The organism is Providencia sp. M-27 (assembly GCF_011077905.1).
In the GTDB taxonomy this organism is placed as follows: domain Bacteria; phylum Pseudomonadota; class Gammaproteobacteria; order Enterobacterales; family Enterobacteriaceae; genus Providencia; species Providencia huaxiensis.
Map to the genome: position 1 here is coordinate 1 of NZ_JAALBT010000007.1, position 57,671 is coordinate 57,671.

Below are 57,671 nucleotides of genomic sequence, written 5' to 3' on the forward strand. Positions count from 1 at the left end.
TCCCACCTGACCCCATGCCGAACTCAGCAGTGAAACGCCGTAGCGCCGATGGTAGTGTGGGGTCTCCCCATGTGAGAGTAGGGAACTGCCAGACATTAAATTAGTGAAGAAGCCACCCATTGGGTGGCTTTTTTGCGTTTGGGGATAGGGGATATCCCCGGTATTGTGCTAACATGCTAACTATCTTATGTTTTTTCTCTTTTCTCTTTTCTCTTTTCTTTTTTTTATTTCTTTATTCCTGTATTTCTTACGCTATCCCTCCCCTTTTCATCTCTTTGGCTTATGGAAAGCCATTAATATATCTTTACCGCTGATCGTGGTGAATAGAATTGTTGGAACTAAAGTAGTAAGTAACAGCCCACTTATTTCTTAATTAAGTACAGGTAAGTCAATAAAATCAAACGGATATAGTGTATTGATGATTATCTATTACTCCAGGGAATGTAACTGCTTGAGCTAAAGTAGTAAGTAACAGCTCACGTATTTTTTAATTAAGTGCAGGTAAGTCAATAAAATCAAATGGATATAGTGTATTGATGATTATCTATTACTCCAGAGAATGTAATCACTTGAGCCAAAGTAGTAAGTAACAACTCACTTGTTGAGGTGGGACGATGGCTGCTGGTGATGGTAGTGGGGTGGGGAGCTAGGAGGAGCAATGGAAGAAAAGCGGTTGTATTGGCGTGATGAATGGATATTTTGGACGCAAAGTAGTGAATAACAACTCACAGGTTATTTTGTGGAAAAGAGAATTTTAAGAATATCACGTGAGTACTGTGGACTGGGTGTTTTTCCATCACGGTGATGAATGACATCGCTTGAGCCAAAGTAGTAAGTAACAACTCACTTGTTTCTTAACTAAGTATAGTTAATTTCAATAAAATCAAATAAGTATATTGAGTCGACAATTATCCATTGCTGGGGTGAATGTAATTGCTTGTGGTAAAGCAGTAAGTAACAACTCACTTGTTATGGAAATATAAAAATATAGCTGGAAGGAAAGTAATAGAATGTAGAAAATAAGGTGGTAGTAATTTTCTAACTGATTAATTTTTATATAAAAATATGAGTTAGATTTATTGATAAAGAGAGTGGGTTAAATAAAAATTATCAATTATATTTATTGTTGAAGATAGGGCGGGAGAAAATATTAATTAATCTAACTTAAACTTAAACTTAAACTTAAACTTAAACTTAAATCAATACTATTACTAAGTGGAGTTTAATAATATTACGTTTATTACTTGAATATTTATAATGCTACAAATAGATATAAATATTCTTCATAATTAAAAATGAAGATTAGAAAGTTAAATTATTCATAAAAATGTTATAAAACATATTTATTTAAAATCTAATAAAGGAAATTCTTCTAGTATCTTTTTGAACCACGGTGTGAAAATTTCAGGAGTAAGAACGATCTCTTGTTTTAATTGAGGAAGGCTTACCCACCTTGTAGATGAGACTTCTTCTCTATTTGGTTGAATATATTGGTTATAATAACCAATAAAAATATGGTCATACTCATGTTCAATTAAGCCTCCCTGAACATCTGCTTTATAAATTAAGGAACCTATGTGCGTCAATGGAGTGACAAAACCTAATTCCTCTTGAAGCCTACGTTCAGCAGCTTTCTGAGTATCTTCATTTGGTCTAGGATGACTGCAGCAAGAATTTGCCCATTGTCCCGCTGAATGATACTTATGAAAAGCACGTTGTTGAATTAGTAGCTCATTTTTCTCATTAAAGATAAATACTGAGAATGCTCGATGTAAGTGACCGAGCTGATGTGCCAATAGCTTTGGCATAACCCCAATAGGTTGGTCATGCTCATCGACTAAAATTAATTCATCTTCCATTTATATTATTTTCCGTCATTAAATGATTGCTTTAGTTTAGTATAATTAAAAATATAAGTTTGCATATTAGAGCTGTTTAATTATAAATATAATTATTTTTAACTCACAGCTATCATAAGGTGATATAGCTGTGAGAGTAAAAATTATTTTTGTTGTAAAACCCAAACTGCAGCTTCAACTCTTGATTTTAAATTGAGTTTTTTTAGTAAATGTTTAACATGTACTTTTACTGTGCTTTCTGCAATATCGAGTTTACGAGCTATCATTTTATTTGATAAACCTTGAGAGATCAGTTCTAAAATATCGGCTTCTCTTGGTGTCAATGAAGCAATATTATTATCATCCTGTGTGGTGTTATCTCTTAGTGATTCAGCAAGCACAGATGCTAATGTTGGGCTGACAACTAACTTACCGCTTGCAGCTTCTTTAAGGGCTACGATAAGCTCTTCAGGCTCCATATCTTTTAGTAAATAACCATCGGCACCTCTTTTTAGTGCATTGACTAAATCATCACTATAATTAGAAACGGTAAAAAGAATAATTCTACCTGATAGTTCTCGCTTCCTAAGTTCATCGAGAGTTTCAAAACCATTCATGCCTGGCATGTTGAGGTCAAGTAAGATAAGGTCAGGATCTTGCTCTTCAGCGATCTGTATGCCAGTTTTACCATCTCCAGCTTCACCGATAACTTGCAATGAAGACTCCAAACTAATCAATTGTTTGACTCCATTTCTTAGCATCGGATGATCATCAATAAGTAGAATGGTTGATTTTTCGTTCACTATATTTGTATTTTCCATAGATGATTTTCCGGTATGTTAAGCGTCAGATAAAGGGAAGGTAACTTTTACCTCTGTTCCACCTTGAGGCCTAGGTGTAATACAACAATTTCCATTAAGGCTTAATGCTCTTTCTCTCATAATAATAAGCCCATAATGGTTAAGTTTATCAGTATTTGACGTGATCCCTGTACCATCGTCAGTAACTGTAATGGTAACAATACCATCATACTGGTTTAATGAAACCTCAGCCCACTTTGCATTAGCGTGTTTTAAAATATTAGTTAATGCTTCTCGGACTATTTGTATTATATGAATAGATTGATGCGGTGAAATACTTTTCGCGGGTAGGTCGTAATTTAAGCCTATTGTATACCCTGTGCGTTCACTAAATTCACTAATAGTACTTTCTAATGAGGGAAGTAAACCCGGTTCCATTAATTTAAGCCTAAATGTAGTTAATAATTCTCTTAACTGGCTATATGCGGTATTAATCTCGCTACGCATTTCTGTTAACAGTTGTTGAGGTTTTTCTGGTAATGGCTCTGGCTGTAATTGCAGATAGCTAATTTGCATTTTTAAACAAGATAAAGATTGAGCAATCGAGTCATGAAGTTCACGCGCAATTGCAGAGCGCTCATCCATGATAAGTAACTGTTGCTGTTGTTCTATCTGGTGCTCCATGGCTAACATACCAGAGATTTGTTTAGCTAAAACAGAAACGAGGCTATTTTGTTCATCTGAAAGTATTTGGTTATCTTCAATCTCTCCAATAATAATGCCATAACGATGCATATTGTCTGATAAATCCCACTGTAAGCTGAGCGGTTTTTCGATTGAAGCTTGTTGTTCTAGCTGCGTTGTATTCACTTCTGATAACCCGGTTGAATGGCAGCATATTTCGTGAAAATATGTTTCGTTGCTTTCTTCATACAACCGTAAACTGAGATTTTTGAGTATGGTAATATTTTCTAGTTCAATAAGGACTTTTTGTAATCGCAAGTAGAGAGGATCTGATGAATGAAGGATTTGGCTTGATTGATATAAGTATGATAACACTTTATTTTTTGTGATTAAGTCTGCAGTTTTCTCTGCAACCCTTTCTTCAAGCTGATGATAACTTAGCGCTAATTCATCCGACATTTGGTTCAGAGTTTCTCCTAGCGCATTTAATTCATCTTGCCTATTATTTTTAGGGTAGCGTTGGCTAAAATCTTTTCGTCCAATCGCATTGACCATTGATAATAATTTAACCCATGGGTAATAAATTTTTTTTCTCAGGTGCCAGATAGTTCCCATCAGTAATAAGAATACTAAACTGATAAAAATCAGTTGTGTCATGGCAACATAAGCAATCTTTCTTTCCGTTTTCTCATCAATGTTATGAACTAATTCATCTAGTTTACTTACAAATGATATAACTTCGTATCTTGCATCATTAGGGGCATTTGCTTCCATTAATGAGGGTTTCAAGATATGTAGCCAGTAATTGTAGAGTTCATCAAATTGAGGCGTTAAATTTTCGATCTTTACAACTTGAGTCAGTTCTGGACTGATGAGGTCAGATTCTAATGCATCGAGATAACGCTGATTCTGGGTATTTAAAGGGACTAGAGAAAGTAATCTGTAGCTCTGCATTCGTAGTGAACCTGATTTATTTATTGCATGAGCATTACCTTGCACACTTATAATCATTCGATTGGAAATCGTCATCCCAATAATTCCTAAGATCGCAATAAGTAGCATTAGGCCGATCACTTGGTTAATGATTGAAAATCGACGATACAGCGTGGGCATGTGTCACTTCCTTAAAAAGTCGTGCTAGTGAACTTAAAATGCATACTTCTAGTATTGTTCATAAAGGTTTGAATATTAAATATACTACTTTGGTAGTAATTTTTGGGATTTATAACAGAATAGTAAATAGAAAATAAAATTTTCCGTTGAGTTTTATCGTGTTATTTATTGATATATAAGATTAAATTTTATTTTTCTGTGAGTGAATTTACGTATTATAGCGTAAATTAAAGATGAGTTTCTTTTGATTTAGATCAGTTTAAATATCGAAGTAAATCAATATGTAAACTAATATATATCGAAGGTGTTTTTGATAATCATATCAATGGTAGAAAGAAGGGGGTGCCCTAATGGATAGGGCTACCTTTTTGTTTTAAGCTTTTTTTAATTTTTTGAATAGTGAGATTATCGCAACAAGGATTAGACCTGTTACTAGCCCAAAAAATAAATTAATTATAGTTGGTAGGATAAACTGCATAGTACTACCAATGATCGGTGTTAAGGTTGCAGTAAACGATATTTCGGTAATCCATTCTGAAATATAGCTGATACCGTGGGTTAGAATACCACCACCGACCATAAACATCGCGGCAGTCCCTACAACAGATAATGTTTTCATCAGATAAGGGGTTGCATAAATCAATGAATTACCAAATTTTTTTAATAAAGATGAAGTTTTCTTCTGTAAATAAAAGCCTAAGTCATCTAATTTGACAATCCCTGCAACTAAGCCATATACACCGATAGTCATTACGATAGCAATGATAGAGAGTACGGCCACTTGGTTGATAAAAGTGGTAGTGGAAACAATGCCTAGTGTGATAGCAATGATTTCGGCTGATAAAACAAAATCAGTACGAATAGCCCCTTTGATTTTTTTACTTTCAAATTCCTTAAGTTGTTCTTCTGATAACTGTAACTGGTTTTGGGAAACAGTATTTTTTACTTTAGAATGCAAGAGCTTATGAGTTATTTTTTCTGCGCCTTCAAAACAAAGGTAGGCCCCACCAATCATAAGTAGTGGTGTGATGGCCCAAGGAATAAAGGCACTGATTAATAACGCTAAAGGAACAAGTATTAATTTATTAATAAATGACCCTTTAGCGACGGACCAAACAACAGGGATCTCCCTATCTGCACGAACACCTGTGACTTGCTGGGCATTTAGCGCGAGGTCATCACCTAAAACTCCAGAGGTTTTTTTGGCTGCCATTTTAGTCATGACGGAAACATCGTCTAGTACAGCGGCAATATCATCAAGTAAGGTGAGTAAGCTACTTCCAGCCACAAGGTTATCCTCAATATTTTTTTAAGGTGTCATTAATGTTTATTAGGTCAGTTAATGGATAATTAGTTCACTATAACATAAGCCATATTTACAAATAAGATAATCTCACTGCAGTTGAAAAGTCTGAATTTTGAATTATTAAATTTTTATGACAATGGAACCAATATGATTTTTTCGTTTCTAAACTATTAATTTTAGTAAAATAACATACAGTTATCTACTATCTTACTTTATGTTTGGTTTAATTATTTAGTTTATAAATAATTTTTAATAGATTGGTATAGGGTTATAATACATGTCTTCTCAGCCAGTTTTGAGTATTGTCGTTGCTGTATATAACGGTGAAAAATTTTTACCTCAGTTCTTTGATAGCTTAATCGCACAAAAATTAGAAAATTGGGAACTGATTGTTGTAAATGATGGCTCTAAAGATAAAAGTGAAGACATCATTAAGTCTTATGCAGATAAATTTGTACATTTGAAAGTGCTTTATCAAGAAAACCAAGGTGTCTCAGTTGCTCGCAATACAGGGATGGTTGAGGCCACCGGGAAATACATTACATTCCCTGATATTGATGATGAAATTAGCTCACAAATGTATGGGCGCTTATTAGAAATCGCATTATCAAATAATCTCGATGTTGCAACCTGTAATGGGACTTATGTTTACACTAATGGTGATGCCCCAAAGGCAATTTTTCCACCGAATAAAGTCCCGTCAACTGGTGTCATTTCAGGCCCTGAATGGCTTGAAATTGGCTTAAGCTCTCGCAAGTTTTTGCATGTAACTTGGCTGAATTTATATCGTTTAGACATGTTGCGCGAACACAAGTTTTTCTTTGAACCCAAATTACATCACCAAGACATTCCTTGGACAACAGAAGTGTTGCTCGTGGCAAAGCGCGTGCAATTCATCAATGAACAATACTATCGATATTTAATCCATAACCAATCTGTTTCTCACTCATTGAGTGGTGATGAACGTTCAGTCCGTAAGATAAAAACCTATTTGAAAATTATTGATATGCTGTTAAATATTTACCAGCGTTATCCTGAACAAGTTAAACAAGCACCGGCTTGTCTATGGCAGGTAGGAAAAGAAGGCTTAGGGGTGATTCAAGCGCTATTAGCTATCAAATCACCAGATGTACAGAAAGAAATGGTACAACTATTTTTTGATAAGGGTTATTGGCAAATTGTGTGGGCACATGCAACTACAGTAAAATTAAAATGGCGATTAATTAGGCGCTACACAAAGCTAAAAGAAATTATCAAATCATAATTTGCGGAAAAGGTAGCTATTCTTATAGGCTACCTTTTTTGTTTCTATTTTGCTAATTGCTTTAGAGAGGCAATAAACATATCCCATAACTGTGGGTTATCTAACTTTGTCGCAACTTGTGTGTGGCAATCTGCTTTAGCGGGGTGGCGAAAGTCAGTCACCGTCATACCCGTTGTTAAAGCGCCCTGTAGTTCGATATCAATCGGGGCTTTAATCGTTTCCATTATGGATGGGTCGATAACATAAGCAACAGCACATAGGTCATGAACAGGGGCATGGTCGGTATAGCCATTACGTCTGCGGTAACCAGCAGTGTAGTAATTTAGGGACTCAACAACAAAATCACTTACAGGTGTGTTTAACGCAGCAATTGTTTCCATTATTTGGTCGTCTGGCCTTGCTTGGTGTGTAAGGTCTAGCCCAATCATAGTGATAGGCCAAGTTTCATTAAATACGATATGAGCCGCCTCAGGGTCTATAAGGATATTGAACTCAGCGACTGCAGTACGGTTACCTGTATGGTAGCCTCCTCCCATTAATACCACTTCTTTGACTAACTCTACAATTTCAGGTGCTTTTCTTACTGCCAAAGCAATATTTGTGAGGCCTCCAATCGGGACGAGAGTCACCGTTTTAGGGGGATGTGACTTTAGCGTATCAATAATCAAGTCAACAGCATGGCGCGGATCAATAGGTAATTTAGGTTCGGGGAGGTGAGTGCCGTCAAGGCCTGTTGTACCGTGAACTTCTGGGGCTGTCTGAATGGTTCTCACGAGTGGTCGAGAGCAACCCGCAGCGATAGGGATATTATTTGCACTAACGAATTCCATAATTGCGCGTGCATTATGAGTGACTTTATCTAAAGTTTGGTTTCCAACGACAGTCGTTACCGCAAGTAACTCTATATTTGAATTGCCTAATGCTAAGAAAATTGCCATTGCATCATCATGGCCAGGGTCACAATCGATAATAATTTTATTTTTAGACATTATTTCTCCTTTTCTTAGGTTATTTACTTTTGATTAACATAATATAGGGATGAATTTATTTTTATGTGACGTAAGTTCTATTTTCATGAATGCTAATGTAATGAAACTATTCATTAGGGTAACTAATGAGGAGTGATGTGATTAACATATTAATAACAATCGTGTTGAGTTTATAAAGATAATGTGTTCTTTATGTAGTTTTAAGCAATATAAATGAAACCGCCTAGAGGGTTTTTATTAACGAGTTAATGATTGAGGAGGCAGAGTGGAGAACTATCTAGAAAGATTACCTGATGTTATTGATTCTGTTGCAACTAATCAGTTTTACCCTAATTTATTATCATGGTTGTCTTCACTTATTGCATTCGATAATGCGATTGTTTACTCCTTTGAAAAAGGAGCGCCACCCCGATTTCTTTCCAAAGTAGAGCGCCGTAATAGCGATAGTATTAACAGAATCTATCAACGAGGTGCTTATTTAATGGACCCATTCTACCAAGAAATCCAAAGAGGAGGCGCTTCCAAAGTGTTAACACTAAAAGAACTCGCACCTAAAGGATTTTATCATACGGACTATTATCTCAATTTTTATCGCAAAACGGGGTGGTGTGATGAGGCTGGGCTGTTATTAGATATTTCAGATGATAGGCAATTAGGTATTTTTTTTGGTAATGAAGATAGGCCTTTTTTCTTGGAAAAATATACACAAGCGCCACTTAAAGATGCCTTCGATATCATTCGTAGTATGGTCAAACTTCATAAAGATATTTCTCCTTCTTCGGTGTCGAATCACTACCAAAATATCGATATGCAAACACGATTTGGCCTGACCCCCAGAGAGTGTGAAGTTGTTGAGTTAATTTTAGCGGGTAAAGGCTCACCACAAATTGCACAGGCGCTTTTCATTAGTTTAGGGACAGTGAAAAATCACCGTAAGAATATCTATCAAAAGTTAAGTATTAACTCACAAGTCGAATTATTTAACTTATTAATGAATAGGCTGAGTTAAGTACAAATTATCGTAATATATTGATTTAATATGGTTTTATGGGGTGCTGTCTTTTTTGTTATTACGTTATTTTTTTTGATTTTGTCTAGATGGTCTTAATGAACTAAAATTAATAAACAATATTGTTAATATGAGAATGGTTTGTTAATTGGTTGATTTTTTTGGTTGTTTAATATTTTTTGTGAATTTCGTTACTATTTAAATATTCTACTTGGCTCACATTTGTTAACTTTATGTTTCGAATGTCCCTAAAGGGCTATGTAATTGTTAATGTAAGGTTAAGATAATCGGGTTATCGAAAGATACTAAATAGGGTATCCATAATGAATAACCAAGTAGAATCATTGACTTACTATGCTGCAACTAAGAAGTATGACTTACGTTTTCCGACATTAAAGGAAGATCTTGATGTTGATGTCGTGATCATCGGTGGCGGCTTCTCCGGGATCCATACCGCACTAGAGCTATGTGAGAAAGGGATCACCAATATTGCTATTTTGGAAGGGCGTCATCTTGGCTATGGTGGTTCAGGGCGAAATGGCGGCCAAGTGATGGCAGGCATTGGTCATGATATCGATGCAATTAAAAAATATGTTGGGCCAGAGGGTTTAGAAACGATTTTTAAACTCAGTAATATGGGCGCGGGGATCATGCGTGATCGCATCGCTAAATATGATATTGATGCAGACTTTTGCCGTGGTTACGCATACTTAGGAAGCAACAAGCGCCAAGAAAAGACCTTACGTAACTGGTTAAAAGACTTCAAGTCAGTTGATCCTGATGAAGAAATTGAATTTTACAGTGGTTCAGAACTAAAACAGATTATTGGTTCCGATGCTTATACCTGTGGTATCAAGCACATGGGTGGTGGCCATGTCCACTCATTGAATTTATTATTGGGTGAAGCGAAAGCGATTAGTGAAATATATGGCGCTAAAATATTTGAAAATAGCCAAGTATTAAATGTGGAGTATGGTAATACCATCAAAGTTAGAACTGCGATGGGAACAGTTAAAGCACAGAAAATGCTATGGGCTTGTGACTCATTTCTAAATGGTCTTGAGCCGACGCTTTATCCTAAAACCATTAATACTTACGCATATCAATTAATGACTGAAGAATTGCCTGATGAATTAATTGAGCAAATTAGCCCAATCCGTGGTGCTTATAGTGATATTCGCCCCGTTATAGATTACTACCGAGTAACGAATGAAAATCGCTTATTATTCGGTAGTTCAACGCATTTTCTTGAATACATTCCATCTGATCTTAAAGCATGGAATCGTAATTTAATGCTAAAAGTCTTTCCTTACCTCAAAGATGTCAAAATTGAACTAGCTTGGGGTGGACCGATGGCATGTAGTGCAAATTTATTTCCACAAATTGGCTCATTACCACAACATAAAAATGTGTTTTATGCACAGGGCTATTCAGGTTTTGGTGTTACGCCTAGCCAGATTGTGTGCAAAGTCTTGGCTGAAGGGATGGTAGAAGGTTCTCATCGTTATGACTTAATGAGTTCTATCCCGCACGCCAATATTATTGGTAAAGATAGCATGCGTAATGTGATTGTTTCACTGGCAAAAATAATGCATCAGACATCCGGTTATTGGCAAGGTCGCCGCTAATTCGTTATCCACTTAACTAGTTTATTTAAATCGATTAAAGGTAAAAATTATGATCAGTCCATTACTGTTAAACAAACCACTGCCAGAACTATTAAATATTGGTAGTGTGACAAACTTAGGTTCTGTGGTTGTTGAAGGCGACCCTCAAGCGAGTGTTGCGATGATCCACGGTGAACCAACGGATAACCTGACCTGCGGTATTTTTGCTTGTACTAAAGGTAAGTTTAAAATGGTATATCCATTTGATGAAATGGCGACAGTTCACGAAGGTTCGGTGAAGTTAACGGATGTGAAAACCGGTGTGACGGTTGAATACCATAAAGGCGATACATGGTTTGCTGCGAAAGGTACTGAAGTTTTATGGGAAATTGAAACACCACGCTTCGTAAAACACTACTTAGCTTGTGTAAATGCCTAATTAATTTCTATTTAGTGGAGTGATAACAATGAGCGAGTTAAGCCTATTACCAGAAGTCAGTGAGTTTTTGAAGCGCCAGCACGGTCATTTTATCAACGGGTTACCGGTTTCTGGCAAGGGCGATACTTTTTTTGATGTTGTTAACCCAGCCACAGAACAGGTTATCGCGAAAGTAAAAGAAGGGACCTTAGCGGAAGTGGATGCCGCAATGAATGCAGCTCATACTGCGTTTAAAGGGGTTTGGGCAAATACCACACCAATGGAAAGAGGGAATTGCTTAAACCGCCTTGCTGACTTGCTTGAAAAGCACCTTGAAGAGTTAGCCCAGTTAGAGACGTTATGTTCAGGCAAAACCATTCAATTATCTCGTTTTCTTGAAGTGGGGTCATCTGCGCAGTTCTTGCGTTATTTTGCTGGTTGGGCGACAAAAATCAGCGGGGAAACGTTGAATGTTTCATTGCCTTCTTTTAATGGTGAGAAATATTCTGCATTTACCCAGCGTGAACCCGTTGGTGTTGTAGCTGGTATCATTCCTTGGAACTTTTCTATTATGATTTCCATTTGGAAATTAGCCGCGGCTTTAACATGCGGTTGTACGATTGTGTTGAAACCAAGTGAATTTACGCCACTAACTATGCTCAGAGTGGTGGAATTAGCAAAAGAGGCAGGGATCCCTGACGGTGTCATTAATATCGTGAATGGCGGTGGTCGTGAGGTTGGGCCCGCACTGATCCATCATCCGCTTTGTTCTAAAGTGACATTTACGGGGTCTGTACCGACTGGGCTGGCGGTAGGGCGTTCAGCGATGGAAGGTAAATTAACCCGAGTCACACTTGAACTTGGTGGGAAAAACGGCGCAGCATTCTTAGCTGACCTCTCGGTTGAAAAAATTGTTAATGGGATTATTGAAGCGGGATATCTAAATCAAGGACAAATTTGCGCAGCTGCTGAGCGGTTCTATATTCCCTCTAAATTGATGGATGAAGTATTAGCGGAACTAAAAACACGTTTGTCTGCGATGAAAGTGGGTTCTCCATTAGATGAAACAACCGAGATGGGGCCGCTGGCAAATAAAGCGCATTATGAAAAAATCTTAGCTTTGTTTGAAAAGGCTCGCGAAGAGGGTAGTGAAATTATTTATGGTGGCCAGCCAGTTGCAGGTGCTGGGTATTTTGTGCCTCCAACCATTATTCGTGCTAATAGCCCGGATGATGTATTGATGAAAGAGGAAACATTTGGGCCAATAGGGACTTTCTTGAGTTACGATGATGAAGAAGAACTTATTGAGATGATGAATAGCACTCCGTTTGGTTTAGCTGCGAGTTTATGGACAAATGATCTCAGTAAAGCAATGCGCATGATTTCACGCATTGAAGCGGGAACCGTATGGGTGAATATGCATACTTTCCTTGACCCCGCAGTGCCATTTGGTGGCATTAAGTCATCAGGTATTGGTCGTGAATTTGGTAGTGCCTTTATTGAGTATTACACAGAGTTAAAATCTGTCATGGTGCGTTATTAGTGTTCGATTTATATTTAATTAATCAACATTTCCCGGCCACCGTGCCGGGTTTTTTGTATTTTATAGCTATCGTTGCTTATTCGTGGTTATGATGAAAGCTCGTTATTATTCATTATGGGTAACAGTATGAAGAAAGTGTTGATTACAGGTGCTAGCCGAGGGATTGGTCGAGCTACAGCGATTAAATTGGGCAGCCTTGGTATGCATGTACTGATTAACTATAAAAATCACCAGCAAGCGGCTGATGAAGTTGTGCAAGAGATTCAATCTGCGGGGGGGATTGCAAATGCACTGCAATGTGATATCAGTGATGAAAATGATGTTGTTAAATTATTTGCAACCATCAAAGAACAATATGGTGACTTAGATTACTTAGTGAATAATGCCGGAATTTTATTTCAGCAGTGTCGTACAGAGATGCTGACTGCAGAGCGCATTAATCAGGTATTAGCCACGAATGTCACCGGATTACTGATTTGTTGTCGGGAGTTTATTAAACACGCCTACCATTTTAATCAATTCAAAGATAAAGCCATTGTGAATGTTTCATCTGCAGCTGCGCGTTTAGGTGCTGCAGGGGAATATATTGATTATGCCGCTTCTAAAGGCGCTGTAGATTCAATTACAAAAGGGTTATCACTTGAGCTTGCAGAAGTAGGAATACGTGTTAATGGCGTTCGACCCGGCTATATTTATACTCAAATGCACAAAGATGGCGGTGAGGAAGGTCGAGTTGACCGTGTTGCTTCGCAATTACCGATGAAAAGAGGGGGAGAACCACATGAGATTGCTGAAATCATCGTATGGCTGTTAAGTGGTGCATCTTCTTATGTTACAGGTTCAATTATTGATGCGGCGGGTGGCCGTTAGATTCATTATCATTTTTCTTGGCGAATGATAAACCCTGATGATACAAGCTCGGTGCGGTTTGTCACATTCGCTTTAGTGAAGATATTGCGTAAGTGAGTCTTCACTGTTGATAGTGAAACTCCCAATAATAAGGCAATTCGCTTATTACTTGCGCCTTCCCGTACTAAATGGATGATTTCTTGTTCTTTAGGGGTATAAGACACTAGCGAGTCGGGTAACACATCGAATGTCATTAGTTCAGCGACAGGCAAGATAGCATTTAATCGCATGATTTCTTGTTGGCTAAATGGGCTGTCTCGCAGTACCGAAATCCCCGCAATAATTTTATTTTTACGGCGAATAAATATTTCAGCCATATCAGTCATATTATTTGGCCGCATGAAATCATGGAAAAAAGCTTGATTTTGCTGGCATATTTCAGGGGCCATTCTCACTAAGCGTAAGTCATCACCGCGAAAATGGTCAGGGTGCAATGGGTCAAATTGGTGAAAGTAAGCGAGATACTCTTCGTGCATTTTTGCCGGGATCCCATGAAGAACATAGTTACCTGGCTGGCAATGATCATTCACGAGGTAATACACCAAAGCAGAAACTGGAATAATATGTGCAATGGTATTTAGGCAGCAATCAATTAATGTTTGTTGATGAGGCTCGAATAATGGTGAATTCATCATATTCCCTTGTGTATTAATCGAATTATTATCATGCCCCTTAATGTCATTAACATAAAGCAAATATATTAATAACGTGAGGTTGATAGCAGTATTTAAAACGCATAAAAACTCCACAAATATTGATTGGTAGCTTTTTGGTATCTTTAGAGGATTGTTTATTAATATATTAATGAGTTAATTGATTGCTACATATTGATATTACTTTAATTATTTTTATTTCCTCTCAAAGTGTGGGTACTTTTCGTGAGTTAAATTTTATTTCCCCTCTCTCTAGGTATCGTTCTTTAGAACGATAGCAGCCTATTTGGGCTTATTTCTATAGTGGATGTGTAGTTACTTTGTTTTTACAAAAAATTCACATTCATGGCTGGGTAGAGAGTGAGAGGGATGTAAAATGAATTTATCCTCAAAATTGTCGACACATTTAGAAAAAGGGAAAGTTGGCTTTCCGACCACATTGGCGAGTTCTGCCGGCTTGATTATGGCTAGCCCCGTTATTTTAACCGTTACGAGTGGATTCGGTATAGGTGGTGATACGTTTGCCCTAGCCGTGCTACTTAGCTTCATTATGATGCAAGCTCAGCTAACCACATTTTCGGAGGCTGCAGCCATTCTACCAACGTCAGGCTCAGTATATGACTATATCTCTTGTGGGATGGGGCGGTTTTGGGCGATAACTGGCGCGCTTTCGGCTTATTTGATTGTGCATGTGTTTGCAGGAACTGCCGAAACGATCCTTTCTGGAATTATGGCGCTTGTTAATTTTGAGCATCTCAATACTGTCTTAGAAACCAGTAATTCGTCTTGGATGGTCGGCGTGGGATTAGTTGTCGCGTTTGGGATTTTAAATGCATTCGGCATTGAAGCCTTTGGTAAGGTTGAGGTTGTACTGACATTCGCCATGTGGTCTACGTTAGTGATTTTTAGTGTGAGTGGTTTGATATTGCCCTTTCATGTCGATATGGACGGCTGGTTTGGTCAGCCACTCAATACTGACCCAACATTGATTCTCAGCTTTGTTGGTATGGCGATGTTCATGTTTGTTGGGTGTGAGTTAGTGACACCAATGGCGCCTGAAATTAAAAATTCCGCTAAGGTGATCCCTCGCGCGATGACAACGGGCCTATTTTGTGTCGCGCTCTGTATGGTGTTATTCGGTGCAGCTTTAGCGAACCAAGTGGAAAATGTGGTCGTTGACCCGCAAACAGGCACACGTTTACTGGAAACACCAATGGCAATCCCAGCATTCGCTGAAATTGTCATGGGTGAGTTTGGGAAGTATTGGATAGGTGTCGCATTATTATTGGCTGGTGGAGCAACCATTAATACGTTAATGGCAGCGGTTCCTCGTATTCTTTATGGAATGGCGCTTGATGGGGCATTACCACGCATCTTTGCTTATTTACATCCACGTTTCAAAACCCCAGTATTCGGCATTTTAGTGGCCGTGATGATCCCGTGTTTGCATGCTTTTGCTATTCAAGGCGACCTTGACCGTATCATTCCATTGGTACTGGCGGCGGTGTGTTCTTGGGGAACGGCTTACTTGCTGGTAACGATTTCAGTGGTGTTATTGCGTATTCGTCGTCCTGACTTACATCGTGCTTATCGTTCTCCTTTTTTCCCTATACCGCAAATTATTTCGAGTGTCGGAATTATTTTAGCTATTGTGTACATTACCCCACCGGGTATGAATAAATCGGATATCTATATTCCTTTTGCCATTATGTTAGGTTTAACCGCAGGGTATGCATTAATTTGGACCGTTTTCGTGCAGAAAGTTAACCCATTTAAACCCGTAGATGTTGAATCCGTTTTATCAAATTCCTTTGCCGATGAAGAAATGGAAGGAGGCCAACTTGAGCCATTACGTCACCTCGCCTAAACCGTCTTTGTGGGAAAAAATCGGTAAGCTCATTCAGCAACGTTTGCCTGCCGGATATCAAATAGGATTGACACTTAACCGTGTTGAAAAGGACATGGCGCCTTATCCATGTGAGTGGGGAGCACCCGGAGAGCTCCTTGTACAGCCTCAACCGGAGTTAACCATTGAGGTGACAGAGCGACCAAAAAAGTTGTTTCTCGCTTTCATTGTGTATAGCCGTTTTGCGGTGTCAGGCCAATGCACAGATAATATCAATGCAAAAATTGAAGTAAAAACCCGAGGGAGTATAAAGAAAAAACATATCCATTTCGTCTCAAAACAAATGGATGGACAGAGAGTTATTGAATGGCTGAATGAATACCCCATTATTAGGCAAACATTAGAAGAGCTGGAATTTAATCATTGCGAAATAGAGTTTAGCCATGGTCGTTGGCGTTGTGAAATCGAGCCTTACACCGCATCAGAAATGGTGAGCCGTATTCCTGCGACTCGCCGTTATTTGAGATTAGTACAAAAACAACGCTATTATTTATTGAGTGCGCTGCAGTTAATTAACCAATTGGTGGAAAAACGTGCTGTGAGCCATTGAGTTTAAAAGAGTTTTTTGATAGTAATAATTATTATCAATTGACTCGCTGGAATTTGATGTGAAATCTTTGCCTCTTTTAGGTTGTATGTTGCTGTCATCTACTGCAATGGCAACGCATTCTGACTGCATGCGTTTATCTGAGCTTTCCTTTGTTGAAGGGCTGCATGATAGCGAGGGCCATAGTTGCTTATCTATTGAAGTATCACAGCAAGATTTTATAAAACAACGTGGTGAAGGCCTTTCCAAGGTCCTGTTATTGGACTCCAATAAACAGCCAGTGCGTGCATTGCAAGAGTATGGCTCGGTGCAAGAACCCCATAGCGCAGACTATGTCGTATCAGAAAATGGGGTTTATTATTTAGCATTGAATGGTGAGCCGGGTAAACCTTGGCAGTTAAAGTTTGATATCAGCGAGTACCAACCTTTAGCCATTAAGAAAGATAATGAACCTATTAGCCCGATGCTACAAAGTTTACTTGATGAACATTATCAAAATGGCGATACAAGCGCATTTTGGCAAGCTGTCGCCGCGCAAGGAACACCACTGGTTGAGGTGTTTTCAAATCGACAAAAACGCGTGACATTTCTTTGGCGAGGCGCGAAAGCAAATGCTTATATTCTAGGGGCACCGTCGGGTAATCACGAAAGAATGGCCCACTTGGCGGGAACGGATATTTGGTATCGTTCTTTTATCATTCCTAATGATACGTTATCACAATATAAAATTGCACCGGATATCCCTTCTGTGCCTGAGGGCGGCTTTGCTCAACGTAAGGCGATTTTAGTCACTGCGCAGTCAGACCCTTATAATTCTCACGTTATTCCTTCGCAAAGCATAGATAAATATAACCGTTTTTCTTTGTTATCATTAGTACCGAATATACGCCAATGTCATTTCTCCGATGTAGAAAACAGGCAGATTAAAGGCCATTTAGAGACATTTACGTTGGCGAGTCAGGTATTAAAAAACGAAAGAAAAATAACGGTTTACCAGCCTAATATCCCAATGGAAACCCCTGCACTATTGGTGCTATTGGATGGCCAAATTTACCTGCAAAACTATCAAATGGATAAATTCTTTGATAAGTGGATGGATCAAGGGAGTTTCCCAGCGATGAATATTGTGTTTGTGGACAGCATCAATTCAGCGCGCCGTGGTGATGAGCTTCCTCCTAATGATGCGTTTCCTAAGTTGCTGGCGGATGAACTTATGCCTCAGCTCGCGGAAATGGGAGTTCAAGCACCTGCAAGCCATACGATTATTGCAGGTTCCAGCTATGGAGGGCTTGGGGCGACATGGAATGCGTTACAGTACCCGGAAATTTTCGGTAATGTCATTAGCATGTCAGGATCTTACTGGTGGGCTCCGAAGGATAAAGACCCTGAATGGTTAATTCGTGAAATTGAAATGATGCCAACACAACCGATCCGTTTTTTCCTTGAGGCTGGCCTATTTGAACAACGTGGTAGTTGGGGGGGAATTATTCAAAACCACTACCGGTTATTCGATGTTCTAAAACATAAAGGTTATCAAGTTGATGCCATTGAACTCCCTAGTGGGCACGACTACGTTTCTTGGTGTGAAACGCTTTATGAGGGAACAAACCAACTTGCGTCACAATGGTAAATAGTCCTACGCTCATGCATAAAAAGCAGCTTATATTTAGCTGCTTTTTCACATTTATGACAAACGTCTTCATTTCGCCATAAAAGCGTCATTCAACTGTCATCTGGCTCCTTTAGCATGCCTTTCATTATTTGAAATATACATCTTCTATTTTCATTATTGATTGGCAAGGAAACAGTTATGACTGGTAATTTTATGAAATCCCTTTTAGCTGTCACGGTAAGTACTTTAATTTTAGGGAGTACAGTCCCTGCCTACGCGGCTGATAAAAATGATGCGGTGTCAGAAAACCGTGCGGCGCAAGGTGATATCACCAAATTTGGTGGCGCGCGTCGTTTAGCGACAGAGCAAACTGATATCATGAAAGCGGCACTTCACAATGGCCAAGCCAAAAATGTGATTTTATTTATTGGTGATGGTATGGGGGACTCAGAGATAACTGTTGCTCGTAACTATGCAGAAGGCGCTTCAGGGTTCTTTAAAGGTATCGATGCGCTGCCAATTACGGGTCAGTACACCCATTATGCATTAGATAAAAAAACACAAAAACCCGACTATGTGACTGATTCTGCCGCGTCTGCCACTTCGTGGTCTTCCGGTGTGAAAACCTACAATGGCGCATTGGGAATTGATGTATTTGGTAACGACCATGAGACATTAATTGAGATAGCTAAACGTAATGGTAAAGCTACAGGTAACGTCACAACTTCCGAGATTCAAGATGCAACGCCTGCTGCGCAATTTTCGCATGTGAGTGCGCGTAAATGTTATGGCCCTGAGGAAACAACAGAAAAATGTGCGACTAACGCGCTAGAAAATGGCGGTCGTGGTTCAATTTCAGAGCAACTGTTGGTAACTCGCCCAGATGTCACACTTGGTGGTGGCGCTAAGAGCTTCAAGCAAGAAGCAAAGGCGGGTGACTACAAAGGTAAAACGTTGGAGCAACAGGCGATTGAACGTGGGTACAATATTGTGCGAGATGCTAAATCATTAGACAGCATTAAAGTCGCAAATCAAGACAAACCTGTTCTTGGCTTATTCCACGATGGCAACATGACGGTTGCATGGGAAGGCCCGAAAGCGGTTCATTATGGTAATATCAACAATGCGCCGTTAGAGTGTAAACCGAACGCTAAGTTAGACCCTAATGCGCCAACATTAGCTCAAATGACGAAGAAAGCGATTGAACTGTTAGAAGTTAACCCGAATGGTTTCTTCTTACAGGTTGAAAGCGCTTCTATCGATAAGCAAGATCATAAAGCAAACCCATGTGGCCAAATTGGTGAAACAGTTGCTCTTGACCAAGCTGTACAAGTTGGCTTAGATTTCGCTAAAAAACATGGTGATACATTAGTTATTGTGACAGCTGACCATTCACATTCAAGCCAAATTATTCCAGAAGGCACAAAATCAACGGGCTTAACGCAAGCGTTGATTACTAAAGACGGTTCTGTGATGGTAGTGAATTACGGTAACTCTGAAGAAGATGATTCTCAAGAGCACACCGGTGCTCAGTTACGTGTGGCGGCTTATGGCCCACATGCGGCAAACGTAATGGGTCTAACTGACCAAACTGATTTATTCTTTACCATGCGCGATGCAATGGGATTGAAGCAATAAACCAACCCTGTAGTGAAAATTCTCCGCAATAGGATGTTGCGGGGGATTTTTTTATTTTTTAGTCTATTTTCTCCTTATTTTTCAACCGTTCCTCAATAAACTTACTAAATATTTGCACTTCTTTTTTTATCCGTTATCTTGAAAAATTGATTTATCTGATAACAATAAATGTGCTTATTCATGGGCACGAATAATGAGAATGGCATAATGAGAGAAGTTCGCGAACTACAACGAGATGAAATCCCATCTGTTTGGTCTATCGACCGCACTGAATTAATTGAAAACCTTTATCTGTATCAAAATGGCGAGTTGGTGCTATCCAAACAGCGGTTTGATATGAAAGGTTGGCCAGAAGGTGAACCTGAAGCCTATACCCCCCATTTGTTGGAAAGTTATGACCAAGGCGCGGTATTTCTTGGGGTTTTTGAACAGGGCAAGCTAATTGCTGCTGCAAGTTTAGATAATGTGTGGCGCGGTGAGCAAAAAAACTTACTGCAATTATCTTTCCTGCATGTGAGCCACTCGTACCGTGGCGAAGGTTTAGCAGGGATGTTATTTCAGCAATGTGTTGAAATTGCGATGCAAAAAGGGGCAAAAGGCTTATATATTTCTGCGACGCCTTCAGAAAATACAGTGCACTTTTATCAATACCTAGGCTGTACCTTAATTGCACAACCTGATCCTGAATTATTTGCATTGGAACCTGAAGATATTCACTTTATTTATCTATTTTAGTAAGTTTTTATTTTGTAAAATAAGTGTTAATTTATAGGGGGGTGAAATAAAAAAGCATTGAAATTTACTAAAAACTAGATATGATTGATAATCATTATCATTTAAAGTGTTGAGGTCACTATGCCAACTAGCATATCAAAAACCACAGGTTTAAAGCGTATAGGCGCTGGCCTTTGGGGTGTCTTTGCTGTGATATTGTTGAGCATTGCTTATGTACTCAATAATATGGGCTTAGATAATTTAAAAATCATTATGATTATCATGATGGTAGCAACCGCAGGGATGTTATTTAATCGTGGCTCTCGTCGTTTATTGATTATCCCAGCTGTGATCTCACTTGCATGTTTTATGATGGCCTTTGTACTACAAAGGTAGCTCTATAATCTAATTGATAATTAAATAGAACAGAAAAAAGTGGTATCGAAAGATATTGATAATTGAATGGTATTCAAAATAACGGTTTATTCAAATGATTTACTATTGTCTTATAGTAAATAAGGCAAATAAGACAGCGTTAGCATTACAGAGAAGGTCAAAAGGGCAGGATGTATAAAAAAATGACTGACCAGTGGTGCGAAAGGGGGGACTTGAACCCCCACGTCCGAAGGACACTAACACCTGAAGCTAGCGCGTCTACCAATTCCGCCACCCTCGCAATACTGTCTCGTCAATACTGAGTTATCGTTGTTTGTCTCAAAATTAGTGGTGCGAAAGGGGGGACTTGAACCCCCACGTCCATAGGACACTAACACCTGAAGCTAGCGCGTCTACCAATTCCGCCACCCTCGCATGCCTAACTCAATTTTGATACAACGATACTTTTTACCTGCTAATGAGGTGGTGCGGATTTTAGGCTAATTTCGACGAACGTCAATAATTTTTTTATGAAGTATTTTTTGATTGATGAAAAAATGGCCGGTGAAGGATCACCAGCCAATGAGAAGCATGATAAATTGTGCTTTAGCCTAAATTACTCGTGTATAAATTAACGCTTAACTGCTTGGTAAACTTTAAATTTTCCCGTTTTTGCAAGTACTTCGTGACTACCAAAAGCTTTATCGAGTAAATCAGGGTATGGTAAGAAAGCATTCGCAACGATCCGCAAGCGGCCCCCTTTTTTCAGGTATTTAGGGGCTTGATAAATCATATTTTCCACCGCACGATAACTGGTGTTTAGGCCATCATGGAATGGCGGGTTAGAAATAATCCAATCAAATTTATCGTTAATATCTGAGTAAGCATCACTAGCGATGACTTTACCAGTCAGTTTATTGGCTTCAAGAGTGGATGCTGCGGAATCTAGTGCAGACGCACTGACATCACTTAAGGTAAGTTTGATCTCTGGGTTTTGTGAGCCGATCACCGCGGCAATCACACCGTTACCGCAAGCAAGATCAAGCAGATCACCACTCATTGGATCGGTTAATGTTGATAACAGTAGGTCACTACCGATATCAAGCTCATTATGGCTAAACACCCCTGGTAATGCGTTAATTCTAACATTATCAAGTTCATAATGACGCCACCAGCGAGCAATATCAAAGGTGGTTGATTGCTCTAATTCACCATAGTACAAGCCACAGCGACGTGCGGAGTCAATTTTTTGTAAGCTAGCGATCCCCTCCATAATGGATTCGGCGCTTTTAACACCACTGCGATTCTCACCGACGATAAAAATTTGGCTACCCGCAGCAAGATGAGTACAAAGGTCATCGAGTTGGAAACAGGCTTCTTGCTTGTTTTTTTGCCAAAAATAAATGAGAGTATCGCAAGGCTGGATAAATTCCGCAGGCGTAGTGGCAGAGAATAACGCCATATCTCCCATTAACGGCTGTAAACGCTGCCAGTGATGATACTGGTTGGTGATGACACGAACACTAGCCGCTTCTAAGGTTGCAGCGAGCTCATCCTGAATGTCACCGGCCAAAATGACATGACGATCTGTAAAATGTTCGAGATGGCGTTGAATAACTTCGCTGGCAGGTGTCAGTAATGACATATTCTGTCAATCTCCTAAAATAATAAAAAAACCGATGACATCTTACCAAAGATAAGAGAAATAGCATTGCTCTGTTGGCGCTATTGATCCCCTTTGATAAGATGTGGTTGTAAAATTGCGACTGGAAAATCAAATGACACGACGTGACAGGCTTTTAGAACAACTGGGGATCACTCAATGGATGGTGAGAAATCCTGCCGTGTTACGTGGTGAGCGTGGTGTAAGGATCCCAGCGTCGACTAAGCTTATTATTATTACTGATGAGAACCTTGATTTAAATAGCCAATTGCTAAAAGATATTTTTCTTTCCATGAATATTGCACAGGACGATGTGGTTTGTGTAAATTCAGAGCAACTAGGTTTAATCCCAACACCAATAATAACACCATGTTGGGTATTAGGTGATGAAATCCAGCCTGAAGGTTCAAAAATCATGTTTACTTCACCTGTTTTGTCTGAGCTAAGTACAAGCTGTAGCGCTAAACGGGCACTATGGAAACAAATTTATCAATATGATGAAAATTTCAACACTAAAGCAATCTGATCTCGCAACTGCGTACTTAATTGAGAAGTTGAGCCATGATTTTCCATGGACTGAGCGAGTTTTTTATGGGAACCAAGGGGAAAAGTACCATAACATAAAAATATCTGTTAATAATCAAATTGTTGGCTATGCAATAACACAGTGTGTTCTTGATGAAGCGACCTTGTTTAATATTGCCATACACCCTGATTACCAAGGGAAAGGCTATGGCCGTTTGTTGCTAGAACAGCTTATTGAAGAACTCGTAAAGAAAGGTATTCTCACGTTATGGTTAGAAGTGAGGGAATCAAATGCATCTGCTTTGCATCTATACGATAAGCTAGGTTTTCATCAAGTGACGGTGCGTAAAGATTATTACCCCGCCAAAAAAGGCCGAGAAGATGCTTTAGTACTTGCTTTGACTCTATTTTCTGATGAATAAATTTAAGTAACAAATAATTTATTACTAATATAATTAAAACCCCAATATGTCATGAGACATACTGGGGTTTTGTGCTTTTAGTGAAATTTATTTTTCAATTTCAGGAAGAATGGGCTTATTAATTATTTGGATGTTATCTTTTAACGCTTTTTTTGCCGCCGCTTGTGCGTTGACTTCTTCGTTGAGGCCTTTATATGTGGAATAACACATAATTAGCATCATGATGGATAGTGGCACAGCCATGGCGACCAGTGCGGATTGTAAGCCTGATAATCCACCCGTCATAATTAGCACAATCGCAATAGCAGCAATAACGACACCCCAAATGGTTTTAGTAACATGAGAAGGATTTGGGTTGCCATTCTCACTGACCATTCCCAGTACAAATACCGCTGAGTTAGCTGATGTGATAAAGAAAATCAGCACTAAAACAATCGCTAAGACACTAATAAATGTCGATGCAGGGAAATAGTCTAAAAACTTAAACAGTGCAGATGTGACGTCGGTTTTTACAGCATCTGCTAGTGCGGTTTGCCCTAAGTTTTGAATTAAATGAATGGCAGAACCGCCCATGACTGCAAACCAGGCAAAAGCACTTAATACAGGAATAAATACTGCGCCAATCATAAACTCTTTAATTGTTCTTCCTTTTGATATACGCGCCACAAAGCTACCCACTAATGGTGCCCATGCTATCCACCAGCCAAAGTAAAACAGTGTCCAGTTAGCAATCCAAGTACCGTCATTATAGGGCTCAGTGCGAAATGACATACTGACAAAATTTTGGACGTAGTCACCAATACCTTGGAATAAAACTTTTAAGATAGTTTGGGTGGGGCCAGACAAAAATATAAATGCCATCAATCCTAGAGCAAGTATGATATTTAAGTTTGATAGGTGTTTTATCGCTCCTTGTAATCCAGAGATCGTCGAAGCAACATAAACAACGGTAATTATTGTGATCAAGCCAATTTGTACATAAATACTGATGGGTAATCCCCATAAGTAATTCATACCACTGTTAACTTGTAGTGTACCAAAGCCTAATGATGTGGCGATACCAATGACGACGGACAACATCACCAAGATATTGATCCATTTCCCGACAGAGCCGTAGATCCGATCCCCGATTAAAGGATAGAAAACCGAGCTGAGTGAGGATGGCAATTTTTTTCTAAATTGGAAATAGCCTAAAGCCACACCGACGAGTGCATAACACGCCCATGCGGAAACCCCCCAGTGCAGATAGACATATTGCATCGCTGCTTTGGCAGACTGTTCTGTTAAGCCTTGCCCAACGGGTGGGCTGATATAATAGGAAACTGGCTCTGCCACCCCCCAGAACATCAAGCTGATACCAATCGAGGCACTGAATAACATCGCAATCCAGGTGACCGTGCTGTATTCCGGTTTGTCATTGTCATCGCCGAGGCGTATGTGACCAAATTTGGAAAAACCGAGAAACATACAGAAGCTGAAAAAGATAAAAACGGAACCTAGAATGAACCAACCTAGGTTGTTATAGATAAAACTTAAGGCGGAATGTGAAAATGCTTCCAGTTTATCAGGAATAAATGCACCAAAACTGATTAACGCCAGACTAAAGGCTAGCGACACGTAAAATACGGATTTTTTGTGATTCATCATACCTCTTCTCCAGTTGCTCACTTATTTTTTTCTTTTATGAGAGTTGGCTTGCAGGGAATACTCGTTTTGTTTTTTAGGGTACTTTTTTGTTAATTGCTACTTTTGGTTTACAGAGAATAGCCATGCAAAGATTGTGTAGTCACAAGTAATTAACCAATTGTTAACAGTTTTAATAATTAAAAGTAATTCAACTCATTGTTATATATTGGTTAAATGTTTTTGGTTAAATTTTTATCAATATTTCGTTTGATCATTAATGCGATCTGCATTAACATTCTCAAAAAAGATGTTAACTATAAGTTTACATAAGTGAGGGCAATTATGAGCAATGCAGCTAAAGTCATTTCGATTAATGATCACCTTGATATCGATAACGCATGGACAATCCCTGCGCGTTATTACACGTCTAATGATGTTTTTGAGTATGAAAAAGAAAAAATATTCGCTAATTCATGGGTTTGTGTCGTACATGTTAGTGAGGTAAAAGAAAAAAATTCGTATATCACCCGTGAACTCATTGGTGAAAGCCTTGTGATTGTTCGTGGTCGCGATGATGTATTGCGCGGTTTCTATAATGTGTGTCCACACCGAGGGCATCAGTTGATCAGCGGTGAAAGCGGTAAAGTCAAAAATGTGATTACTTGCCCTTACCATGCGTGGGCATTCAAGCTAGATGGCCAATTAGCACATGCGACTAACTGTGAAAATGTGAATAATTTTGAAGCTGATGCAATGACATTAAGTAGCTTCCATGTTACTGAACATGCAGGGTTTATCTATGTAAATATGACCGTAGGCGAACCGCAGCCTATTGAAGAGCAACTTCCAGGTTTAGCTGAAAAAATGCAAGAAGCTTGTGCGGTAATTAGTGATTTAAAATTGGCCGCTCGGTTTGTTAGCCATACACCAGCTAATTGGAAAACCATTGTTGATAACTATATTGAGTGTTATCACTGCCCAACCAACCATGTGAGCTTTGCAAGTTCGGTGGATGTTAACGTATACGAACACCAATTATTGGATAATTGGACTGTTCAAATTGGTAAGGCAAAACCTTCTGAGTCCTCCTATCAATTTGATGAATCTGTTTTAGACCCGCGTTTCTTTGGTTTTTGGATTTGGCCAAGCACTATGTTCAATATGCCTCCAGGCGGCGATTTCATGACAGTCATTTATGAGTTTCCTGTGAGCGCAGGGGAAACTTTGCAGCACTATGATATTTATTTCCTCAATGAAGAGTTGACTGAATATCAGAAAAACTTAGTGGAATGGTATCGCACGGTGTTCCGCCCAGAAGATTTACGGTTAGTAGAAAGTGTACAAAAAGGGTTGAGATCGCGTGGTTACCGAGGCCAAGGGCGTATCATGGCTGACAGGCAGCGCAGTGGGATTAGTGAACATGGCGTTGCTCATTTCCATAAAATCATCGCTGGCGCGCACACTGAGTAATTACGTTAACCATAAAAATAAAAGGAGAAGTCACAAATGCATCATTTAACTCACCCTGCACTATTTCGTCAGTCATGTTACATCAATGGGCAATGGGTTGATTCAGACAATAAAATCCCTGTGACTAATCCTTTTGACCAATCTGTGCTGGGAACGATCCCCAGCCTGTCGGCCACACAAGTAAATGAGGCGATTGAATCTGCGTATTCTGCGATGGAAGGCTGGAGTAAGCTGACAGCGAAAGCGCGTTCTATCATTTTACGTCGCTGGTTTGAGCTGATTGAAGCCCATGTTGATGATCTCGGGCGTTTAATGACTCTCGAACAAGGTAAGCCACTGCATGAGGCAAAAGGTGAAATTCGTTATGCCGCGTCATTTATTGAATGGTTTGCGGAAGAGGGAAAACGTGTTTATGGGGAGACTATCCCTCAAACGGTGGGAAGTAACCGTCTTTCGACAATCAAGCAGCCGATCGGTGTTTGCAGTGCGATTACGCCATGGAATTTTCCCGCAGCGATGATCACTCGTAAAGCGGCTCCAGCACTGGCTGCGGGTTGCAGTATTGTTATCAAACCCGCGACAGAAACGCCTTTTACGGCACTCGCCTTAGCGCAGCTGGCTGATGAGGCGGGTATCCCCGCTGGGATATTTAACGTCATTACTGGGGACTCTCGCGTTCTAGGGGAACGCCTAACTAAACATGAGCTTATCAGTAAATTTTCGTTTACCGGTTCAACACAAGTTGGGCGAATATTGTCTGAGCAGTGCGCATCAACGATTAAGAAAACCTCACTCGAACTGGGGGGGAACGCGCCTTTTATTGTCTTTGATGATGCGGACATTGATAAAGCGGTAAAGAGTGCGGTTCAAGCGAAATTTCGTAATGGTGGGCAAACTTGTGTTTGTGTGAACCGTTTTTATGTTCAAGATGCGATTTTCGATGAATTTCAGACCAAGTTCGTTACAGAAGTCGCCAAATTGCAAGTCGGTAATGGTCTTGAAGCCAGTACCGACATTGGGCCGATGATCACAACACGTGCTATCGATGGGATGAATGAGTTATTGCAAGATGCATTAGCGAAAGGCGCTCGCCAATTAACCTTAGGGAATGAAGTCACTGAGTATGGCAATTTCTTTAATCCCAAAGTCCTTGTTGATGTTGATGATTCAATGAAGATTGTTCATGAGGAAATATTTGGTCCCATTGCAACATTGATTCGTTTTAGTGATGAAAATGAAGTGATTACTCGCGCCAACAATACGATTTATGGCTTAGCGGCTTATTTCTTTTCTCGTGATGTTAGCCGTGTTTATCGTGTTGCTGAAAAGCTACAAAGTGGCATGGTCGGTATCAATACAGGCTTGATTTCTAATGAAGTTGCTCCTTTTGGAGGTGTGAAGCAATCAGGTCTAGGAAAAGAAGGCTCTCGATATGGTATTGAGGATTATTTAAGTACTAAGTATCTGTGTTTAGATATTGAATAATAAGAGAGGCACTGTGATGAACCAACAAAAAATTGCAGTCAATATTAGCCGAATTGAGCAAGTTAGCCCAAATATCAAGATGTTCGAATTTGTAGCGCAAGATGGTACTTTTGTGCCTTTTAGTGCAGGTAGCCACGTTACCGTTCACATGGATGGGCAGGCCGGTTTACAACGTGCTTATTCGTTAATCAGTGACCCACAGCAGTGTGGCAGTTATTGTATTTCTGTATTGCGTGATGAAAACTCGAAAGGCGGCTCTGCATTTATGCATGAGCAGCTATCGCCAGGGGACAGTTTGTACCTGTCACCAGCACAGAATTTTTTCTCGTTGGCACCGGATAACCAATGTAAGCATATTTTGATCGCTGGTGGAATTGGGATCACGCCTTTTCTCTCTTATCTCTATGAATTAGAAGAAAATGGAATGGATTTTGAGCTCCATTACTGTTTTCGTGATAGTGCAACAGCGGCATTTCTTGAACATTTGCAACAGCGTATTGGCTCGCGTTTATTTCTCTATGACGGCAGCCAAGGGCAACGAATGTCTGTTGAACAGTTGGTTCAAGCACAAGCGAGCAATAGCCATCTGTATGTATGTGGTCCCCAATCATTAATTAATGAGGTGATTGAAAAGGGTCATCAGCACCTTGGTGAATCACAGGTTCATTTTGAAAATTTTGGTGAAGTTGCCAGCGAAGGGGATTCATTTGAGGTCTATTTTCAACGTTCAGGTTTTAGTTTGGAAATCGGTAAAGATGAGTCCATTTTGCAGGTAATCGAAGCAGATAAGCGCATTAATGTGGAATGTTTATGCCGTAATGGGGTTTGTGGAACCTGCGAGACGGCAATACTTGAGGGAGAGGCTGATCATCGTGACCACTACCTCGATGATGATGAAAAAGCTGAGCAGAAAACGATGATGTTGTGTGTTTCGCGAGCTAAATCTAAACGGTTAGTTCTTGATTTATAATCAAAGTTGCCCCGCTTAGGCCACAAGTGGGGCAGAATACCTGTTTTAAATATCTTTTAATTCAAACATTAAAAAAGGCTGTTTTTCATCATTCAAGTGTTGATAAGCGGTAATTTGCTTGTCTTGAAATACGATTTGCCCCCGCCCAGTCCGAAATACTTCATCTAGCCATGGCTTATGGTTGATCACTAATTGATATAATAAACGTTGTAGTTCAAGGTAATCTATTTCAGTCGATTGATTGTGTAAGTTGCTGGCTAATATTTCACCTGCCTTATCGGTAAATACGACTAAATGATTGAAATGAGATAATAAAACATCAAAATAGCATTTGATTTTACGCAGGCGCAGTTCAGTATTTTTACGTTCTGTGTTGTCTAAGCTGATCCCAACCAGTTTTGTCACTTTGCCATTCGGGCCTTTGACGCCAGTGGCTCGAGATGTGATCCAGCGGTAATCGCCTTCCCAGTTAATTTTAAAATCCATTTCATGGGCACCCCCTTCACGGATAATTTTGGAATATCCATTAACCAACTTTTCCTTGGAGTCATGGCTCATTAAGGCCCAGAAATCTTCATTACTGGTGATTTTGATGCCATATACGGCTTCAACGTTGTCGGAGTAGTTCAATTCCCCCGTTAATAAGTCCCACTCCCATGTCACGATATCTGCGGATTCTTGAAGATGGACTTCGTTGATATTGCGCATGACGCCTGAATTGCTAACAGTGATTTGGTTATTGGTATATTCACCGTATTTCAACCATATCTTGTCGACATCCAATAACGTGGCGAGCTTTTCAAGATTATCTTCATCAATCATGCCGCCTTTCGTCCACTTGTTAACTGCCGTTCGGGAAACGCCAAGGGCTTCAGCTGCCTTTAATTGACTCATTTTTTTCTGTTTTAGCAATTTCAACAAACGTTCTTTGAATGTCTCTGTTTCTGTCATCAATTCATGTTTACCTTATAACTTATGGGGTTAACTAAAAACCATGTGATAAGTGAGTAGCAAGGTATTGCTCTAGATTTTCGATAAAGACTCTAAGGTTAGCACTCGTTCGGAGACTTCTCGAATATACAGCATAAACATCCGCGGTTTGATGCCATTGCGGTAACACTCGCACTAATTGGCCAGACTGTAACTCAGGCTGCACACTCCATTGGGAGCGCAATAGGATCCCTTCACCACTTAAGCACCATTGCTTGGCGACTTCACCATTATTGACGGTTAATTTGCTATTGGGAGTGACCGTCATACTTTCTTGCTGATGTTCAAGCTTCCATACAGCGGGGGCTTGATTACGTTCTTTAATCGCAATACAAAAGTGCTTTTGTTCCAGTTCTTGTGGATATTTTGGGTAGCCGTGTGTTGCTAAGTAGCTTGGTGAAGCGCACAGGATACGTTGGTTTTGTGCAATCCGCCTAGCAATAAATTGCTCAGCTATCGTACCGCCAATACAGATATCAACATCAATGTTTTCACTAATAATATCGACAGACTTATCGGTTAAAGTGAGGTCAATGCCTAATAAAGGGTAATTTCCCCGCAATGTCAGTATAAACGGGTTAATGTAAGTACTGCCAAAGCCTGTGCTACAACTGATACGCAGTGAGCCGCGGATCTCTTCGCGACAGGCGTTGAGTTGCTGTTGCATCTGTTCCAATTCAGCTAGCATCATTTCACTGCTACGCAAAATAATTTGCCCTTCATGAGTCAGCTTAATTGAGCGAGCAGTTCTAAAAAATAAAGTTTGTCCTAAATTTTCTTCTAGCAACTTAATGCGTTTAGAAACATAAGCTGGGGATACCAACAGCTGTGAAGCGGCTTGAGAGAAACTCATCAAACGGGCAACCGTGACAAAAACGCGGATATCCTCTAACGAAGGAAGCTTGTTCATAGTTTGTAAACCTAAGGATTACACTTCATATCTATACTTTATCACAGCAACCCCTAAACTGGAGAACAAACAGACATAATTCAATTATCAGAGGTTTTCACAATGTCACAATTTAACATAGCGGTTATTCCTGGTGATGGTATTGGTACCGAAGTGATCCCTGAAGGGTTAAAAGTATTAGAAGCAGCGGCAAATAAGCACGGGATAAAATTGCAGTTTACCCATTTTGATTGGTCGTGCGAAACCTATCACCGTACGGGGCGTATGATGCCTGAAGATGGCTTAGAACAATTGAAAAAATTTGATGCGATTTTCTTAGGCGCAGTCGGGTTCCCAGGTGTTCCTGATCATATTTCATTATGGGGGCTGTTATTACCTATCCGCCGCGCTTTCAACCAATATGTTAACCTGCGTCCTGTCCGTCTGTTTGATGGCATTAAGTGTCCGTTAGCAGATAAAAAACCGGGAGATATTGATTTTTATGTGGTGCGTGAAAACGTTGAAGGGGAATACTCTGCGATTGGCGGTATTCAGTACGAAGGTACTGATGAAGAAATGGTGCTGCAACAAAGTATTTTTACCCGTAAGGGAACAGACCGTATTTTAAAATATGCTTTTGATTTGGCACAGTCGCGTGAGAAAAAACATTTAAGTTCAGCGACGAAATCCAACGGACTATTTCATTCAATGCCTTATTGGGATAGTCGCGTAGCCGAAATAGCGAAGCAATACCCAGATATCAAAGTTGACCAATTTCATATTGATATTTTTGCTGCAAACTTAGTGAGAATGCCAGAGTTCTACGATGTGATTGTTGGGTCAAACCTGTTTGGCGATATTTTGTCTGATTTAGGGCCTGCTTGTACAGGTACCATTGCGATTGCGCCGTCTGCTAATATTAACCCAGAAAAACAATTCCCATCGATGTTTGAGCCGGTTCATGGATCAGCTCCGGATATTGCAGGGCAAAATATTGCTAACCCGATTGGTACGATTTGGGCGGCAGCCATGATGATGCAGCACTTGGGATGCCCTGAGATGCATGATTCGATTATGTCTGCGGTAGAAACCGCGATTAAACAACGTCAACATTTGACTCGTGATATGGGTGGCGATGCCAGTACGCAGGCGTTGGGGGATGAAATAGCCCGTTTGGTCAGTGCTTAGTTGATGCATAAAGACGCTGTTTATTGAGCCAATTTCGTGAGCCATCGGGGGACTGTTTTGCCTGTTCCTCGATGCTTTGCTTTTCAATGATGTTCAAGTGTGATTTCGGAAAGTGTGTACAAACTTGAGTACAAATTCCGTTTTATGGGCCTCTGGCGAAAATTCCATGACATAAACCGTCTTGTATCCCTTGTTATTCATAGGCTTGAGCTAAAAATTTCCATCTTCGGATGGGACTTGTTCTTTTATCACTTGATTTATGTACAAAGCAAACACACCAAAACATTGCAGATATTACTCGCGGACTGGACAAAGTAAGTTTTCTAAGTTTCGGTAGATTTGGTTTAAAAGTTGGAAATTATACGGCGATATTCGCCGTGAATGGAAAGAATAGTAAACCACGCCTTGTTGTGATAGTTTATTAAGTCTAGGTTTTACGGCGATATTAGCCGCAAAATAGCAAAGAGATAAACTAGAAAAAGGTTTGGTGTTTAAAAATGGTTAGTCATTCCCAGCGCGAAACGGTGAAAGAGTCTTATAAGCAGTCTCTTAAAACTCTTTTACCTTATGGTATGTTAGCAACAAAAAAATGGCTTGCAGAGCAGGGCTTGAGTGCTCATGCGTTGGATAACGCTGTCAAAACCGATACGTTATTGCCGCTAGCTATAGGTGTTTACAGCCAGTATTCTCGAACAGTCACTTGGGAAGGCGTAGTCGCTTCTATGCAGCGTATGATGAATAAAAGTGCAGATGAACAACTTCCGCCTGTCGTGGTCGGTGGATTGTCAGCGCTTTCCATATCTGGTTTGTCGCAATATTTGTCATTAGGAAGTACACCTCATATTCATTTATATGCAACGGGAAAACTGCCTTCCTGGCTTGAGAGACTGTCATTGCCAATTAAGTTCGAAGGACATAGTACAAGTAAACTTTGGCCTGAGAGCTTATTCAAAGATAGAGCATTCGTTAAAGAGCATGAATGGGGAGAGCAATTACCACCTGTATATTTTTCATGTCCTGAAAAAGCCATATTGGAAGTGTTGGTGGATTTGCCTGAAAGTGTGTCATTTGAACATGCCGATGAGCTAATGCAGGGGTTGGTGAATTTATCTCCAAGAAAACTAGATTCGCTCTTAAAAGCGTGTAAAAGCGTAAAGGTCAAACGATTGTTCTTTTGGCTTGCAAAACGCCAAGCTTATCCTTGGTTTGATAAGTTAAATGTAGAAAATTACGATTTAGGCTCAGGTAAGCGTGTTGTTGCTAAAGGTGGAAAATTGGATACAGAGTATCTAATAACAGTACCTCAGCATATGGTGTTGGCAAGTAAAGGATAAGTTCAGCGATGGATAGAAACAGTATTTATTACAAGCAAGTACAGCTTTTGATACAGGTATTGCCTTTCGTTGCCAAACAGAAATGCTTTGCGCTCAAAGGTGGTACAGCAATCAATTTATTTGTCAGAGACTTTCCTCGTTTATCGGTCGATATTGATTTGGTGTATCTGCCAATGAAGAGCCGTGATGATGCCTTGCAGGAAATCTGTGATGCACTTGATGCTATTAGCGTGGATTTAAAAATAACATTTAAAGATGTCGAGCTAACGGAAGCTTATCGGTCAAAACGCGATGCTCTAAGGTTGATCATTGCTCGCAACGGTGTGCAGATCAAAGTCGAGTTATCACCTGTATTGCGCGGTACTGTTTATGAACCAAAGCTGATGGAAGTTTGCGCAGTCATAGAAGACGAATTTGGTTATGTTGAAATACCTGTTGTTGACTTAGCTGATCTTTATGCTGGAAAGATATGTGCAGCATTGGATAGACAGCATCCAAGAGACTTATTTGATGTGAAGTTGCTTTTGGAGAATGAAGGGCTAACGGATGAAATTCGTAAAGCATTACTCGTTTATTTATCAAGCCATAATCGGCCAATGGCAGAATTGCTCAGTCCGCAATTTAAGGATATTACTGCCACCTATGAAGGTGAGTTTACTAACATGGCCGAGACGGATGTCCCGTTGGTGGAACTGGAAACCGTAAGGGGACGCCTAGTAGACCTCATTCACCAAGGACTGACCGATGTTGAAAAGGCTTTTTTGCTATCCTTTAAAAATCGAGAACCTGACTGGTCTTTACTCGGCCTGAATGGAGTCTGTGAGCTTCCTGCCATCAAATGGAAACAAATCAATTTAGCAAAAATGCCGAATGACAAACATACACAAGCCTTAGAAAAGCTGAAAGATGTTCTCAGTATGTGATTTCTAAAAAATAGATGTTTATGCAGGGCTGATCTTCTGAACAAATCATGCACCTTTCTGACCATCAACAAGTGGTAAATCAGACGATGAAAAGTCAGATTTATTCAACCAAAACTAGATGTTTTGCTGCTTTGAGTTGTTGGCTCGTCACATTGGTATCATACAGCAGCTGATCAGCCAGATTTGCTCTGGTAAATCGACTAGATCTCGTTACACCATGCAATACCGAACAACGGCAATTGCAGCATTATTGGCGTAGTACGACAAGCTATCATCGATTTTTGGTAGCGAAGGAATTTGTGGTTTAGAGACAGTTGTTTATGGGCTGAAGAAGCAACGATTACAAACAGCTACAACTGAGTATTGGCGCACACTGAGAGTAAATGGTAACAGATTAGATAGCCTTTGATTGTTAATACCCCCAAGATCTGCGAAAATAACCGCCAATTTTGATTAACAAGACGGATTTGCGACGCCAAGAGCCACATTGAGCCTCTTCGAATGCTTATACAAATCTGTATATAAACGAAAAGAACGGTTAAATGACAGATCAGAACTTTCTCCATGAAGTTAGCACACGCAGAACGTTTGCTATCATATCCCACCCCGATGCGGGTAAAACCACAATAACCGAAAAAGTGTTATTGTTTGGACACGCTATTCAACGTGCAGGTACGGTAAAAGGCCGTGGCTCTAACCAACACGCTAAATCCGACTGGATGGAAATGGAAAAGCAGCGTGGTATTTCGATTACCACCTCTGTCATGCAGTTTCCTTATAATGATTGTCTTGTTAACTTACTGGATACCCCAGGTCACGAAGACTTCTCTGAAGATACTTACCGTACATTAACAGCGGTTGACTGCTGCTTAATGGTGATTGACTCAGGTAAAGGGGTTGAAGACCGGACACGTAAGCTGATGGAAGTTACCCGTTTACGTGACACTCCAATCTTAACTTTCATGAATAAATTGGATCGTGATATTCGTGACCCAATGGAATTAATGGATGAAGTGGAAAACGAGCTGAAAATAGCGTGTTGTCCAATCACATGGCCTATCGGTTGTGGTAAATTATTCAAGGGTGTTTATCATTTATTACGCGATGAAACAATCCTATACCAAACAGGTCAAGGGCATACAATTCAAGAAATCCGTATTATTAAAGGGCTAAATAACCCGGATCTCGATGCAGCCGTAGGTGATGAACTAGCCGCGCAGTTACGCGATGAGCTGGAATTGGTTCAAGGGGCATCCCATGAGTTTGACCATGATGCCTTCTTGCAGGGGGAATTAACCCCAGTCTTTTTCGGAACAGCGTTAGGTAACTTTGGTGTTGACCATATGTTAGATGGTTTAGTGGAGTGGGCTCCGCAGCCGCAACCACGCCAAACAGATTTACGCCAAGTTAATGCGACAGAAGAAAAATTCACTGGCTTCGTGTTTAAAATTCAAGCCAATATGGACCCGAAACACCGTGACCGTGTTGCATTTATGCGTATTGTTTCAGGTACTTATGAGAAAGGCATGAAACTGCGCCAAGTCCGTATCAAAAAAGACGTAGTAATTTCCGATGCGTTAACTTTTATGGCGGGGGACCGCTCTCAGGTCGAAAACGCCTACGCAGGGGATATTATTGGGTTGCACAACCATGGCACGATCCAAATCGGTGATACCTTCACACAAGGTGAAGAACTCAAATTTACGGGTATTCCAAACTTTGCCCCTGAATTATTCCGTCGTATTCGTTTACGTGACCCGCTAAAACAAAAACAACTGCTAAAAGGCCTCGTTCAGTTATCTGAAGAGGGGGCGGTACAGGTTTTCCGTCCGTTAACTAACAATGACTTAATTGTTGGTGCGGTAGGGGTGCTGCAGTTTGACGTGGTGGTTTCGCGTTTGAAAAGCGAATATAACGTTGAAGCTATTTATGAAGCTGTTAACGTTTCTACTGCGCGTTGGGTTGAGTGCGATGATGCGAAGAAACTTGAAGAGTTTAAGCGCAAAAATGAGCAAAATTTAGCCCTTGATGGTGGCGATAACTTATCTTATATCGCACCTACAATGGTGAATCTTAACCTCACCAGTGAACGCTACCCTGACGTTAAATTCCGCAAAACACGCGAACACTAATTGTGTTTATGACCCACGACTAACATGGTTAGCAGTGGGTCATCTTATTTCGAACTTCATTTAAAGTTACTTTCCCTGTTTTTTGGTGCTTATCATCAAGAATATTCTGTGTTTATTACCTTTCTCTTTATTTTTTATGTTTTTTTACTTAGGCTATATTATTCGTTGTCCATTGCAGTGAAAGGAAGGTTTTTATGAAAAAAGCAAAACTATTGAGTTGGTTAGGAGTTATTGGGTTGAGCTGGGCACTCGCGGCTTGTAGCTCATCATCTGATAGTGCTTTGAAAAAACAAGCTTCAGATACGTGGGACAGTGCATCTAAGACAGTTGAAATGGCAGGTAAAGATACTGGAAATGCTATTTCGAGTGGCGCTAAAAATACCGGCGAGTACATTGATGACTCAGCGATTACTGCTGATGTAAAAGGGAAATTACTGGGTACGAAAGGTATATCGAGTAACAGCGTATCAGTTAAAACCGTCAATGGTGTTGTTTACTTATCAGGTTTTGTTAAATCAGCTGAGCAAATGGATAAAATTACCCAAGTTGCATCGCAAGTTAATGGGGTTAAATCGGTACAAAATGGTTTAGTGATTGCTAACTAAGCGGTAAATAAATGTCTCAATAGCTCATATTGCTGAGTATTTATTGTACAATGTTGATAGAATGGGCTTTCTAGGGGAAGCTCATTCTGTTTTTGAGCTATTTAAAGTGAATTAAAAAGAACTTCTGTCATCCAGAGGCATTATGGGAAAACACGTTTCAGTTACACTCGGCACGATTGAGCCGCTTGCATTCTTTGATAATATCAACTCGGGAAAAACGGCTCTGATTTGTGAAGGTGGCGGCCAACGAGGGATTTTTACTGCAGGTGTACTGGATGAGTTTCTTATCTCTGATTTCAACCCTTTTGATCTGATGATTGGTACTTCTGCAGGAGCTCAAAACCTTTCTGCGTATATTTGTGGGCAAGCGGGCTACGCACGTCGCGTGATCACACGCTATACAACCAATTCAGCATTTTTTAATCCCTTGCGGTTTATTCGAGGTGGCCATCTGATTGATTTAGATTGGCTAGTCGATACCACAGCAAAAGAATTTCCATTACGTATACAAGCAGGGCTCGATTTATTAGATTCAGGCCGTGAATTCTATATGGGGGCAAGTCGCAGTGATGATTTTTCTGCGGCCTTCTTACAGCCTGATGCCGACACTTGGTTGGATATCATTCGTGCGTCCAGCGCGATCCCGGGTTTTTATCGGGAAGGCGTCGAACTTGATGGCACTTTATATCAGGATGGCGGTATTAGTGCTGCGATCCCAGTTGAAGAGGCATATCGTCGTGGCGCAGAGACCATTGTTGTGATCCGTACCGTTCCCTCCCAAATGTATTTTACCCCTGAATGGGTGAAAAGAATGACTCGGTGGTTGGAAGGGGAAAATAATGGCCTACAACGTATGGCCGCTATGCTGAAAGTTCATCTGAAAAGTTACCGTAAAACGCAAGAATTTATTGAAAACCCACCAAAAGATGTACAGGTCTTTGAGATTTATCCACCTGTTCCACTGAAAAGCAGTGCGCTGGGTAGTAAGGTGTCTTCACTTAATCAAGATTACCATACGGGTCGCCGGTGTGGCCGCTATTTTATTGCAGCACTGGGTGACGCATTTGACCACAGTACAAATCGCTTTAGACATACCTTGGCACAGAAAATTGAGTCGAATCCATTAGATATTCAGCTTGAGCCTCAAGTACCGAGTGAGCTCATTCCTGAATTGGTGACTGAGCCTGTCTCTTCAGTGCCTCTGGCTGCAATATCAGCAAATGAGAGCCGTGATGGCTGAGCTTCAATTTATCGATACCCATTGCCATTTTGATTTTCCACCCTTTAGTGACTCTTTTACTGAAAGCTTGAAGCTTGCTCAGCAAAGTGGCGTGAGCGATATTGTCATTCCTACGGTGAGTGTGGATAATTTTGAGCGTGTTTGGCAACTGGCACAGCAGTACCCGCAGCTCCATGCTGCTATGGGTTTTCATCCATTATATTTAAGTCAGTTTCAAGAGCAACATATTGATATATTGACTGATTATCTAACTGAAAAAAATAAAAAATGTGTAGCGATAGGCGAGATTGGGCTTGATCTCTATATGCAAAACCCGCAATTTGAACGCCAGCAAGAGGTGTTGTCCGCACAATTAAAGTTAGCGAAACAGTTTGATTTACCCGTTATTTTGCATTCACGAAAAAGCCATGACCCATTAGCAGCGATGTTACGTCGTTTTGAGGTCCCTGCTCGTGGTGTCGTACATGGCTTTGCTGGCAGCCTATCTCAAGCACAAGCCTTTGTTAAACTTGGTTATTATATTGGTGTGGGTGGAACCATTACTTATGAAAGAGCGAATAAAACTCGCCATGTGATGTCCCAACTTCCTTTGGCTTCATTATTATTCGAAACGGACGCCCCCGATATGCCTGTTTCGGGTTTCCAAGGTGAGCCAAATCGGCCTGAACGTATTGAGTGGGTTTTTCGTTCATTATGTGAGCTTCGCCACGAATCCCCTGAAGAAATAGCCCAACAACTTTACAACAATAGCTTGTCGTTATTTAATCTCACCAAATAAAACCGCATACAAATTCATAAGTAATGTTTATGTAATTTCACTAGTTAGCTATTTAAATCTATTTAGTCTTTATTGTGATGAATTAGGACTTTAGTTCCTTTCCAGACTAAACCGAGTCTATTTTGTGATTTTTGTCACATTATGTGAATTTTTGTTGTTTATTGCAGTGTGTATTTGTGATGAGTATTGCGGGTTATTGGTGATGACTAGGTATAATCATCAGATTAAGAATCAAGGCGACTTACACGTTTCCTTATATATCAACCTAAAATAAAGTGAACAGGGATCCTTCCATGCAGCTCATTATGAGTATTATCGGAATGGCGGTACTTATCGCGATAGCTATTCTATTTTCCAGCAATCGCCGAGCAATTAAACTCCGCACAGTCGGTGGTGCATTTTTAATTCAATTAGCCATTGGCGCATTTGTTCTTTATGTTCCTGCGGGGCGTAGTGTGCTTCAAGGGATGTCTGATGCGGTTTCTAAAGTTATTGGATATGGCCAAGATGGGATGAGTTTCATCTTCGGTGGCCTTGTTTCCGATAAAATGTTTGAACTGTTTGGCGGCGGTGGCTTTATTTTCGCTTTCCGTGTTCTGCCAATTATCGTTTTCTTCTCTTCATTAATTGCTGTGCTTTATTATTTAGGCATCATGCAGTTAGTGATTAAAATTCTTGGTGGTGGCCTGCAAAAAGTACTGGGAACCTCAAGAACCGAATCCTTATCTGCGACAGCGAATATCTTCGTAGGGCAAACGGAAGCGCCATTGGTTGTTCGCCCTTATATTGCAACAATGACCACATCAGAGCTGTTTGCCATCATGTGTGGTGGTTTAGCTTCTGTCGCGGGTTCAGTTTTGGCGGGCTATGCACAAATGGGTGTGCCTATGGAATACCTGATCGCCGCCTCCTTTATGGCCGCTCCAGGTGGTTTATTATTCGCTAAACTGATGGTTCCAGAAACGGAAGATGTGAACGATCGGGTTGATGCAACCGATTTAGTTGCTGAAGATGAGCGCCCAGCCAATATCATTGATGCAGCAGCATCTGGTGCATCATCAGGGATGCAACTGGCACTGAACGTGGGTGCAATGTTATTAGCTTTTATCGCATTGATTGCGTTGATTAATGGCATCTTAGGTGGCATTGGTGGTTGGTTTGATTATCCACAATTATCACTTGAATTATTATTAGGTTGGTTATTTGCACCGATTGCCTTCTTAATTGGTGTACCGTGGAGTGAAGCGACAGTTGCGGGTTCTTTTATCGGTCAAAAAATTGTCGTGAATGAATTTGTTGCCTTTATGAACTTTGGTGATTATATGAAGGCAGATGCAGAAGTGCTGGCAGCGGGTAAACAAGTGCTTTCTGACCATACTAAAGCGATTATTTCGTTCGCATTATGTGGGTTTGCGAACCTTTCATCCGTTGCTATCTTACTCGGTGGTTTAGGGGGCATGGCGCCAAATCGTCGTAGTGAGGTTGCTCGTTTAGGTATGAAAGCGGTTATGGCGGGTACCCTGTCTAATTTAATGAGTGCAACCATCGCAGGCTTTTTCTTGACGTTAGGCGCAGCGGCAGTCATTTAATTTATGTATCTGGTGGTAAGATTTATACCATCTCAAATAAGTCAATCGGAAGGGCAATAGTCCTTCCGTTTTCATTTTGATTCGCTATATTCTTTTATGACTTTTTATATCAATCGTAAATTTTCAACTATTCTTAACTTAGTCAATTAATGATGAAGAATACATTGAAAAGCCATTTGAGCGAAAAACTGATGGTGAGAGATGATATAATTAGATATTCATCACATTTTTTATTTTAATAATGTAACATTCAGTCGATTAATGTGATTTGTAGCACATAAAAAGGCATCATTCCATGGTCAAATAGGCATTAGTAAGCTGCTATGGAACTGCTAGTTCTCAGAGTCTAGGACTCTAGGGCATGATGCGGTGAGAAGGATCTCAGCTGCTCAGTTCGGAAAGCATCCGACTAGCATCTTTAAGGAACCAAGCCCGCTCGCCAACAAAGAACGTGTCGTTCTGAAGAATTAACAACGTTGGAGAGTTATATGACTGATTTAAAAGCGGCCGCACAACGCGCGCTGTCCCTTATGGATTTAACCACTTTAAATGATGACGATACCGATGCAAAAGTCATCGCACTGTGTCATCAGGCGAAAAGCCCAGCAGGCAATACGGCAGCAATCTGTATTTACCCTCGTTTCATTCCAATTGCACGTAAAACATTACGTGAACAAGGCACTCCAGATGTGCGTATTGCAACGGTCACAAATTTCCCACACGGTAACGATGATATTGATATCGCATTAGCTGAAACTAAAGCGGCGATTGCTTACGGTGCAGATGAAGTTGACGTTGTTTTCCCTTATCGCGCACTGATTGCCGGTAATGAACAAATTGGTTTTGACTTAGTGAAAGCCTGTAAAGACGCTTGTGCAGCTGCCAATGTGTTGTTGAAAGTGATCATTGAAACAGGTGAATTAAAAGATGCAGCGTTAATCCGTAAAGCGTCTGAAATTTCGATTAAAGCGGGTGCTGATTTTATTAAAACCTCTACGGGTAAAGTGCCTGTTAATGCAACTTTAGAAAGTGCAGAAATCATGATGCAAGTCATCCATGATATGGGCGTTGAAAAAACAGTAGGCTTTAAGCCAGCTGGTGGTGTACGTACCGCAGAAGAAGCCGCTGAATACTTAGCGTTAGCGGGACGAATTTTAGGTGACAATTGGGCTGATAGCCGCCACTTCCGTTTTGGGGCTTCTAGCTTATTAGCAAATTTATTAAATACGCTGGGTTTTGACGTTAAAAAATCAAGCAGCAGCTATTAATTATCGCAATATTGTTAGCCGATAAATTCGACTTTAAAGGAGCATATTGTGTTTCTGGCACAAGAAATTATCCGTAAAAAACGCGATGGTAAGCCATTAAGTGAAGAAGAAATTCGTTTCTTTATCAATGGAGTTCGTGATAACTCAGTTTCAGAAGGTCAAATTGCTGCATTGGCAATGACTATCTATTTTAATGATATGACCATGCCTGAGCGTGTTGCATTGACATTAGCAATGCGTGATTCAGGTACGGTTCTGAACTGGAAATCACTCAACCTCAACGGCCCATTAGTTGATAAACACTCAACGGGCGGCGTGGGTGATGTGACTTCACTGATGCTTGGTCCAATGGTTGCAGCTTGTGGTGGTTATGTACCGATGATCTCAGGCCGTGGTCTAGGCCACACTGGTGGGACATTAGATAAGCTTGAAGCGATCCCTAATTTCGATATCTTCCCAGATGATGTCCGTTTCCGTGACATTATCAAAGATGTCGGGGTGGCAATTATTGGGCAAACTAACTCATTGGCGCCTGCTGATAAACGTTTTTATGCGACCCGTGATATTACCGCGACAGTGGACTCAATTCCGCTAATCACGGCTTCAATTTTAGGCAAAAAACTGGCTGAAGGCCTTGATGCTCTAGTGATGGACGTTAAAGTCGGCTCTGGTGCATTTATGCCAACGTATGAGAAGTCAGAACAGCTAGCAGAGTCTATTGTTAAAGTAGCCAATGGGGCGGGTTGTAAAACGACCGCATTATTGACTGACATGAATGAAGTGTTGGCATCCAGTGCAGGTAACGCAGTTGAAGTACGTGAAGCGGTTCAATTCTTAACGGGTGAATACCGTAATCCACGCCTTTATGAAGTTACCATGGCATTATGCGTAGAAATGTTAGTGTCTGGTTCATTAGCTGCAAACCGCGAAGAAGCGCGCCAAAAATTACAAGCAGTATTAGATAATGGTAAAGCGGCAGAAGTGTTTGGTCGCATGGTTGCCGCTCAAAAGGGGCCTGTTGATTTTGTTGAAAACTACAACAAATATCTGCCAACAGCCGTGCTGAGCAAAGCCGTTTATGCACCACAAGACGGTATTATCACGCAAATGGATACACGTGCGCTGGGTATGTCTGTCGTGACTTTAGGTGGTGGTCGTCGTAAAGCGACAGACCCAATTGATTATAGCGTTGGTTTGAGCGATATCGCTGCGTTAGGTGCCAAAGTGGATACCCAGACGCCACTGGCAATTATCCATGCAAATAGTGAAAAAGCGTGGGAAGAAGCGGCGAAGGAAGTGCGCGAAGCGATGGTGATTGGCGACAAGGCACCTGAAGCGACACCTATGGTTTATCGCCAAATCAGCGAATAATACAAATAGATTTTAGTGGTATATCGTATTTAAAAATACCGCAGGAGAAAAATATGAAACGCACATTTATTATGGTTTTGGATTCCTTTGGGATCGGAGCTGCACACGATGCACATAAATTTGGTGATGAAGGCTCAAATACGTTGGGTCACATTGCAGATGCTTGCGCACGCGGCGAAGCGGATATTGGCCGTAAAGGGCCTCTGCATTTACCGAATTTAACAAAATTAGGTTTAGGTAAAGCAGGAGAGGAATCAAGCGGTTCATTCCCTGCGGGCCTTGATCCTAAAGCAGAAATTATTGGCGCATATGGTTATGCGAGCGAAATTTCTTCGGGTAAAGATACGCCATCAGGCCACTGGGAAATTGCGGGTGTGCCTGTGCTATTCGACTGGGGTTATTTCTCCGATGAAGAAAACAGCTTCCCACAAGAACTGTTGGACACTTTAGTTGAGAAAGCTAACTTACCGGGCTATTTAGGTAACTGTCATTCATCAGGTACAGTTATCCTTGATCAACTGGGTGAAGAGCATATGAAAACAGGGAAACCTATTTTCTATACCTCTGCTGACTCAGTATTCCAAATTGCGTGTCACGAAGAAACTTACGGCTTAGATAAACTGTATGAGCTGTGTGAAATTGCGCGTGAAGAGTTAACCAAAGGTGGTTATAACATTGGCCGTGTTATCGCGCGTCCATTTGTTGGTGACAAGGCTGGTAACTTCACACGTACAGGTAACCGCCATGACTTAGCGGTAGAGCCACCAGCACCAACGGTATTGAAAAAATTAGTTGATGAAAAACAAGGTGAAGTCGTCTCTATCGGTAAAATTGCGGATATTTACGCTCACGTAGGTATCACTAAGAAAATCAAAGCCACAGGCATTGATGCGCTGTTCGATGCCACCGTTGAAGAAATGAAACTGGCGGGTGACAACACTATCGTTTTCACTAACTTTGTGGATTTTGACTCTGCATATGGCCACCGCCGTGATGTGGCCGGTTATGCCGCAGCATTAGAATTATTCGACCGCCGTTTACCTGAGCTGATGAAATTAGTTAAAGAAGACGACATTCTAATTTTAACGGCTGACCACGGTTGTGACCCAACTTGGCCAGGTACTGACCATACCCGTGAGCACATTCCTGTGTTGGTTTATGGCCCGAAAGTGAAACCAGGTTCATTAGGTCATCGCGAAACCTTCGCGGACATTGGGCAGACAGTGGCTAAGTACTTTGATTTGTCGCCGATGGATTATGGTAAACTAATGCTCTAACACCCATTACCCGTCATACTTTGAGCTGTAGCGGTGTTGGCTGCACAAAATCACCCGAATCACATACTGATGTATGCTCATAGGGATGATTTTCTTTGCCGCCTAGCTACAACTCAAATTATTTAGGGTAATGGCGGGAAGTTAAAGGTAATGGGCAAGGCTTTGCCGTCATACTTTGAGCTGTAGCGGTGTTGGCTGCACAAAATCACCCGAATCACATACTGATGTATGCTCATAGGGATGATTTTCTTTGCCGCCTAGCTACAACTCAAATTATTTAGGGTAATGGCGGGGAATTAAAAGTAATGGGCAAGGCTTTGTCGTCATACTTTTTTAATAATAAGGTAGGAAACCACCTTATTAACTTAAAAATATTTAATCATTTAAAGGGAAATAATCATGGCAACTCCACATATTAATGCAGAAATGGGTGATTTCGCTGATGTCGTTCTGATGCCAGGCGACCCATTACGTGCAAAATACATCGCTGAAACTTTCCTTCAGGATGTTCACCAAGTCAATAATGTGCGTGGCATGTTAGGTTTTACAGGGACTTATAAAGGTCGTAAAATTTCTGTAATGGGTCACGGCATGGGGATCCCTTCGTGCTCTATTTACGCGAAAGAGCTGATCACTGACTTCGGTGTAAAAGTGATTATTCGTGTGGGTTCATGTGGCGCAGTTATGGATGACGTGAAATTGCGTGATGTTGTGATTGGTATGGGCGCTTGTACTGATTCACGTGTTAACCGTCAACGCTTTAAAGAAAATGATTTTGCAGCGATTGCAGACTATGACTTAGTCCATAATGCGGTTGAAGCGGCAAAAGCGAGAAATGTGAATGTCCGTGTGGGTAACCTGTTCTCAGCAGACCTATTCTACTCACCAGACCCTGATATGTTCAAAGTGATGGAAAAATACGGCATTCTGGGCGTTGAAATGGAAGCTGCGGGTATCTATGGTGTTGCGGCTGAGTTTGGTGCGCGTGCATTAACGATTTGTACCGTTTCTGACCATATCAAAACTGGCGAACAAACTACGTCAGAAGAACGTCAAACCACGTTCAATGAGATGATTGAGATTGCACTGGATTCAGTGTTGTTAGGCGATAAATAATCGTTAGATGTTTTCATTATGCTATAAATGCCACCGATTGAGTGGCATTTTTTGTGAAATAAAAACTCTAAATCCCCGAAATGATCATGTCAACAGCCGAAATAATTTTTGCATGAACATTCGGGATGATACAGACGAGGTCACGTGGCTTAAGTTTATTAATGGAAATAGTGGTTATGGATTTAGTGATAATTACATGGTGAATACCATTAATATAAACCACAGGGGTTAGAGCCTTAACTTGTGAATTGTTATGCGATAATGGCGATATAGGCATGATAACATGTGAGTGATAGTCACTCAGTAGGTCATTTTGGATATCAATAAGATAAGGATATTGGTCTTTCGACCTGATTGATTTATTACGATAAACAGCATATTGAGGCATTAAATCACCCCATACTCATGATCATCAGTAAATAGCCCTGCTTGTTGTTCAAATTCATTAAAGTTATCAATGTTTGTTCTATTTTTTTCTTTCCATTTGGCGTCAGAGCTTTGTTTGATAGCAAGGGGGAAATCTTGTTGTAGGTTTGCCTTATTTTGCGTCTCAGTGAAATTATTTTGCGTTTTCATGGGCTACCTTAGATTAAGTGGATAAGATGGAGATTACTTTAAGGTAGCACCACTATGCTGGCAACTACCATGGTCTTTTTAAGACTAACTTTTTATCCGACTCATCATCACTGCATCAACGTATTGCCCATCACGAAAAGCATAATCTCTCATGCGGCCTTCTTGTTCGAAGCCAAACTTTTCATACAGCCCAACGCCACTGCCATTTGCTGCAAACACTTCTAGTTCTATGCGATGTACATTCAACCAGTTATCGCAGTAATCCACCATCACTTGCATCAGTTGTGAGCCAATGCCTTTGCCTTGGTGGGCTTCACTAACGGTAATGCCGAAGGTGGCGACATGGCGACGACGCACTTGGCTTGGTTGGCTAATTACAAGCAAACCGATAACTTCCTCACCAATGGTGGCAACAAACTGGGTGACGAGAGGATCATTTTCCCCGAGGCGAGCTTCCCATGTTTTTTCTGTTGGGTAAGGCAGTTGTAAGGTGTTGGCATACGCAGAATAGTCAGCGTGCATTTTAGTGATGGCTGGTACATCGTCCAGCGTTGCTCTGCGGATGGTTACGTTGTTCATTACTTTTCTCATTATCGTTGTTTTTACAATAATATTAATCACATTAAAAATATATTCTGTCAATGAGATATAAGAGTTATCACATAAAAACGATGGAATAAATTGAGTGTTTTGCAATCGCTATTTGATATAAAAAATAAATAGAAGCTTATACTATTATGAGTAATTTAGTTCAAATTAATTTAGGATTATGTCTGAATGCGCATTTAGAGTTTAACTTTCAATGTTTGTAATTGGCATTTTTTGATTTGTTCAATATAAATAAAAATGATTTAAGTAGTAATTATCTTATCGCAGATGAGGTTCATAATTTATTGAGATAAAATGGTTTTATTAATGATTGTAAATTAAGGGGAAGTCATGGGTGCTGAAAAATCCTGTTATGGGAAAATTGATTATTCCCGAAGTGGAATTGATTTAACTAATAAAATAATTGATTATTGTTCTAGGTATCAATTGATAGATAGTGCTGATGTATTGTTGAAGGATTGTTTCCATAGTAATATTTCGAAAGTTAGTGTTCAGGTTGATGCTAAAAAATATTATAAAATAATAGGTAATATAAATAAATCTCTTCATGGTTTTAATTCTCAAGATTTTTGCGATGGCATCCGAGATGTTATTATTAAACAGGCAAAAACGTTAAGACCGAATGATAATAAGGATTACTCGAGTTTAATTAAAAAATCAAAAGCTATTAATACCAAAAATCATTCATTATGCGAAGCTATTTCACTCAAAGTGAAAAATAAATCTATTGATGAGAAGTCAATTAAAAAGATTGATGAAATACTAAAAAATGCAAAAAAAACAATGTCGAATGAAGAGTTTAAATCAACATTGCTTGAAGCTCAAGTTTTAGCATTAAGCTGTAGAAGTAAAACTGTTTATGAAATGATAAACAAAGTTTTAGCTCCGCATATCGAAACTAAAGATCAATATCAATATCCTGTAGGTTCAAATACTCAGTTAGTTCAGCAGAACGCTGAAACTTCTCGACCTGATAAAGAAAAGCTCCCAGGGAGTCAAGGAAATATAGCAGTAATATCAGAAGAAACAATGATACAGAATGAGGTAAGTGACAAAACAAAAAAAGCAGGTACTTTGGAGCAAGGGCTTGCTTCCAATGTATACAATAGTGATTTATCTAATCAGGAACTAAAAAAAATTGTGCCAATAGAAAGTAATTCTATAAATAATGAATCTATAGAAAAGATGGAGCACTGTAAAGGGCGGGTTGATAAACTGAATATTGCGGTAGTTACTGATAAAATAAATAGTATGGTCAATGAACTTTCAATAAGAAAAAATCAATTAAACCAGCCGAGTTCAAGTGAAAAAGAACCTAAGTTTCAAAAAATCCTTGCTAGTCATACGATAGAGGAAGCGATTAAAATTAAAGTGCCTTTTAATGGAATCTCGGATAAGTCATTAAACTTGATTGAGTCTAAAATTAAGGCGAAATTTAATGAGTTAAAGTCAAGTAAAAACCCTGAATTCTTTGAAAGAGAAATGTTCAATGCACAGGGCATACTAAAAAAATACGATAATAAATTGGTTTGTGAAAAAATTAATAATATTATTGATAAATATTTGGATGAACATGAGTTATATATTAGAAAGAATAACAGTCCGATGAGTCGAATTTGGTATGCCATAATTTCCGTGAATTCATTACAAGATATTACACCACGTAAATACAATGAATTTAAAATGGCAATTATAGATTACTTGAAAAAAGAACCAATTGAAGATATTTTTGAGTCTTCATCCGAGTTAATACGAAAAGTATCACGTTATACTCATAAAAACATTGCTGATAAGGTTAATAATTTCATAAACGTTTACTCAATGGATAGAGTGAAAGAATTGAAGGGAAATGAAAAATTCAGTGTTGCAAGTAAGATAGAGTTATTGGAACCTGAAAAAAATAGAGATCCAGAAGAGTTAATGAAGGATATGAGTTTAAAAAAAATAGTTTCACATGTATTCAGTCGAATGATTAATAATATACGAAGGCTATTTTCCAAAAATTAATGGTTAATTTTATTTATGTGAAAATAGACAAATTAGCCCGTTGTATTTACGGGCTAATTTTTACTCATATCAAGGCGTCATCATAAATACTTTTGAATTTTGCCCTAAGTATTGACGAGCCAAGCGGTTAATATCTTCAACCGTTAACTGGCGAATAATATCTTGCTCTTGGTTTAAACGCTGATATTGCCCATCATCGCTGGCAATCTGCGCTAGAGCCTCAGTCCAATAGCTTGAACTATCCGTCACTTGTGAGTTCTCTGTTAGCCAAATATTTTTCGCTTCGGTTAGCTCTTTTTCACTCACACCTGTTTGACGAATTTGTCCAATCGTTTTTTGGGCGATTTGCGTCATTTCTTCAGCTCGTTCAGGTGAGGTGGTGAAATTCAAGCGAGCGAGGTAATAAGGTTGCGGTTTCTTCGCTAACATCTGCGAGAAGCCTAATGCATAAATGCCGCTGGCTTTTTCACGTAATTCACCGCGCAAACGCTGACTCACAATGGTATCAATAAGTTGAATAGCTAAGCTGTCTTGCTGGTTCCACACTGCAGGTGAAGCGAATTGAATGCTTACCATGCTTTTATCACTGCTGCTGATGGGATAAGTTTTATTAAAGCTGGCCATTTTGGGCATGATCCCTTGGTCGCGGGATACCAGTTTTTGGTTACTTTGTGGCAGTGATGCAACCCATTGCTCTAACAGCGGTTTTAGCTCACGGCTATTCATTGCACCTGTAATGACCAGTGTCATATCTGCTGTTGAGGTGAGTAATTGACGGTTGGCTTGTTGTAACTGCTGAGCCGTAAATTGTTGCCAGCTACCCTGTGGATTGATCACTAAAAATTCACCATGGGTATAGCTTTCTTGATTGATATTATCAAGGAACGTGCGTTCTACGGGGGTCTTGGATAAATTTAATGCAAAGGATTATTTTTGTTGCTCTAACTTTTCACCACTAAATTGCGGCGCTGTTAGCTTCAGGTTGAGTAGCTGTAGAGCCGTTTCGAGGTTATCGGCAGGGGTTTTCCCACGAAAACCATGCGTGAGCAATTCACTGTATGGGCGAACGCTAATTTGGTTTTGCTTTGCCAGCAGAGCCAGATCGCGAGCGCTGTAGTTTCCATAACCGCTGCTTTCCGGTAATTTTAATGCCCAGTCGGTTAAACCTGCCGTTTGCAGCGTTTCTAACGAGCGGCCGCCCGGTAATTGCAAGTTAAATTGAATGTCATCTTTCAGGTTTTTATCTGTTTTAACAATCACCTGAATGCCGTTGCTTAATGTCCAATGTTCCGTTTTTTCAACGGGCAGCTTAGATTGCTCAACAATACTACCTTTTATGGATTGAGGTAATTGCAATTGAATTGCTTTGGAGCGCAGTGTAAATGGCCCCGGTGTGCTTTGGCGTATTTTAAGCCATTGTTGATTAAATGCCGATTTATCAATTGCCGCGGCATCAGTATCGGGGCCAATTAATGCTAAACGTGGGGACGCGGTTTGTAGGAATTTAGCGACATGCTGTTGTAAGTCCTGTGGCTTAACGGATTTCATCAATTGGTAGCTGTTATCTAACTGTTGGCGTTTGTTCCACATTGGCATGTCATATTCAAGCGCGGTTGTCAGCTGTCCTGCTAAATATTCATTACTATAACGTTGCTCTGAAGCAGCTTGCAGGCTGAATTTCTTCAACATCGCTTGCTTTGCTGAATCAAGTTCTTCTTGGGTAACTGGCTCAGTGGCAAGGCGCTGTAGCTCTGTGAATAAAATCTCGGTGGCACCTTGGTAATCATTACCTTTCGGGTGGATAATCATCAACTGTTGTAAGCGCTGGTTATCTAACATTGCGCCTTGTTCATTGATGCTAATTGACGGCAAAATACCGTTATCCACCATAACGGAAAAACGTTGATTTAAAATGGCTAACCAGAGGTTATCCAGTAAATCGTCTGACTGCCCTAAGCGTGTATTTAGCGGTGCGCTAACATCTTTTTGTAAGGCGAATTGCACATAACGCGCCCCTTGCTCTTTATCAAACACACCTTGCACTAACATATTGGTTGAATGGGCAAATTGCTTCCATTGCGGGTTATCTTCTGCCACTTTTTCGGGCTTAGGAAGTGCAAATAAAGTATCAACCTGATTGCGTACTGATGAGCTATTGAAGTCACCAATAATCAATAGTGACATCCGCTGAGGTTGGTACCATGTTTGATAATAATCTTTTGCCTGCTCAATCGGGGCATGACGTACCACATCTAATGAACCAATGGGGTTGCGATCGACATAACGGCTACCGTGGTAACGTAATTTTTCTAAACTATCGTTGATGCGATAGCCCATCCCTTGGCGTAAGCGCCACTCTTCGACAATCACAGGGCGTTCTTTTTCAAAGGCTTCTTGGTCAAATGTCATATTTGACGCCCAATCTGCCATTACCTGTAAGCCAGTGGCGACTTGTGCTGCTGTAGCCTCAGGGAGTGATAATTTATATAGCGTGGAATTTAAACTCGTAATGGCATTCACATGGCTACCGAGTTTTAGCCCTTGGTGTTCAAGCTGTTTGAACCCCGTTGTTCCCGGAAAATGTTTGGTGCCTTTAAACGCCATATGTTCAGTAAAGTGCGCGAGACCAAGCTGTTGTTCATTTTCTTGTAATGAACCGCTACTGACCAATAAACGCAGTTCAACCCCGGGTTGATTACGTTGTAGAAGGTAAACTTGCAGCCCATTTTCGAGTTGATAGTGCTGAAGGTCACCGCGTACGGGTAATAGTGAAGTTGAATTTTTGCTCACAGATGTGCTGCCTGCGCAGCCACCGAGCAGAATACCAATCAGTGTGGCAAAGGTAATTTTACGAAGCATATTCAGGCGTTCCTGTATTTAAGAATTTTTCACTCGCAGGTTCCACGAGTAATATGTGTTGTTCCGCAAATTGAGTCACGAAGCTCTGATGGCTAACCAAAACAATGGCGCTGTCATGTAATTCAGCTTTCAATAAAGCGAGCAGCTCTAGTGCGCTAGTTTCATCAAGGGCTGAGGTCGTTTCGTCTAATAAAAGCAGTTTTGGCCGGTTGAGTAATAAACGCGCAAACATAATGCGCTGCTGTTCTCCACCAGATAAACGGTTATTCCAATCGGTTTCGAGTGCTAATTGATGATGCAGCTTTTCTAAACCGACTAACGTCAAGGCATATTGAAAATCTCGTTGGCTGAATTGGGACGCCGCTTTGGGATAAGCCAATAAGCTATCAAGCCGACTAATGGGTAAATAGAGGCGCTGTGGGATCCACATGACTTTTTCTGTTCGGCTGATAGTCCCGTTGAAGAAAGGCCAATGCCCGCTGAGTGTGCGTAATAAAGTCGATTTACCAACACCAGAACGGCCACTAATCAAGGTTAGCTCGCCTTGTTTAGCGGTTATATTCACGGAATTAATTAAGCAGCGGTTGTCAGCAGTAGAAACGGACAATTTAGCGACCAGAGGTGGCGATTTTTCGTCGATAGTCACCACGGCTTTGTTATCGTTTTCCAATAAAACCACAAAATTATATAAACGCGATACTGTTGCTTGCCATGCGGCAATTTCTTTATAAGCAAAAATAAACCAGCCCAATGAAGTGGCAACACTGGTAAAAGCTTGGCGTAGCTGCATTAATCCACCTAACATAATTTCACCCGCAAGGAATTTAGGTAGTGCGAGTAATACAGGCGCTAAAGCGGTAACTTGCTGGTAACCCACTGTATAGAAAGATAAATTTCGTTCACAACGGATCAGGCGGTTCCAGTTGGCGATGATTTCTCCAAATCGCCCCATTAGCTCTTTTCTGTCTTGGGTTTCGCCACGCTGCCCCGCAATGGCATCACCGTGTTGGCGGCAATTAATTAGCGAGCTACGGTAATCCGCTTCGCGGCGCTGTTTATCCATATGCAAGCGACGTAGCGGAAAACCTATCCATTGGGTAAGCGCAATACCAATGAGGGTGTAGATGATACAAGCCCAGAACATATAACCGGGGATGGTCCAGTCGCTATCGGCAAAATTAAACGACAGGCTGCCAGACAATGTCCAAAGAATGGCGGCAAATGAAATCAGCGTTAGCATTGAGTGGAGGAATGTCACCACTAAATTTAATGTTGATTCAATCAGTAAACGGATATCTTCAGCGATACGTTGGTCTGGGTTATCGGGTTCTTGAGACGTTAATCTTAAGAGGTAATGTTTGCTGTTGGGCGATAACCAACGGCGGAGTACTTGCTCAGTCATGCCTTTGCGCCAGCGGATAATGAGCATTTGTTTTAGGTAATTACCCATAACAACGACAAATATCAGCCCACTGACTAAGACAACAAAGTATTGCAATAAGCCATACAGCGCTTGGCCGTCGAGTTTTTGTAGGGCGTTATAGAAATCCCCATTCCACATGTTCATTTTGACGTTGAACCAGACGGATGACAACGTGAGTCCCAGAGAGGCAAACAGCAGTATCCAGCACAAAAGGGCAGCACGCTGCCCCCAAAAAGGTTTTACTAAATAGAAAAATTGTTTCAGTGTCTTCATGACGTTTTATTCATTTGTTGTTTTAATTGTTTAACGAGTTTTATTGCTCACATTGCTGGGAATTACAGGTCGTAATTGACTTGTAACCAGAACTGACGGCCCGGGTCGTAGGACTTCAATACACGGTCTTCAAAGACAAAGCGGTCAGCAACATTTTTATTGTTAAGAATATTGTTCACTTCGACTGAGAAACCAAAACCATGGGCGAAGTCAGGCTTCCAACCTAAGCGGGTATCCCACGTATATTTGCTGGAGAAATGCTGCTTGGTGTACTTACGCACTTGTCCATATTCAGGGTCGACAGCATAGGCGTTGTCGTAGCGAACTGCTTGGTCTCGAGCCCCCCACCATTGTAAGCGGTTGTACCACGTTAGATCATAATCGTCCCAAACACTGGTCAGTTCTAAGTTAAATTTGAACGGAGAGTTAAAGCTGGTTGATGGCAATTTCGATGCGTCAATAATTTTGCCGTCATACCAAACCTTATTGAGGTTAACCTTATTGGCTGGGTCGAATGAGTTATAGCCAGAATCTTTTGGTGTATTACTTTCAGTTTGTTGCCATGTGAGTGATGCTGTCATGACATGGGAAGCTTCTGCCCACTCCCAAGGTTGGCTGTTATTAACGGAAAGGGTCACCGTATCATGTGAGCTACGACCGCCATTGTCATACATGCGAATACTGCGTTTATCGGCATCACGGGTGTCATATTTGGTACGAGTTCTGACTTCGTCATACCCTTCACGGTGTACATATTGTAAACGCCATGTGGTTGAAAGGATTTCTTGTTGCAAAGCAAGGGTAAGTTCATCGTTATACGGTGTTTTTAGTGAATCGATACCTTCGTAATCTTTTTTATTATCCCAATCATTTAAACTTGGATCTAATGAACAGCCCCAATTACAGTTTTGCATACCTGCATTCTGTGCACCATATAAGGCATAGGTTAGCATTGAACGTCCATAATAACGGTTAGCACCAGCAATCAATAACGTTGAGTTGTCGCCGAAAATGTCATATGAACCGGAAAGTCGAGGGGCAATATTTGTGCGGCTCACAAAGTCATCACGATCTAAACGAATGCCAGGTCGCAGTGTCAATTTGCCATATTGTAAGTTGTCATCGAGAAATAATGCGTAGTTAGTATAATCTGCGGAGTGCTTACCAGCTTGGAACCGAGTGATATTAGTAAGTTGACCATTCCAATAATCATTTTTATCAATGACACCTGAATAGTTATAACGATAAAAATCACTATCTCGTTTATATGTCCCTTTAGTATAGCTGAGCTCACTACCAATAGTTGGGTTATGCGTAATACCTAAGCCATCTTCCATTGAGGTGAATCTCATAACTGCTTTTGCTGTTTGGCTATTTTGTTCAGAGATTAAATCACCTTGTCCGCCACTACGTAGGTATTTCCGGTTATCCCAGTTATAGTCAGAGTCCATTGCGAGAACTTCGACATAATAGTTTTGGTCATTGGCTCGCTCATCTTTTAGTTGCTGAGTACTTGCTGTTAGCTCTAACTGACCAACTTCAAATTGGTGTTTGAAAACGCCTGTAAAACCTAAACCTTTATGTGTGCTGTCATAACCTGAATTCATGATAGTAGAAGTAAATAAGCGGCTATCATAGTCAGCATAGTTTGCCGAAAGGTCCAAGGAGCTTTTATCAGAGAGATCAATGGTATATTTCAAAAAGTAGTTATCAGAAGTCCTTTTTTGATCTTTTTTTCCAGTTAGACCGTCTGTCATTTCCAATTCGCCATCGCCATTTATCATTGCGGCACCATCATTGGCGAGCGTCATCGGGATCGTCGAACTACGACGTGAAGCGGAGAAAACTAACCCTGAATTTTCACTCACCCCTAATTCAAACCAGCCACCAAAGTCATTTTTATCATAGCGGTTTTGGAAACGAGCTGGGTTGGCGGTATCATTTTTGGTGGTATCAATCCCTTGCGATGAATCGTGGAACAAATTATTCCAACCGGAACGGGTTAAGCGGTAATAGGCGTGAGCGCTATTTTCCCCTTGCCAGCGACGGCTATTGACTTCCACTGTTCCCCCCGTAAATCCGCCAAATTCGACTGGAATGTTATTGTCATACACTGTCATGCTGTCGATAAGGCGGCTATCGATATAGATCCCTTGGTCGCTACTGCTCAGGCGGGTTGAAGTTTCACCGAGACCGTTGTCTGCAGGGTCAAAATCGTTGTTAAAGCTTACGCCATCAAGGCGATAGGCATTTTGGTAACTGCTTGAACCATGAATTGAGATGCGGGAAGGTTTGATTTCCCCTTGGTTCATTGAGTTGCTGTCATTATTGGCAAATTGGACAGCAGGGTTAGTTTTCATCAAATCCGTAATATTGCCATCACCCGTATTTCTTTGGCTAATTTCTTCAGACGTCACGTATTGCGGTGCTGATATCACATCTGTCGCAGGGTGGTTCTGAACAACGCCAGAGACTTGGGTTTCTGGTAATACCAATGTGCCTTGGCTTAAATTTTGCTGACGAATAACGAAAACACCATTTTCATTGATTAACTCTAATCCGCTACCGATGAGTATTTTTTGTAATGCGGTTTGTGCGGAGTAGTTGCCAGACAATGCAGGTGCGCGTAAGCCACTTAATTGGCCTTTATCATAGAGCAATTGGATTTGCCCTTGGCGGCTAATTTCAGCGACAGAGGTAGCAAGTGATTGTTCTGGTAATGAAAAACTCATTTCTTGCGCGAAGGCAGATTGGCAAACAATGGCGCTACTGACCGCCACAGCAAGGGCGAGCGGCCTTAATCGGCTTTGAGTAAACTGAATAGACATGGATATCCCTTATTCTTAAGCTGCACAAAAAGTGTGCGAAAATAGGTCAGCAAAATGATGACTAGTTAAGAAGAGGGTGAAATGAGAATTATCCTCACCTGCAAATGAAAATATTTTTCATTTATTTTTTTTGTTTTGAATAATCAATACGTTATTTTTGTCTCGGTAGATAACTTGTACGGGAAGTAAAGAGGGAAGGGCCTGAAAAAACTGTTCTGGCTGATGAGTATTGATGCGACCTGAGATTTTACTCTTCGCCAATTGAGTGGGGGAAAGCTCGATATTTATCGACGAATAGTTTTTAAGTTCGTCGAGTACCTCTGAAAGCGGTTTATCAACAAAAATTAACTCACCAAAACGCCAACGAGCCACATCTAGCGGGTTGATTTGTTGGCGAGTGATTGGGCTATTTGGTGATTGACTGACAGCGCTGTCTCCGGCAAGTAAGAATACTGGCTGTTTGCTTGCTGCATCTTCAAAACTGACAATGCCTTTGCTGACATTCACGGCAACTTGCTGGGCCACTTTGTTAATTTCAAATTCTGTCCCCACCACTTGAATACGCCGGTTATCAGCTTGAACAACAAAAGGCCGATAAGGGTTGGATTTGACTTTGAAGTAAACATTTCCCTGTTCTAGATATAGGTTACGTACTGGGGTTTCATAGGCAACATGAATGCGTGTATTGCGGTTGAGAAATAGCTGGGAGCCATCAGGCAATGTGACTTCTTTAGGCGTATTCGTTGCCACTAAAGTCATATTATTGAGCAACATTGCAGGCAAGTGGCTGTATGGCAAAAACAAAATAGCCGCAATGAAAAATGCCGCTAGGGTATTGCCCAAAGGGCGCCATAAGCGAAAAAAAGGGCGTTTTTCCTTGGGGTGTGTTGTGCTAGCAGGGCGCGGCATGTGATCAAAATCGCGCCATAGCCCAGCGATGGCATCATAAGCTCTTGCATGTTCAGGTGACGCTGCAATCCATTGTTTGAATTGCTCAGTTTCAAGGGCACTGATTCGTTGGCTGTGCATGCGGGTAAACCACAGCGCAGCCTCTTCATCAATGCGACTTTCATCATCTGCTGTTTGCAAAGAGTCGTGTGTCATTACAAATTATTGCCCTGATTATCAAGGTGTTTTTTACAGTGAACAAGTGCTGCTGCAATATGTTTTTCCACCATACTGATTGAAATTTCCATTCGCTCAGCAATCTCACTTTGAGATAAACCATCAAAACGATAAAGCAAAAAAGCTTCTCGTCGACGGGGAGGCAACGTTTCAAGTGCTTCGCTTAGCCGTTGGATCCGTTGCTG

Annotated in this window: 47 protein-coding genes, 2 tRNA genes, 1 rRNA gene and 1 pseudogene (1 of these 51 running past the window's edge); 31 read left to right on the forward strand and 20 right to left on the reverse strand. The window is 40.6% G+C overall.

Translation table 11 applies throughout. The features are described from left to right. A 5S ribosomal RNA gene (gene rrf / locus G6Q48_RS11430) occupies window positions 1-94 on the forward strand; the annotation flags it as partial. 1,249 nt (window positions 95-1,343) lie between these two features. On the opposite strand, the gene idi is transcribed toward rrf, so the two are convergent. The 4 genes from idi to G6Q48_RS11450 form a co-directional block, all read right to left on the reverse strand. After that, on the reverse strand, window positions 1,344-1,859 hold the full coding sequence (gene idi / locus G6Q48_RS11435) for an isopentenyl-diphosphate Delta-isomerase (RefSeq protein WP_166266544.1): 516 nt from the start codon (window positions 1,857-1,859) through the stop codon (window positions 1,344-1,346). Between the two features lie 143 nt (window positions 1,860-2,002). Next, a complete protein-coding gene (gene narL, locus G6Q48_RS11440) occupies window positions 2,003-2,659 on the reverse strand; it encodes a two-component system response regulator NarL (protein WP_102140311.1) in 657 nt (218 codons plus the stop codon). A gap of 18 nt (window positions 2,660-2,677) precedes the next feature. Then, entirely contained in the window at window positions 2,678-4,435 is a 1,758-nt protein-coding gene (gene narX / locus G6Q48_RS11445) for a nitrate/nitrite two-component system sensor histidine kinase NarX (RefSeq protein WP_102140310.1), read from the reverse strand. Between the two features lie 373 nt (window positions 4,436-4,808). Beyond that, window positions 4,809-5,723, reverse strand: a complete 915-nt coding sequence (locus G6Q48_RS11450; protein WP_166266546.1) for a DUF808 domain-containing protein — start codon at window positions 5,721-5,723, stop codon at window positions 4,809-4,811. Between the two features lie 295 nt (window positions 5,724-6,018). Between G6Q48_RS11450 and G6Q48_RS11455 the strand changes: the two genes are divergently transcribed. Beyond that, window positions 6,019-7,005, forward strand: a complete 987-nt coding sequence (locus tag G6Q48_RS11455) for a glycosyltransferase (protein WP_102140308.1) — start codon at window positions 6,019-6,021, stop codon at window positions 7,003-7,005. A gap of 44 nt (window positions 7,006-7,049) precedes the next feature. Here the strand turns inward: G6Q48_RS11455 and uriH are convergent, their stop codons facing one another. After that, complete coding sequence (uriH, locus tag G6Q48_RS11460; protein ID WP_166266548.1) at window positions 7,050-7,994, reverse strand: uridine-preferring nucleoside hydrolase UriH; 945 nt, start codon at window positions 7,992-7,994, stop codon at window positions 7,050-7,052. Between the two features lie 265 nt (window positions 7,995-8,259). Between uriH and G6Q48_RS11465 the strand changes: the two genes are divergently transcribed. The 5 genes from G6Q48_RS11465 to G6Q48_RS11485 all read left to right on the forward strand — a co-directional run bounded on the left by G6Q48_RS11465 (window position 8,260) and on the right by G6Q48_RS11485 (window position 13,441). Further along, window positions 8,260-9,003, forward strand: a complete 744-nt coding sequence (locus G6Q48_RS11465) for a helix-turn-helix transcriptional regulator (protein ID WP_166266550.1) — start codon at window positions 8,260-8,262, stop codon at window positions 9,001-9,003. A 323-nt stretch (window positions 9,004-9,326) separates the two neighbouring features. Further along, window positions 9,327-10,631 carry an NAD(P)/FAD-dependent oxidoreductase gene (locus G6Q48_RS11470; protein ID WP_166266552.1) on the forward strand — a complete coding sequence of 435 codons (1,305 nt, stop codon included), beginning with the start codon at window positions 9,327-9,329 and terminating at the stop codon, window positions 10,629-10,631. Between the two features lie 49 nt (window positions 10,632-10,680). Then, a complete protein-coding gene (locus G6Q48_RS11475) occupies window positions 10,681-11,049 on the forward strand; it encodes a cupin domain-containing protein (protein ID WP_102140304.1) in 369 nt (122 codons plus the stop codon). A gap of 28 nt (window positions 11,050-11,077) precedes the next feature. Then, window positions 11,078-12,571 carry an aldehyde dehydrogenase family protein gene (locus tag G6Q48_RS11480; RefSeq protein ID WP_102140303.1) on the forward strand — a complete coding sequence of 498 codons (1,494 nt, stop codon included), beginning with the start codon at window positions 11,078-11,080 and terminating at the stop codon, window positions 12,569-12,571. Window positions 12,572-12,697: 126 nt separating this feature from the next. Next, window positions 12,698-13,441: an SDR family oxidoreductase gene (locus G6Q48_RS11485; protein WP_102140302.1), complete on the forward strand. Its 744-nt coding sequence runs from the start codon at window positions 12,698-12,700 to the stop codon at window positions 13,439-13,441. An 8-nt stretch (window positions 13,442-13,449) separates the two neighbouring features. On the opposite strand, the gene G6Q48_RS11490 is transcribed toward G6Q48_RS11485, so the two are convergent. Continuing rightward, window positions 13,450-14,112 (reverse strand): LuxR C-terminal-related transcriptional regulator, encoded by a 663-nt coding sequence (locus G6Q48_RS11490; RefSeq protein ID WP_166266788.1) that lies wholly within the window; start codon window positions 14,110-14,112, stop codon window positions 13,450-13,452. A 397-nt stretch (window positions 14,113-14,509) separates the two neighbouring features. Between G6Q48_RS11490 and G6Q48_RS11495 the strand changes: the two genes are divergently transcribed. From G6Q48_RS11495 to G6Q48_RS11520, 6 genes are all read left to right on the forward strand, one after another. Continuing rightward, on the forward strand, window positions 14,510-16,000 hold the full coding sequence (locus tag G6Q48_RS11495; protein ID WP_102140301.1) for an APC family permease: 1,491 nt from the start codon (window positions 14,510-14,512) through the stop codon (window positions 15,998-16,000). Continuing rightward, window positions 15,975-16,589 (forward strand): DUF3156 family protein, encoded by a 615-nt coding sequence (locus G6Q48_RS11500; RefSeq protein WP_242685805.1) that lies wholly within the window; start codon window positions 15,975-15,977, stop codon window positions 16,587-16,589. The genes G6Q48_RS11495 and G6Q48_RS11500 overlap by 26 nt, the downstream gene beginning before the upstream one ends. Before the next feature lie 58 nt (window positions 16,590-16,647). Then, window positions 16,648-18,216 (forward strand): alpha/beta hydrolase-fold protein, encoded by a 1,569-nt coding sequence (locus G6Q48_RS11505; RefSeq protein WP_239979286.1) that lies wholly within the window; start codon window positions 16,648-16,650, stop codon window positions 18,214-18,216. Window positions 18,217-18,396: 180 nt separating this feature from the next. Further along, the gene (gene phoA / locus G6Q48_RS11510; protein WP_102140299.1) at window positions 18,397-19,836 is read left to right on the forward strand and encodes an alkaline phosphatase; all 1,440 of its coding nucleotides are present in this window, start codon (window positions 18,397-18,399) and stop codon (window positions 19,834-19,836) included. Between the two features lie 207 nt (window positions 19,837-20,043). Then, the gene (locus G6Q48_RS11515) at window positions 20,044-20,571 is read left to right on the forward strand and encodes a GNAT family N-acetyltransferase (protein ID WP_102140314.1); all 528 of its coding nucleotides are present in this window, start codon (window positions 20,044-20,046) and stop codon (window positions 20,569-20,571) included. 120 nt (window positions 20,572-20,691) lie between these two features. After that, on the forward strand, window positions 20,692-20,946 hold the full coding sequence (locus G6Q48_RS11520; RefSeq protein WP_004905763.1) for a DUF1435 family protein: 255 nt from the start codon (window positions 20,692-20,694) through the stop codon (window positions 20,944-20,946). A 194-nt stretch (window positions 20,947-21,140) separates the two neighbouring features. Here G6Q48_RS11520 and G6Q48_RS11525 read toward each other — a convergent pair. The 3 genes from G6Q48_RS11525 to rsmC form a co-directional block, all read right to left on the reverse strand. After that, window positions 21,141-21,226 (reverse strand) — tRNA-Leu (locus G6Q48_RS11525). 48 nt (window positions 21,227-21,274) lie between these two features. Continuing rightward, window positions 21,275-21,360: transfer RNA gene (locus G6Q48_RS11530), tRNA-Leu, on the reverse strand. 196 nt (window positions 21,361-21,556) lie between these two features. Continuing rightward, window positions 21,557-22,570 carry a 16S rRNA (guanine(1207)-N(2))-methyltransferase RsmC gene (rsmC, locus tag G6Q48_RS11535; RefSeq protein WP_166266556.1) on the reverse strand — a complete coding sequence of 338 codons (1,014 nt, stop codon included), beginning with the start codon at window positions 22,568-22,570 and terminating at the stop codon, window positions 21,557-21,559. Window positions 22,571-22,703: 133 nt separating this feature from the next. Here rsmC and G6Q48_RS11540 point away from each other — a divergent pair, with 133 nt between their 5' ends. Both G6Q48_RS11540 and rimI read left to right on the forward strand, forming a co-directional pair. Continuing rightward, complete coding sequence (locus G6Q48_RS11540; protein WP_102140297.1) at window positions 22,704-23,114, forward strand: DNA polymerase III subunit psi; 411 nt, start codon at window positions 22,704-22,706, stop codon at window positions 23,112-23,114. Further along, window positions 23,083-23,535 carry a ribosomal protein S18-alanine N-acetyltransferase gene (gene rimI / locus G6Q48_RS11545; protein WP_102140296.1) on the forward strand — a complete coding sequence of 151 codons (453 nt, stop codon included), beginning with the start codon at window positions 23,083-23,085 and terminating at the stop codon, window positions 23,533-23,535. Before G6Q48_RS11540 ends, rimI begins: the two co-directional genes overlap by 32 nt. A gap of 87 nt (window positions 23,536-23,622) precedes the next feature. On the opposite strand, the gene G6Q48_RS11550 is transcribed toward rimI, so the two are convergent. Continuing rightward, window positions 23,623-25,182, reverse strand: a complete 1,560-nt coding sequence (locus tag G6Q48_RS11550) for a BCCT family transporter (RefSeq protein ID WP_207393032.1) — start codon at window positions 25,180-25,182, stop codon at window positions 23,623-23,625. A gap of 321 nt (window positions 25,183-25,503) precedes the next feature. On the opposite strand from G6Q48_RS11550, the gene G6Q48_RS11555 reads away from it, so the two are divergent. Genes G6Q48_RS11555 through G6Q48_RS11565 form a run of 3 tightly spaced genes read left to right on the forward strand, consistent with a single transcriptional unit; the run spans window position 25,504 to window position 29,086 of the window. Next, complete coding sequence (locus G6Q48_RS11555; protein WP_166266558.1) at window positions 25,504-26,631, forward strand: aromatic ring-hydroxylating oxygenase subunit alpha; 1,128 nt, start codon at window positions 25,504-25,506, stop codon at window positions 26,629-26,631. A gap of 36 nt (window positions 26,632-26,667) precedes the next feature. Next, window positions 26,668-28,116, forward strand: coding sequence for an NAD-dependent succinate-semialdehyde dehydrogenase (locus G6Q48_RS11560; protein ID WP_102140294.1), 1,449 nt, complete (start codon window positions 26,668-26,670; stop codon window positions 28,114-28,116). A 16-nt stretch (window positions 28,117-28,132) separates the two neighbouring features. Beyond that, the gene (locus tag G6Q48_RS11565) at window positions 28,133-29,086 is read left to right on the forward strand and encodes a PDR/VanB family oxidoreductase (RefSeq protein ID WP_166266560.1); all 954 of its coding nucleotides are present in this window, start codon (window positions 28,133-28,135) and stop codon (window positions 29,084-29,086) included. Window positions 29,087-29,131: 45 nt separating this feature from the next. On the opposite strand, the gene G6Q48_RS11570 is transcribed toward G6Q48_RS11565, so the two are convergent. After that, window positions 29,132-30,037, reverse strand: a complete 906-nt coding sequence (locus tag G6Q48_RS11570) for a helix-turn-helix domain-containing protein (protein ID WP_102140292.1) — start codon at window positions 30,035-30,037, stop codon at window positions 29,132-29,134. Window positions 30,038-30,071: 34 nt separating this feature from the next. Then, a complete protein-coding gene (locus tag G6Q48_RS11575; protein WP_166266562.1) occupies window positions 30,072-30,986 on the reverse strand; it encodes a LysR substrate-binding domain-containing protein in 915 nt (304 codons plus the stop codon). Window positions 30,987-31,088: 102 nt separating this feature from the next. Between G6Q48_RS11575 and G6Q48_RS11580 the strand changes: the two genes are divergently transcribed. The 12 genes from G6Q48_RS11580 (at window position 31,089) to deoD (ending at window position 45,786) form a co-directional block, all read left to right on the forward strand. Continuing rightward, window positions 31,089-32,153: a tartrate dehydrogenase gene (locus G6Q48_RS11580; RefSeq protein ID WP_102140290.1), complete on the forward strand. Its 1,065-nt coding sequence runs from the start codon at window positions 31,089-31,091 to the stop codon at window positions 32,151-32,153. Window positions 32,154-32,650: 497 nt separating this feature from the next. Further along, window positions 32,651-33,487 (forward strand): type IV toxin-antitoxin system AbiEi family antitoxin, encoded by an 837-nt coding sequence (locus G6Q48_RS11585; RefSeq protein WP_102140289.1) that lies wholly within the window; start codon window positions 32,651-32,653, stop codon window positions 33,485-33,487. Between the two features lie 8 nt (window positions 33,488-33,495). Continuing rightward, the gene (locus G6Q48_RS11590; protein WP_166266564.1) at window positions 33,496-34,410 is read left to right on the forward strand and encodes a nucleotidyl transferase AbiEii/AbiGii toxin family protein; all 915 of its coding nucleotides are present in this window, start codon (window positions 33,496-33,498) and stop codon (window positions 34,408-34,410) included. A gap of 542 nt (window positions 34,411-34,952) precedes the next feature. Further along, complete coding sequence (prfC, locus tag G6Q48_RS11600; protein ID WP_166266566.1) at window positions 34,953-36,542, forward strand: peptide chain release factor 3; 1,590 nt, start codon at window positions 34,953-34,955, stop codon at window positions 36,540-36,542. A 194-nt stretch (window positions 36,543-36,736) separates the two neighbouring features. Further along, the gene (locus G6Q48_RS11605) at window positions 36,737-37,147 is read left to right on the forward strand and encodes a BON domain-containing protein (protein WP_166266568.1); all 411 of its coding nucleotides are present in this window, start codon (window positions 36,737-36,739) and stop codon (window positions 37,145-37,147) included. A 142-nt stretch (window positions 37,148-37,289) separates the two neighbouring features. After that, window positions 37,290-38,387, forward strand: coding sequence for a patatin-like phospholipase family protein (locus G6Q48_RS11610; protein WP_102138935.1), 1,098 nt, complete (start codon window positions 37,290-37,292; stop codon window positions 38,385-38,387). After that, window positions 38,380-39,165, forward strand: coding sequence for a TatD family hydrolase (locus G6Q48_RS11615; RefSeq protein ID WP_232368229.1), 786 nt, complete (start codon window positions 38,380-38,382; stop codon window positions 39,163-39,165). Before G6Q48_RS11610 ends, G6Q48_RS11615 begins: the two co-directional genes overlap by 8 nt. Before the next feature lie 305 nt (window positions 39,166-39,470). After that, window positions 39,471-40,754 carry a NupC/NupG family nucleoside CNT transporter gene (locus tag G6Q48_RS11620; protein ID WP_181490142.1) on the forward strand — a complete coding sequence of 428 codons (1,284 nt, stop codon included), beginning with the start codon at window positions 39,471-39,473 and terminating at the stop codon, window positions 40,752-40,754. Between the two features lie 488 nt (window positions 40,755-41,242). Next, window positions 41,243-42,022 carry a deoxyribose-phosphate aldolase gene (gene deoC / locus G6Q48_RS11625; protein ID WP_102138938.1) on the forward strand — a complete coding sequence of 260 codons (780 nt, stop codon included), beginning with the start codon at window positions 41,243-41,245 and terminating at the stop codon, window positions 42,020-42,022. 48 nt (window positions 42,023-42,070) lie between these two features. Further along, window positions 42,071-43,393, forward strand: a complete 1,323-nt coding sequence (deoA, locus tag G6Q48_RS11630) for a thymidine phosphorylase (protein ID WP_102138939.1) — start codon at window positions 42,071-42,073, stop codon at window positions 43,391-43,393. Between the two features lie 53 nt (window positions 43,394-43,446). Beyond that, a complete protein-coding gene (gene deoB / locus G6Q48_RS11635) occupies window positions 43,447-44,670 on the forward strand; it encodes a phosphopentomutase (protein WP_166266570.1) in 1,224 nt (407 codons plus the stop codon). A gap of 399 nt (window positions 44,671-45,069) precedes the next feature. Further along, window positions 45,070-45,786: a purine-nucleoside phosphorylase gene (deoD, locus tag G6Q48_RS11640; protein ID WP_166266572.1), complete on the forward strand. Its 717-nt coding sequence runs from the start codon at window positions 45,070-45,072 to the stop codon at window positions 45,784-45,786. Window positions 45,787-45,853: 67 nt separating this feature from the next. Here deoD and G6Q48_RS11645 read toward each other — a convergent pair whose 3' ends face one another. The 3 genes from G6Q48_RS11645 to G6Q48_RS11655 form a co-directional block, all read right to left on the reverse strand. Next, window positions 45,854-46,174, reverse strand: coding sequence for a CcdB family protein (locus tag G6Q48_RS11645; protein WP_166266574.1), 321 nt, complete (start codon window positions 46,172-46,174; stop codon window positions 45,854-45,856). Next, window positions 46,174-46,362 carry a type II toxin-antitoxin system CcdA family antitoxin gene (locus tag G6Q48_RS11650; RefSeq protein WP_102138942.1) on the reverse strand — a complete coding sequence of 63 codons (189 nt, stop codon included), beginning with the start codon at window positions 46,360-46,362 and terminating at the stop codon, window positions 46,174-46,176. The genes G6Q48_RS11645 and G6Q48_RS11650 overlap by 1 nt, the downstream gene beginning before the upstream one ends. Before the next feature lie 84 nt (window positions 46,363-46,446). Then, complete coding sequence (locus tag G6Q48_RS11655; protein WP_166266576.1) at window positions 46,447-46,941, reverse strand: GNAT family N-acetyltransferase; 495 nt, start codon at window positions 46,939-46,941, stop codon at window positions 46,447-46,449. 360 nt (window positions 46,942-47,301) lie between these two features. Between G6Q48_RS11655 and G6Q48_RS11660 the strand changes: the two genes are divergently transcribed. After that, window positions 47,302-48,978: a hypothetical protein gene (locus G6Q48_RS11660; protein WP_166266578.1), complete on the forward strand. Its 1,677-nt coding sequence runs from the start codon at window positions 47,302-47,304 to the stop codon at window positions 48,976-48,978. 69 nt (window positions 48,979-49,047) lie between these two features. On the opposite strand, the pseudogene G6Q48_RS11665 reads toward G6Q48_RS11660, so the two are convergent. From G6Q48_RS11665 to G6Q48_RS11685, 5 genes and pseudogenes are all read right to left on the reverse strand, one after another. Next, window positions 49,048-51,837, reverse strand: a pseudogene (locus G6Q48_RS11665) (M16 family metallopeptidase). After that, entirely contained in the window at window positions 51,827-53,533 is a 1,707-nt protein-coding gene (locus G6Q48_RS11670; RefSeq protein WP_166266580.1) for an ABC transporter ATP-binding protein/permease, read from the reverse strand. Before G6Q48_RS11670 ends, G6Q48_RS11665 begins: the two are co-directional and overlap by 11 nt. A 62-nt stretch (window positions 53,534-53,595) precedes the next feature. Next, complete coding sequence (locus tag G6Q48_RS11675) at window positions 53,596-56,361, reverse strand: secretin and TonB N-terminal domain-containing protein (protein WP_166266582.1); 2,766 nt, start codon at window positions 56,359-56,361, stop codon at window positions 53,596-53,598. A 117-nt stretch (window positions 56,362-56,478) separates the two neighbouring features. Further along, on the reverse strand, window positions 56,479-57,465 hold the full coding sequence (locus G6Q48_RS11680) for a FecR domain-containing protein (RefSeq protein WP_166266584.1): 987 nt from the start codon (window positions 57,463-57,465) through the stop codon (window positions 56,479-56,481). Further along, a protein-coding gene (locus G6Q48_RS11685; protein WP_102139067.1) for an RNA polymerase sigma factor crosses the window boundary here: on the reverse strand, window positions 57,465-57,671 show its end. It continues 330 nt past the right edge of the window; 207 of the gene's 537 nt are visible here — the last part of the coding sequence; its start codon lies beyond the right edge, outside the window; it ends in the stop codon at window positions 57,465-57,467. Before G6Q48_RS11685 ends, G6Q48_RS11680 begins: the two co-directional genes overlap by 1 nt.

Bases quoted from the DNA above. Each gene is read 5' to 3' on its own strand.
- idi (WP_166266544.1), bottom strand. From the start codon at position 1,859: ATGGAAGATGAATTAATTTTAGTCGATGAGCATGACCAACCTATTGGG.
- narL (WP_102140311.1), bottom strand. From the start codon at position 2,659: ATGGAAAATACAAATATAGTGAACGAAAAATCAACCATTCTACTTATT.
- narX (WP_102140310.1), bottom strand. From the start codon at position 4,435: ATGCCCACGCTGTATCGTCGATTTTCAATCATTAACCAAGTGATCGGC.
- G6Q48_RS11455 (WP_102140308.1), top strand. From the start codon at position 6,019: ATGTCTTCTCAGCCAGTTTTGAGTATTGTCGTTGCTGTATATAACGGT.
- uriH (WP_166266548.1), bottom strand. From the start codon at position 7,994: ATGTCTAAAAATAAAATTATTATCGATTGTGACCCTGGCCATGATGAT.
- G6Q48_RS11470 (WP_166266552.1), top strand. From the start codon at position 9,327: ATGAATAACCAAGTAGAATCATTGACTTACTATGCTGCAACTAAGAAG.
- G6Q48_RS11475 (WP_102140304.1), top strand. From the start codon at position 10,681: ATGATCAGTCCATTACTGTTAAACAAACCACTGCCAGAACTATTAAAT.
- G6Q48_RS11480 (WP_102140303.1), top strand. From the start codon at position 11,078: ATGAGCGAGTTAAGCCTATTACCAGAAGTCAGTGAGTTTTTGAAGCGC.
- G6Q48_RS11485 (WP_102140302.1), top strand. From the start codon at position 12,698: ATGAAGAAAGTGTTGATTACAGGTGCTAGCCGAGGGATTGGTCGAGCT.
- G6Q48_RS11490 (WP_166266788.1), bottom strand. From the start codon at position 14,112: ATGAATTCACCATTATTCGAGCCTCATCAACAAACATTAATTGATTGC.
- G6Q48_RS11495 (WP_102140301.1), top strand. From the start codon at position 14,510: ATGAATTTATCCTCAAAATTGTCGACACATTTAGAAAAAGGGAAAGTT.
- phoA (WP_102140299.1), top strand. From the start codon at position 18,397: ATGACTGGTAATTTTATGAAATCCCTTTTAGCTGTCACGGTAAGTACT.
- G6Q48_RS11515 (WP_102140314.1), top strand. From the start codon at position 20,044: ATGAGAGAAGTTCGCGAACTACAACGAGATGAAATCCCATCTGTTTGG.
- G6Q48_RS11520 (WP_004905763.1), top strand. From the start codon at position 20,692: ATGCCAACTAGCATATCAAAAACCACAGGTTTAAAGCGTATAGGCGCT.
- rsmC (WP_166266556.1), bottom strand. From the start codon at position 22,570: ATGTCATTACTGACACCTGCCAGCGAAGTTATTCAACGCCATCTCGAA.
- G6Q48_RS11540 (WP_102140297.1), top strand. From the start codon at position 22,704: ATGACACGACGTGACAGGCTTTTAGAACAACTGGGGATCACTCAATGG.
- rimI (WP_102140296.1), top strand. From the start codon at position 23,083: ATGATGAAAATTTCAACACTAAAGCAATCTGATCTCGCAACTGCGTAC.
- G6Q48_RS11550 (WP_207393032.1), bottom strand. From the start codon at position 25,182: ATGATGAATCACAAAAAATCCGTATTTTACGTGTCGCTAGCCTTTAGT.
- G6Q48_RS11555 (WP_166266558.1), top strand. From the start codon at position 25,504: ATGAGCAATGCAGCTAAAGTCATTTCGATTAATGATCACCTTGATATC.
- G6Q48_RS11560 (WP_102140294.1), top strand. From the start codon at position 26,668: ATGCATCATTTAACTCACCCTGCACTATTTCGTCAGTCATGTTACATC.
- G6Q48_RS11565 (WP_166266560.1), top strand. From the start codon at position 28,133: ATGAACCAACAAAAAATTGCAGTCAATATTAGCCGAATTGAGCAAGTT.
- G6Q48_RS11570 (WP_102140292.1), bottom strand. From the start codon at position 30,037: ATGACAGAAACAGAGACATTCAAAGAACGTTTGTTGAAATTGCTAAAA.
- G6Q48_RS11575 (WP_166266562.1), bottom strand. From the start codon at position 30,986: ATGAACAAGCTTCCTTCGTTAGAGGATATCCGCGTTTTTGTCACGGTT.
- G6Q48_RS11580 (WP_102140290.1), top strand. From the start codon at position 31,089: ATGTCACAATTTAACATAGCGGTTATTCCTGGTGATGGTATTGGTACC.
- G6Q48_RS11585 (WP_102140289.1), top strand. From the start codon at position 32,651: ATGGTTAGTCATTCCCAGCGCGAAACGGTGAAAGAGTCTTATAAGCAG.
- G6Q48_RS11590 (WP_166266564.1), top strand. From the start codon at position 33,496: ATGGATAGAAACAGTATTTATTACAAGCAAGTACAGCTTTTGATACAG.
- prfC (WP_166266566.1), top strand. From the start codon at position 34,953: ATGACAGATCAGAACTTTCTCCATGAAGTTAGCACACGCAGAACGTTT.
- G6Q48_RS11605 (WP_166266568.1), top strand. From the start codon at position 36,737: ATGAAAAAAGCAAAACTATTGAGTTGGTTAGGAGTTATTGGGTTGAGC.
- G6Q48_RS11610 (WP_102138935.1), top strand. From the start codon at position 37,290: ATGGGAAAACACGTTTCAGTTACACTCGGCACGATTGAGCCGCTTGCA.
- G6Q48_RS11615 (WP_232368229.1), top strand. From the start codon at position 38,380: ATGGCTGAGCTTCAATTTATCGATACCCATTGCCATTTTGATTTTCCA.
- G6Q48_RS11620 (WP_181490142.1), top strand. From the start codon at position 39,471: ATGAGTATTATCGGAATGGCGGTACTTATCGCGATAGCTATTCTATTT.
- deoC (WP_102138938.1), top strand. From the start codon at position 41,243: ATGACTGATTTAAAAGCGGCCGCACAACGCGCGCTGTCCCTTATGGAT.
- deoB (WP_166266570.1), top strand. From the start codon at position 43,447: ATGAAACGCACATTTATTATGGTTTTGGATTCCTTTGGGATCGGAGCT.
- deoD (WP_166266572.1), top strand. From the start codon at position 45,070: ATGGCAACTCCACATATTAATGCAGAAATGGGTGATTTCGCTGATGTC.
- G6Q48_RS11645 (WP_166266574.1), bottom strand. From the start codon at position 46,174: ATGCCTCAATATGCTGTTTATCGTAATAAATCAATCAGGTCGAAAGAC.
- G6Q48_RS11650 (WP_102138942.1), bottom strand. From the start codon at position 46,362: ATGAAAACGCAAAATAATTTCACTGAGACGCAAAATAAGGCAAACCTA.
- G6Q48_RS11655 (WP_166266576.1), bottom strand. From the start codon at position 46,941: ATGAACAACGTAACCATCCGCAGAGCAACGCTGGACGATGTACCAGCC.
- G6Q48_RS11660 (WP_166266578.1), top strand. From the start codon at position 47,302: ATGGGTGCTGAAAAATCCTGTTATGGGAAAATTGATTATTCCCGAAGT.
- G6Q48_RS11670 (WP_166266580.1), bottom strand. From the start codon at position 53,533: ATGAAGACACTGAAACAATTTTTCTATTTAGTAAAACCTTTTTGGGGG.
- G6Q48_RS11675 (WP_166266582.1), bottom strand. From the start codon at position 56,361: ATGTCTATTCAGTTTACTCAAAGCCGATTAAGGCCGCTCGCCCTTGCT.
- G6Q48_RS11680 (WP_166266584.1), bottom strand. From the start codon at position 57,465: ATGACACACGACTCTTTGCAAACAGCAGATGATGAAAGTCGCATTGAT.